This window comes from Spirosoma jeollabukense, from assembly GCF_054777855.1.
On sequence record NZ_BAAHAD010000004.1, the window covers coordinates 519,045 to 576,715 of the forward strand.

The 57,671-nt window shown below is 47.7% G+C and carries 55 protein-coding genes and 2 tRNA genes (2 of these 57 cut by a window edge); 30 read left to right on the forward strand and 27 right to left on the reverse strand.

Annotated elements, in window-relative coordinates; all coding sequences use genetic code 11:
- On the forward strand, positions 1–1,074 hold the 3' portion of the coding sequence (locus ACYVEA_RS18960) for a CHAT domain-containing protein (protein WP_461115098.1). 783 nt of this gene lie to the left of the window's left edge; 1,074 of the gene's 1,857 nt are visible here — the last part of the coding sequence; the start codon falls outside the window, past its left edge; it ends in the stop codon at positions 1,072–1,074.
- Here the strand turns inward: ACYVEA_RS18960 and ACYVEA_RS18965 are convergent.
- From ACYVEA_RS18965 to rpiB, 5 genes are all read right to left on the reverse strand, one after another.
- A complete protein-coding gene (locus ACYVEA_RS18965; RefSeq protein ID WP_461115002.1) occupies positions 1,040–1,657 on the reverse strand; it encodes a 3'-5' exonuclease in 618 nt (205 codons plus the stop codon). The two genes, ACYVEA_RS18960 and ACYVEA_RS18965, sit on opposite strands and share 35 nt — an antisense overlap.
- Positions 1,658–1,964: 307 nt before the next feature.
- Positions 1,965–3,938, reverse strand: coding sequence for a S9 family peptidase (locus ACYVEA_RS18970; RefSeq protein WP_461115003.1), 1,974 nt, complete (start codon positions 3,936–3,938; stop codon positions 1,965–1,967).
- Positions 3,939–4,095: 157 nt separating this feature from the next.
- A complete protein-coding gene (locus ACYVEA_RS18975) occupies positions 4,096–6,225 on the reverse strand; it encodes an FUSC family protein (protein ID WP_461115004.1) in 2,130 nt (709 codons plus the stop codon).
- A gap of 24 nt (positions 6,226–6,249) precedes the next feature.
- Entirely contained in the window at positions 6,250–8,016 is a 1,767-nt protein-coding gene (locus ACYVEA_RS18980; RefSeq protein ID WP_461115005.1) for an ABC transporter ATP-binding protein, read from the reverse strand.
- 81 nt (positions 8,017–8,097) lie between these two features.
- Positions 8,098–8,532, reverse strand: a complete 435-nt coding sequence (gene rpiB / locus ACYVEA_RS18985; protein WP_093831638.1) for a ribose 5-phosphate isomerase B — start codon at positions 8,530–8,532, stop codon at positions 8,098–8,100.
- Between the two features lie 131 nt (positions 8,533–8,663).
- Here rpiB and zwf point away from each other — a divergent pair, with 131 nt between their 5' ends.
- The 5 genes from zwf (at position 8,664) to ACYVEA_RS19010 (ending at position 13,903) form a co-directional block, all read left to right on the forward strand.
- Entirely contained in the window at positions 8,664–10,163 is a 1,500-nt protein-coding gene (gene zwf / locus ACYVEA_RS18990; RefSeq protein WP_461115006.1) for a glucose-6-phosphate dehydrogenase, read from the forward strand.
- Between the two features lie 100 nt (positions 10,164–10,263).
- Complete coding sequence (locus tag ACYVEA_RS18995) at positions 10,264–10,605, forward strand: cupin domain-containing protein (RefSeq protein WP_461115007.1); 342 nt, start codon at positions 10,264–10,266, stop codon at positions 10,603–10,605.
- Positions 10,606–10,640: 35 nt separating this feature from the next.
- Positions 10,641–11,366 carry a 6-phosphogluconolactonase gene (gene pgl, locus ACYVEA_RS19000; protein ID WP_461115008.1) on the forward strand — a complete coding sequence of 242 codons (726 nt, stop codon included), beginning with the start codon at positions 10,641–10,643 and terminating at the stop codon, positions 11,364–11,366.
- Between the two features lie 281 nt (positions 11,367–11,647).
- Entirely contained in the window at positions 11,648–12,532 is an 885-nt protein-coding gene (locus tag ACYVEA_RS19005) for a glycosyltransferase family 2 protein (protein ID WP_461115009.1), read from the forward strand.
- A gap of 75 nt (positions 12,533–12,607) precedes the next feature.
- Complete coding sequence (locus tag ACYVEA_RS19010; RefSeq protein WP_461115010.1) at positions 12,608–13,903, forward strand: hypothetical protein; 1,296 nt, start codon at positions 12,608–12,610, stop codon at positions 13,901–13,903.
- Between the two features lie 125 nt (positions 13,904–14,028).
- On the opposite strand, the gene ACYVEA_RS19015 is transcribed toward ACYVEA_RS19010, so the two are convergent.
- The gene (locus ACYVEA_RS19015) at positions 14,029–15,132 is read right to left on the reverse strand and encodes an acyltransferase family protein (protein WP_461115011.1); all 1,104 of its coding nucleotides are present in this window, start codon (positions 15,130–15,132) and stop codon (positions 14,029–14,031) included.
- 636 nt (positions 15,133–15,768) lie between these two features.
- On the opposite strand from ACYVEA_RS19015, the gene ACYVEA_RS19020 reads away from it, so the two are divergent.
- The 3 genes from ACYVEA_RS19020 to ACYVEA_RS19030 are packed head-to-tail and all read left to right on the forward strand — an operon-like array spanning position 15,769 to position 19,201.
- Positions 15,769–16,851 (forward strand): acyltransferase family protein, encoded by a 1,083-nt coding sequence (locus tag ACYVEA_RS19020; protein WP_461115012.1) that lies wholly within the window; start codon positions 15,769–15,771, stop codon positions 16,849–16,851.
- Between the two features lie 26 nt (positions 16,852–16,877).
- On the forward strand, positions 16,878–18,047 hold the full coding sequence (locus ACYVEA_RS19025) for a glycosyltransferase family 4 protein (protein ID WP_461115013.1): 1,170 nt from the start codon (positions 16,878–16,880) through the stop codon (positions 18,045–18,047).
- Complete coding sequence (locus ACYVEA_RS19030) at positions 18,044–19,201, forward strand: glycosyltransferase (protein WP_461115014.1); 1,158 nt, start codon at positions 18,044–18,046, stop codon at positions 19,199–19,201. Before ACYVEA_RS19025 ends, ACYVEA_RS19030 begins: the two co-directional genes overlap by 4 nt.
- A gap of 5 nt (positions 19,202–19,206) precedes the next feature.
- On the opposite strand, the gene ACYVEA_RS19035 is transcribed toward ACYVEA_RS19030, so the two are convergent.
- The 3 genes from ACYVEA_RS19035 to ACYVEA_RS19045 all read right to left on the reverse strand — a co-directional run bounded on the left by ACYVEA_RS19035 (position 19,207) and on the right by ACYVEA_RS19045 (position 22,098).
- A complete protein-coding gene (locus ACYVEA_RS19035; RefSeq protein ID WP_461115015.1) occupies positions 19,207–20,319 on the reverse strand; it encodes an acyltransferase family protein in 1,113 nt (370 codons plus the stop codon).
- A gap of 77 nt (positions 20,320–20,396) precedes the next feature.
- Positions 20,397–21,266, reverse strand: a complete 870-nt coding sequence (locus ACYVEA_RS19040) for a polysaccharide deacetylase family protein (RefSeq protein ID WP_461115016.1) — start codon at positions 21,264–21,266, stop codon at positions 20,397–20,399.
- 67 nt (positions 21,267–21,333) lie between these two features.
- Positions 21,334–22,098, reverse strand: coding sequence for a methionyl-tRNA formyltransferase (locus ACYVEA_RS19045; RefSeq protein WP_461115017.1), 765 nt, complete (start codon positions 22,096–22,098; stop codon positions 21,334–21,336).
- A 368-nt stretch (positions 22,099–22,466) separates the two neighbouring features.
- On the opposite strand from ACYVEA_RS19045, the gene ACYVEA_RS19050 reads away from it, so the two are divergent.
- From ACYVEA_RS19050 to ACYVEA_RS19070, 5 genes are all read left to right on the forward strand, one after another.
- Positions 22,467–23,399, forward strand: a complete 933-nt coding sequence (locus tag ACYVEA_RS19050; protein WP_461115018.1) for a glycosyltransferase family 2 protein — start codon at positions 22,467–22,469, stop codon at positions 23,397–23,399.
- A gap of 4 nt (positions 23,400–23,403) precedes the next feature.
- A complete protein-coding gene (locus tag ACYVEA_RS19055; protein ID WP_461115099.1) occupies positions 23,404–23,988 on the forward strand; it encodes a WcaF family extracellular polysaccharide biosynthesis acetyltransferase in 585 nt (194 codons plus the stop codon).
- Positions 23,985–24,755: a glycosyltransferase family 2 protein gene (locus ACYVEA_RS19060; RefSeq protein WP_461115019.1), complete on the forward strand. Its 771-nt coding sequence runs from the start codon at positions 23,985–23,987 to the stop codon at positions 24,753–24,755. Before ACYVEA_RS19055 ends, ACYVEA_RS19060 begins: the two co-directional genes overlap by 4 nt.
- Before the next feature lie 109 nt (positions 24,756–24,864).
- A complete protein-coding gene (locus ACYVEA_RS19065) occupies positions 24,865–26,076 on the forward strand; it encodes a glycosyltransferase family 4 protein (RefSeq protein ID WP_093831668.1) in 1,212 nt (403 codons plus the stop codon).
- A 237-nt stretch (positions 26,077–26,313) separates the two neighbouring features.
- Positions 26,314–26,598 carry an osmoprotectant transporter permease gene (locus ACYVEA_RS19070; RefSeq protein ID WP_461115020.1) on the forward strand — a complete coding sequence of 95 codons (285 nt, stop codon included), beginning with the start codon at positions 26,314–26,316 and terminating at the stop codon, positions 26,596–26,598.
- Between the two features lie 84 nt (positions 26,599–26,682).
- On the opposite strand, the gene ACYVEA_RS19075 is transcribed toward ACYVEA_RS19070, so the two are convergent.
- Positions 26,683–28,215 (reverse strand): malate:quinone oxidoreductase, encoded by a 1,533-nt coding sequence (locus tag ACYVEA_RS19075; RefSeq protein ID WP_461115021.1) that lies wholly within the window; start codon positions 28,213–28,215, stop codon positions 26,683–26,685.
- 258 nt (positions 28,216–28,473) lie between these two features.
- On the opposite strand from ACYVEA_RS19075, the gene ACYVEA_RS19080 reads away from it, so the two are divergent.
- The 3 genes from ACYVEA_RS19080 (at position 28,474) to ACYVEA_RS19090 (ending at position 30,708) form a co-directional block, all read left to right on the forward strand.
- Positions 28,474–29,418, forward strand: a complete 945-nt coding sequence (locus tag ACYVEA_RS19080; protein WP_461115022.1) for a DUF2279 domain-containing protein — start codon at positions 28,474–28,476, stop codon at positions 29,416–29,418.
- Between the two features lie 644 nt (positions 29,419–30,062).
- Positions 30,063–30,239 carry a hypothetical protein gene (locus tag ACYVEA_RS19085; protein ID WP_461115023.1) on the forward strand — a complete coding sequence of 59 codons (177 nt, stop codon included), beginning with the start codon at positions 30,063–30,065 and terminating at the stop codon, positions 30,237–30,239.
- Positions 30,240–30,300: 61 nt separating this feature from the next.
- Entirely contained in the window at positions 30,301–30,708 is a 408-nt protein-coding gene (locus ACYVEA_RS19090; protein ID WP_461115024.1) for a DUF4332 domain-containing protein, read from the forward strand.
- An 88-nt stretch (positions 30,709–30,796) separates the two neighbouring features.
- Here the strand turns inward: ACYVEA_RS19090 and cdaA are convergent, their stop codons facing one another.
- The 7 genes from cdaA to ACYVEA_RS19125 form a co-directional block, all read right to left on the reverse strand.
- A complete protein-coding gene (gene cdaA / locus ACYVEA_RS19095; RefSeq protein WP_461115025.1) occupies positions 30,797–31,600 on the reverse strand; it encodes a diadenylate cyclase CdaA in 804 nt (267 codons plus the stop codon).
- 113 nt (positions 31,601–31,713) lie between these two features.
- Positions 31,714–32,658 carry a ribonuclease Z gene (locus ACYVEA_RS19100; protein WP_461115100.1) on the reverse strand — a complete coding sequence of 315 codons (945 nt, stop codon included), beginning with the start codon at positions 32,656–32,658 and terminating at the stop codon, positions 31,714–31,716.
- A gap of 49 nt (positions 32,659–32,707) precedes the next feature.
- Positions 32,708–33,124, reverse strand: coding sequence for an STAS domain-containing protein (locus ACYVEA_RS19105; protein ID WP_461115026.1), 417 nt, complete (start codon positions 33,122–33,124; stop codon positions 32,708–32,710).
- A 71-nt stretch (positions 33,125–33,195) separates the two neighbouring features.
- On the reverse strand, positions 33,196–34,134 hold the full coding sequence (locus ACYVEA_RS19110) for a phosphoribosylaminoimidazolesuccinocarboxamide synthase (protein ID WP_461115027.1): 939 nt from the start codon (positions 34,132–34,134) through the stop codon (positions 33,196–33,198).
- Positions 34,135–34,260: 126 nt separating this feature from the next.
- Entirely contained in the window at positions 34,261–35,436 is a 1,176-nt protein-coding gene (locus tag ACYVEA_RS19115; protein WP_461115028.1) for an acetyl-CoA C-acyltransferase, read from the reverse strand.
- Positions 35,437–35,472: 36 nt separating this feature from the next.
- A complete protein-coding gene (locus ACYVEA_RS19120) occupies positions 35,473–36,168 on the reverse strand; it encodes a tetratricopeptide repeat protein (protein ID WP_461115029.1) in 696 nt (231 codons plus the stop codon).
- 51 nt (positions 36,169–36,219) lie between these two features.
- Complete coding sequence (locus ACYVEA_RS19125) at positions 36,220–37,182, reverse strand: vWA domain-containing protein (RefSeq protein ID WP_461115030.1); 963 nt, start codon at positions 37,180–37,182, stop codon at positions 36,220–36,222.
- 167 nt (positions 37,183–37,349) lie between these two features.
- Here ACYVEA_RS19125 and ACYVEA_RS19130 point away from each other — a divergent pair.
- The 5 genes from ACYVEA_RS19130 (at position 37,350) to ACYVEA_RS19150 (ending at position 40,011) form a co-directional block, all read left to right on the forward strand.
- Positions 37,350–37,436, forward strand: a tRNA-Ser gene (locus ACYVEA_RS19130).
- A gap of 19 nt (positions 37,437–37,455) precedes the next feature.
- Positions 37,456–37,529: transfer RNA gene (locus tag ACYVEA_RS19135), tRNA-Pro, on the forward strand.
- 355 nt (positions 37,530–37,884) lie between these two features.
- Positions 37,885–38,343, forward strand: a complete 459-nt coding sequence (locus ACYVEA_RS19140; protein ID WP_461115031.1) for a hypothetical protein — start codon at positions 37,885–37,887, stop codon at positions 38,341–38,343.
- Between the two features lie 60 nt (positions 38,344–38,403).
- Positions 38,404–39,267, forward strand: coding sequence for a DNA/RNA non-specific endonuclease (locus tag ACYVEA_RS19145; RefSeq protein ID WP_461115032.1), 864 nt, complete (start codon positions 38,404–38,406; stop codon positions 39,265–39,267).
- A gap of 132 nt (positions 39,268–39,399) precedes the next feature.
- Entirely contained in the window at positions 39,400–40,011 is a 612-nt protein-coding gene (locus tag ACYVEA_RS19150; protein ID WP_461115033.1) for a T9SS type A sorting domain-containing protein, read from the forward strand.
- A gap of 95 nt (positions 40,012–40,106) precedes the next feature.
- Here ACYVEA_RS19150 and ACYVEA_RS19155 read toward each other — a convergent pair whose 3' ends face one another.
- Both ACYVEA_RS19155 and ACYVEA_RS19160 read right to left on the reverse strand, forming a co-directional pair.
- Positions 40,107–40,268, reverse strand: a complete 162-nt coding sequence (locus ACYVEA_RS19155) for a DUF4113 domain-containing protein (RefSeq protein ID WP_461115034.1) — start codon at positions 40,266–40,268, stop codon at positions 40,107–40,109.
- 105 nt (positions 40,269–40,373) lie between these two features.
- Entirely contained in the window at positions 40,374–40,604 is a 231-nt protein-coding gene (locus ACYVEA_RS19160) for a hypothetical protein (RefSeq protein WP_461115035.1), read from the reverse strand.
- A 636-nt stretch (positions 40,605–41,240) separates the two neighbouring features.
- Here ACYVEA_RS19160 and ACYVEA_RS19165 point away from each other — a divergent pair.
- On the forward strand, positions 41,241–41,693 hold the full coding sequence (locus ACYVEA_RS19165; protein WP_461115036.1) for a response regulator: 453 nt from the start codon (positions 41,241–41,243) through the stop codon (positions 41,691–41,693).
- A 329-nt stretch (positions 41,694–42,022) separates the two neighbouring features.
- On the opposite strand, the gene ACYVEA_RS19170 is transcribed toward ACYVEA_RS19165, so the two are convergent.
- The gene (locus ACYVEA_RS19170) at positions 42,023–42,358 is read right to left on the reverse strand and encodes a winged helix-turn-helix transcriptional regulator (RefSeq protein ID WP_461115037.1); all 336 of its coding nucleotides are present in this window, start codon (positions 42,356–42,358) and stop codon (positions 42,023–42,025) included.
- Positions 42,359–42,652: 294 nt separating this feature from the next.
- On the opposite strand from ACYVEA_RS19170, the gene ACYVEA_RS19175 reads away from it, so the two are divergent.
- From ACYVEA_RS19175 to ACYVEA_RS19190, 4 genes are all read left to right on the forward strand, one after another.
- Positions 42,653–42,838: a hypothetical protein gene (locus tag ACYVEA_RS19175; protein WP_461115038.1), complete on the forward strand. Its 186-nt coding sequence runs from the start codon at positions 42,653–42,655 to the stop codon at positions 42,836–42,838.
- Between the two features lie 118 nt (positions 42,839–42,956).
- The gene (locus tag ACYVEA_RS19180; protein ID WP_461115039.1) at positions 42,957–43,310 is read left to right on the forward strand and encodes a hypothetical protein; all 354 of its coding nucleotides are present in this window, start codon (positions 42,957–42,959) and stop codon (positions 43,308–43,310) included.
- Positions 43,243–46,170, forward strand: a complete 2,928-nt coding sequence (locus ACYVEA_RS19185; protein WP_461115040.1) for a choice-of-anchor Q domain-containing protein — start codon at positions 43,243–43,245, stop codon at positions 46,168–46,170. The genes ACYVEA_RS19180 and ACYVEA_RS19185 overlap by 68 nt, the downstream gene beginning before the upstream one ends.
- A 356-nt stretch (positions 46,171–46,526) precedes the next feature.
- Complete coding sequence (locus tag ACYVEA_RS19190; RefSeq protein WP_461115041.1) at positions 46,527–46,736, forward strand: hypothetical protein; 210 nt, start codon at positions 46,527–46,529, stop codon at positions 46,734–46,736.
- Positions 46,737–46,946: 210 nt separating this feature from the next.
- Here the strand turns inward: ACYVEA_RS19190 and ACYVEA_RS19195 are convergent, their stop codons facing one another.
- Entirely contained in the window at positions 46,947–47,165 is a 219-nt protein-coding gene (locus ACYVEA_RS19195) for a hypothetical protein (protein WP_461115042.1), read from the reverse strand.
- 208 nt (positions 47,166–47,373) lie between these two features.
- Here ACYVEA_RS19195 and ACYVEA_RS19200 point away from each other — a divergent pair, with 208 nt between their 5' ends.
- Positions 47,374–47,772, forward strand: a complete 399-nt coding sequence (locus ACYVEA_RS19200; protein ID WP_461115043.1) for a hypothetical protein — start codon at positions 47,374–47,376, stop codon at positions 47,770–47,772.
- A gap of 521 nt (positions 47,773–48,293) precedes the next feature.
- Positions 48,294–48,431, forward strand: coding sequence for a hypothetical protein (locus ACYVEA_RS19205; protein ID WP_461115044.1), 138 nt, complete (start codon positions 48,294–48,296; stop codon positions 48,429–48,431).
- A gap of 281 nt (positions 48,432–48,712) precedes the next feature.
- Here ACYVEA_RS19205 and ACYVEA_RS19210 read toward each other — a convergent pair whose 3' ends face one another.
- Both ACYVEA_RS19210 and ACYVEA_RS19215 read right to left on the reverse strand, forming a co-directional pair.
- Entirely contained in the window at positions 48,713–50,017 is a 1,305-nt protein-coding gene (locus ACYVEA_RS19210) for a phage integrase SAM-like domain-containing protein (RefSeq protein ID WP_461115045.1), read from the reverse strand.
- A gap of 129 nt (positions 50,018–50,146) precedes the next feature.
- Positions 50,147–51,481, reverse strand: coding sequence for a hypothetical protein (locus ACYVEA_RS19215; RefSeq protein WP_461115046.1), 1,335 nt, complete (start codon positions 51,479–51,481; stop codon positions 50,147–50,149).
- Positions 51,482–51,766: 285 nt separating this feature from the next.
- Between ACYVEA_RS19215 and ACYVEA_RS19220 the strand changes: the two genes are divergently transcribed.
- Complete coding sequence (locus ACYVEA_RS19220; protein ID WP_461115047.1) at positions 51,767–52,087, forward strand: helix-turn-helix domain-containing protein; 321 nt, start codon at positions 51,767–51,769, stop codon at positions 52,085–52,087.
- 109 nt (positions 52,088–52,196) lie between these two features.
- Here the strand turns inward: ACYVEA_RS19220 and ACYVEA_RS19225 are convergent, their stop codons facing one another.
- From ACYVEA_RS19225 to ACYVEA_RS19240, 4 genes are all read right to left on the reverse strand, one after another.
- Complete coding sequence (locus ACYVEA_RS19225; protein ID WP_461115048.1) at positions 52,197–53,975, reverse strand: restriction endonuclease; 1,779 nt, start codon at positions 53,973–53,975, stop codon at positions 52,197–52,199.
- A gap of 171 nt (positions 53,976–54,146) precedes the next feature.
- The gene (locus tag ACYVEA_RS19230; protein WP_461115049.1) at positions 54,147–54,836 is read right to left on the reverse strand and encodes a hypothetical protein; all 690 of its coding nucleotides are present in this window, start codon (positions 54,834–54,836) and stop codon (positions 54,147–54,149) included.
- A 244-nt stretch (positions 54,837–55,080) separates the two neighbouring features.
- On the reverse strand, positions 55,081–57,123 hold the full coding sequence (locus ACYVEA_RS19235) for a hypothetical protein (protein ID WP_461115050.1): 2,043 nt from the start codon (positions 57,121–57,123) through the stop codon (positions 55,081–55,083).
- A gap of 40 nt (positions 57,124–57,163) precedes the next feature.
- A protein-coding gene (locus tag ACYVEA_RS19240) for a terminase large subunit (protein WP_461115051.1) crosses the window boundary here: on the reverse strand, positions 57,164–57,671 show its 3' portion. It continues 971 nt past the right edge of the window; only the last 508 of its 1,479 coding nucleotides appear in the window; its start codon lies beyond the right edge, outside the window; its stop codon occupies positions 57,164–57,166.

Genomic DNA, 57,671 nt, shown 5'->3' on the forward strand with positions numbered 1-57,671 from the left:
GCCACTGGTGTTAAAGTGCTACGTCGGCCGGTGAGTGGCTACCAACAAGCTACGAACGAGTTTATGTCGCTTCTTTGGAAGCCCGAAGCCATGAACCGCAAGGCGAATTTTGATAAATTCCTGAAATCGGGGCATGGGTTATACCAGCGACTGCTGGCTCCCCTAAACTTACCCGCCGGACGCGTCATTGTCTCGCCTGATGGGTCATTTGTACCGTTCGAGACGCTTAGTCGAAAGATAGATATGCCTGATTATCTGGTGAAAGACTTTGCATTCAGCTATATCTATTCGGCTCGTTTACTACTCAAAAAAAATGGCAACCTCGCAAAATACAGCTTCAATCAGCTCGATTTTTTAGGTATTGCCCCGGTAGATTTCGCCCCGTCGCTGAAACAGGTTATGCTACCTGGCTCCAGTACCGCACTGGATCCTATTGCCCGGCGATTTAATTCGTCAAAGCTGCTTACGCACGGGGCCGCTACGCGTCAGGCGTTTTTGATCCAGGCCGCAAATGCCCGCGTTATTCACTTATTCACCCACGCCACCGCGGATAGCAGCGATCAGGATGAGCCCAGACTCTATTTCGCGGACTCCACGCTTCAACTATCCGAACTCAGCGACCGTACGCTCCCTAATACGCAGTTAGTCGTACTGGCGGCCTGCAAAACGGGCATTGGCGCCAATCAGCGCGGGGAGGGCGTGTTTAGTCTGGCGCGCGGCTTTGCCGCTCTTGGCGTATCCAGCGTTCTGACTACTTTATGGAGTGTTCAGAACGATGCTACGTACCAACTGACGAACCTTTTTTACAAACATTTAGAGGAAGGTTTACCCAAAGACATTGCGCTACAACTTGCCAAAAAAGAATGGCTCGAAACGGCTGATGGTGCCAATCAGCTACCAAATTACTGGGCGGGTCTACTTATAGTCGGTGATACCGAACCACTCCCCAATCTGTACCTGGCTTTGTGGGGCAGTTTCCTGTTGGTATTGCTTTTAGCGGCTGCTGTAATTGGTTGGTATGAAATCAGAACGAACCGGATCACACCGGCAGTTTCATTGCCTCAGCCAGTTTAAAGACCTCTTTCATACACTTTGCCGTTAGGACGGAGTCTTCCAGTGCATTATGAAAACCGTCTTCGCGGGCAAATCCGAAATAGCTTGCAATGGCCGTCAGGCTAAGCCGATCAGGTGTTTTGCGTCCATTGGCTTTCAGGACCCGGAATGTAAAATAAGCCAGGGTATGCAGGTCGAGCAGCACACGGGAGTAGGGCCACTTCATTTTCTCATAGCGATACGCTTCCTTCAGAAAATTAATATCATTGATGACACTTTGTCCGCAAATAATCACGTCGCGCAGGAAGGGCGTACGATCCAGTTGTCCCTTTGGAATCCGCATGCCGAGCTGGTTGCAAATCCATTCTTCCAACTCAGGCAGTACGTCATATATCATCGGCGCATCTTCCAGATCAGCTAAGGAGAGGTTATGTATTTTCTCAGACGACGACGAAAACGCTTCTTTATTCTCTGGATAAACATTGGTAAGATACTGCCCTTTTTCGACCCAATGATCGTCGAAGAGAACGGCGCCAATCTGAATAATTTCATTGTAATCCGGTTCGGGGCCGGTCATTTCCAGGTCAAGTACTAAATAGGGCATTTGAGGTGAGTTGGTAAGAGTTTAATTTTGGTAACAATCGAGCTTTTAATTAATAAACTGGAAAACTATCGGCTAATTTTCTGGATGTATATTTAACGGTATTTCACCTAAATTAACGTAAACAGGACTTTCGCAGGCAGCCATGCTACAGTTTCTGATAGTGTAAAAATGAACCATAATACGGCTCCCTACGAAAGTTCTGATAAAGTATTTTTTCACTGAAACGCCCCGGCAAAAACTCTTTGCCGGGGCGTTTCAGTGGAATTGCAGAACAAAGGTCCTGAATCTGAGGGACAAAGAATAAGGGTCAGAGGTTTTCGCCCCAAATATATTTACTAAACCATCGATAGTTTTCTTCCATGACCTGCCGCATCGACTTGGGCTTGGTGATACCATGGCCAAAGCCTTTGTACACGACCATTTTCACCGGCACCCCTTTGTCTTCCAGTGCCAGCCGAAGCTCGTAGGCGTTGGCAATGGGTACGCGTTTGTCCAACTCACCGTGTTGAATAAGGGTAGGTGTTTTGGCGCGATTCACGTAGCTGATCGGTGATGTTTTCTGATAAATTTCGGCGTTATCCCAGGGGGTGCCCTGCAGGTACTGCCGGGTAAACGGGGTAATGTCGGTATTCTGGTAATACGTGGCCCAGTTTGAGATACCCGCCCCCACGGAGGTTGCTTTGAAGCGGGTGCTATACGTAGTGATGAACGCCGAAATATACCCGCCCTGGCTCCAGCCCATGGCGCCCACTTTGTCTTTGTCAACCAGCCCCCTGCCAATCAGATAGTCGACGCCGGAAATCACATCATCATAATCACCCAGGCCTAAATTCTTGACGTTCAATGCCCGAAACTTGCTGCCGTAGCCTGCTGAACCTCGATAATTGGGGCGAAGCACAAGGGCTCCTTTGCTCGTAAATTGTTCAACCGGGTAGTACCGGTCCGCAACAACCGACGGAAGATCGATACCCGTTGGGCCACCGTGAATAACGACCAGCAGCGGATACTTCCGGGTTGGATCGAAGTTGACCGGTTTGATCAAAATCCCTTCAATAACATTCCCATCACTCGATTTCCAACTGACAACCTCGCGGGTAGCCGTCTTGAATGGAGCGAGCTGCGTCCCCATATCTGTCAATGTTTTCGGGGCAAACGTTGGCACGGATGATGTCTGGATTTCGGCGTATTGATTGGGCATCGCGGCCACAAAGGCCATCTGTTGCCCATCTTTACTAAACGAAAACTGGTTGGCAATCAGGTTGTCGGGTTTGGTGAGCCGGTCGGTTTTTAATGATGTAGGATTCAGGCGAAATAAGTGTGCTGTGGTTTTCTGGTAGCCACTAAATAAAATCCCGTCGGTGGTCCATTCCAGTAGATTGGCGTTTTCGTCGAAGATCGTCGTTAACAATTTCGGCGTACCACCACTGGCTGGTACGCTGGCGATCTGTCGATTGGCGTAGAAATAATATTCGCTCTCATTCGTCGTCGTGAAGGCGATTTGCTGACCGTCGGGCGACCAGACCGGGTTTTGATCGGGGCCTTTGAGCGACACAATTTTTTTGGTTGTGGTATCCTTGAGGGTCAGTACGTATAAATCAGCCGTATTGCCATTCACCAAATCGGGGTTTTTCGCTGCGTCGAAGGCAATCCTCAACCCGTCTGGCGAAACGGCAAAACTACCTACCGAAAAATCGCTTCCTTTGGTTAAGGGCTTGGGTTTAGCGGGTTTTTCATTCGTCAGACTATCTAATAAATACAGGTGAACCATCTTGTAATCGTCGCGTACAACTTCATAATCGCTGTATTTCTCCTTACGGTCTTTGTCGGGTTTCCCATCGGGTACCGTCGCCGAAAAAATAAGCTGTTTGCCTGTTGGGGACCACTCGAAGGCCGTTACCCCTGTTTCAAACTTGGTTAATGCTCGGGCTTCACCGCCTGATGGACTAATCACATACAGTTGTGATTTGTCGTCGCGGGTCGACAAAAACGCCAGCCATTTGCCATCGGGTGACCAGGCCGGGCTGCTGTTTGATTTCTTGGAATTAGTGAGTTGAAACTTGTCGCCGGTGATGACATTGGCCAGCCAGATATCGGTATCGAAAGTATTCTCTTCCCAGTTCGTTTTCGTAACGGTGTACGCGACCCATTTGCCATTAGGCGAAAGCTGCGGGTTCGATACGCTTTTCATCGCGATGGACTGATCGATCGTAGGCGCCTGAGCCAGCGCGCCATCGACCTGCATCAAGCAGGCTAGCAGAAATAGGATGCAAATTGGCTTCATGAGGAAAGTGAATGAGTTGAACACGCCGTACTAAGCGAGTACGTAAACTATAAAACTTTCTGTGATATTGAAAGGGAATGGATTCAAATCCCTCATTATCAATTAAGATGAATCGAAAGAGGCCTAGAAAATCTTTGTATAACGCAACACTGGCTTTTTACTTACTTAACCGCTCCGCCAATTTCCCAATGTCGCTGCTGATCTGTTGAATGAAATTTAACTGCTCGCTTAATTGCGGATCGTCAGGTGTCGAACTCAATACGTTTGGCTCAGCCGAAGCGGTTTCCACGAACGTCTTATCGGGTGCTTTACCGAATCGGCGTAAACTTTCCGTCAGCGCAAACAGTGCGCGTTTAATGGGACGTAGCAAGGGTGCTGATAAAGCCTGATTCTCGCTGGTTAAACGGGCTGATATAATCGTAGCGATGTTGGCCGATAGAATGTGATTGAGTACCACAAATTCATAAATGAGCTTTTCGTTACGTTGTTTGTGTTTCGGTTCCGACACCATTCGCTCGAAGGCAGCCGACAGGTTGGCCGACGTAACATAGACGTCCTTCCGCGCCAGCTTGTAATCAACGGAGCCAATTCGCCGACCCGACAGGCTGTCGAGCAGCAACTGAACGTAGCGCAAATTCGCATTCAATACGTCCTGCATGGGCTTGGTCAATTGCTCGGATTCCCACTGTGGAAAGAGCAGATAACCAGCCACAAAGGCGATAATGCCTCCCAACAAGGTATCCAGGACGCGTTCCTCCGCTACACCAAGATAACTGACTCCCAAGAAATTAAATAGGATAAGAATGAAGGGCGTTACACAAATAACCATCGCAATGTAATAGGTTCGCTGGGTGCTGTAGGTACCGATCATAAACAGCACCATAAAACCAAACTGAGCCGTTTTATTGGGGACAAACGTTAGGATGAGCACGCCAATCAACCCGCCAACCAATGTGCCAATCATGCGCTCAATGTTTCGTTTCTTGGAGAGGCTGAAAGCTGGTTTCAGAATGACCGAAATCGTTAATAAAACCCAATAACTATGGTGGCCGTAATCGAGAAACTGGGTCAGGGTAAACCCCAGCATCATAGCCAGCGCTACGCGTATCGAGAATCGGAATGCAGATGAGTCGAGGGTTAAGTTTTCCTGAAAGGATTCAACGTCAATTTCCTGATGGGAGACAAACCGGCCATATTCCGGGTCTTCTTTTCGCACAAGGTCAGGATTTGGCAAGGCGAGATTATTCTGAATGGTGCGTAGTCGCTGGCTCACTGTCCGTAAATTAACGAGTACTTTTTTCAGTACCAGTGTGCTTCCTTCCTGATCGCCGAGTGCATCAATGCTACGTTTCAGTTCGTCCAGCAATGGTGGCATGGGAACTGGATCACTGGTATACAACGGTGACTGAACGGCCAATCCAACATGATCGAGTTCGGTAGACAGATCGCGAATCAGTCGCGAAATTATCGTAAGCACATCCGTTTTTCCGAAGCGTTCCCGTATATCGGAATAATCGTAGTACATAGCGATGATCTGCTCATAAAGATCTACCGTATCCATAAACGTAAGCAGCAATAAGCGACCCGTGCGGGTCGATTCGGCTACGATACGCCTACTTTTGAACAGCACTTCCCGAACAACGTCCTGCTTTTCGCTCACGGCTATCTGTTGGGCAATTAGCCGCCGATAGCTATCGTCCAGCGGAATCGACATCATGTAGAAATCGGCCTTGATCGCCATAAGTTTGGCCATTTCGTGAATACACTGACCCAGCGCCTGTTGCGCCAATCGGTATGGCTGAAGCTTCGATGATAGGAGGCTGATAATCATGTACCACAGGCTCCCCGTCAGGACCAGCAAACTCTCCCGAATAACACCAGCGGCATCCAGCGGACGGTCGAGAATCAGAATCATGACGAGCAAAGCCCCCGATCCAACCAGGCCGGCGCGGTGGCCATAGATGGAAAACATGGAGAAGAAAAAACTGAACAGCAGCACCTCCAGCCCTAGCGTATAGGGATTCATGCGGGCAAAACCCGTTATCAACGTAACCAGGAAACCGAGTCCGACGGCGACCAACATGCCATTCCGGCGGTGCATGACCGGTCCGGGCGCATCGCACACACTCACGTTGAGTGCACCAAGCGACATAGCCATGCCGGTTTGAAGTTGGCCAACCTGGGCCAGCACCAGGGAGGGTAGCAAAACAGAAAGCGTTATCCGAAGGCCGTCAGAAAAATACTGACTGAACAGAAAGTAACTGACTTGCCGGACACGTTTATTCATGGAAAGAGGATATGGAGCCTAATTTTAGGCTCCAACGGGTGATAAATCCGTTCGGCGCTCGCCGATTTGCTGACGCCACATAGCGTAATATAGCCCTTTCTGCGCGACTAAATCTTCATGGCTGCCGGTTTCGACAATTATACCTTTTTCGAGCACAAAAATCGTATTGGCGTGCAGAATGGTCGAAAGCCGGTGGGCGATCAGAATCGTAATCTGTTCATTCAGGGCCGAAACACTACGTACCGTGTCGGTAATTTCTTCTTCGGTGAGGGAGTCAAGCGCTGAGGTGGCTTCATCGAAAATCAATAATCTTGGATGGCGCACCAGCGCTCGGGCAATGGATAATCGTTGTTTTTCGCCCCCCGACATTTTGAGTCCTCCTTCGCCAATCTGCGTATCGAGACCTTTTTCGGAACGGGCCAGCAGATGATCGCAGGCGGCTTTGTCGAGCGCGTCGAGCATTTCCGCTTCGGTAGCGTCGGGCTTAACGAATAAGAGATTTTCGCGAATGGTACCGGCAAAAAGATGCGTATCCTGCGTAACAAAGCCGATTTGCCGACGCATCGGGTTAAAGCGAATGTCCTTCGTGGAGATGTCGTTGTAATAGATTTCGCCATCAACGGGTCGATAGAGGCCGACCAGCAATTTAACCATGGTTGATTTTCCTGAACCTGAGGGGCCGACAAACGCAATGGTATCGCCAAGTTTGGCTTCAAATGAAACGCCGTCAATCGCGTTTTGATTGGCCCCTTTGTGGCGAAATACTACGTCGGCGAAACGCAGATTTTCAATTGGTCCAACTTCTACCGGCGACTCCGGATTTCGTTCAATGGGTTTTTGCATCAACTGGTCGAAGCTGTTTAAACCGGCTTCGGCTTCGCGATAAGCCAGAATGATGTTGCCTAATTCCTGTAGCGGGTTGAAGATGGCGACCGAAATAAACTGCATCGAAATTAACTCGCCGGTGCTTAACACATGGCGGAAAATGAGCCATAGCAACGTAAATAAAACGGACTGTTTCAATACGTTGAGTGTGGTGCTTTGCCAAAACGACAGCAGGCGCACCCGCCGAACTTTTAACATTTCCAGCTCAAAAATTCGGCTGGTCTGCGTCTTCAGTCGGCGAATTTCCGGGAAGGTAAGCCCCAGACTTTTAATCAGTTCAATATTACGTAACGATTCAGTGATGACGCCCGACAACAACGCCGTTTCGCGGTTGATGGATCGCTGGGTCGTCTTGATCTGTTTGCTCAACAAGCCCGTCAGACTGCCTAGTACTAATACACCGATCAGAAATACCGGAACCAGCGCCCAGTGTTTCGTGACCGCGTAAAAGATCAGAAAACCCATGCCCACAATGGACGAAAACAGCACGTTGACAAACGAGTTGATAAACTTCTCGGTGTCGGTGCGGACTTTTTGCAGGATGGACAACGTAGCACCACTGCTCTGATCGCCAAATTCCTGATACGACAAGCGCAACGTCTGTTTAAGGCCATCGTTGAAAATATCCGTACCAAATTTCTGAACGACCAGGCGGGTAACGTACTCCTGAAACGCTTTCACTACGTTCGACAGCACGGCCACGCCAATCGCCAATCCCAGTAAGCGTAAGACGCCGTTGATCTTCTCCGAATCCGTTTTCTGACCGGGGTTCGTGGCGTATTCGTCGATGAGTTTCCCGAAAATAATGGGATCGACCAGGGCCAGAACCTGGGCAACACCCGCCAGGGCCAGCGCCAGCACAGCCAGCCAGCGATAAGGTTTCAGGTATTTCCAGAGGATTTGCATAAAAGCATGGGGGTTGGGGCGTGGGGCATGGGGTTTCGGATGTGCACTCGACCCATGCCCCGCGCCCTGTGCCCTACGCAATTAGTACGTATCCAACTCTTGAATCCGGGCCAGGTGGCGCCCCCCTTCAAAAGGCGTATCGAGCCAGATTTGAACCAGTTTAAGGGCGGTTTCTTCACTCATCATCCGTTCGCCCAGCGATATGACGTTGGCGTCGTTATGTTGCCGACACAAACGGGCCGACTCTTCATTCCAGCACAGGCCGCACCGAACACCGCGCACGCGGTTAGCCGCAATGGCTTCGCCGTTTCCTGATCCACCCAGCACAACGCCCCGCTCTACTTCGCCAGCGGCAACGGCTTCAGCAACAGGCCGGATAAAAAGCGGGTAATCTACCGATGGGGTTTCGGCATAGGTGCCTTTGTCAATGACCTCATGGCCGAGGTTGATAAGGAACTGTTTTATGGCTTCTTTATAGTGGAAACCAGCGTGGTCGGAGCCAATGGCGATTTTCATGGTATAACAAATAGGATATAAACAAGAGCCAAAAGTAGCAGAATAGCTGGCTAACATGAAACCTTAATCGTGTAAACTTGTTCGGAAAACAGACTAAGGGTAATTTGCAGCCCTGTCATGCTAAGAGACTTATGATTCCAGCAACTAATCAGCGACCACCCGCTACTATAGTATTTATATTTGGAGGCAGCGGAGATCTCAATCTTCGTAAACTTACACCCGCCCTCTATAACCTGTTCATTGACAAGTACCTACCCGAACGCTTCGCCGTCGTCGGGTTAGGTCGTAGCCCGTACACCGACGAATCATTTCGGGAGCGTCTGCTGGAAGGTGTTCAGTCGTTCTCCCGCCGTAAAAATGGACCGGAAGATGCCTGGAAATCGTTTTCGCCATCCGTTTCATATCTGCAAATGGATGCCGGTGATGCCGCAGCCTACACAACGTTGTCTGACTTCGTTGGCACTAAAAAAAGCGAATGGGGCGAGGAAATTAACGTAGTGTTTTACCTGGCTGTGGCCCCACAATTGGTACCCGGCATTGCGACTAACCTTGGCAAGCTAGAGCTTTGCGACGATACATCGCACGTCCGGATTGTGGTTGAAAAACCCTTTGGTCATGATCTGAAAACGGCGCGTGAGTTAAATGCGCTGCTGGGCGGACTTTTTGCCGAAGAACAGATTTACCGCATCGATCACTATTTGGGAAAAGAAACGGTACAGAATATTCTGGCGCTTCGGTTTGCCAACTCCCTGTTTGAGCCAATCTGGAATCGGCGATACGTTGAATATGTGCAGATTACAGCCTCTGAAACAGTAGGACTCGAAGGACGCGGAGGCTACTATGAAGGCTCCGGTGCACTGCGCGACATGATCCAGAACCACCTGCTTCAGGTGCTATGTATGGTGGCTACCGAAGCGCCTATCTCGTTCGATGCCAACGAGATACGTAACAAGAAAGTAGACGTACTGAATGCCATTCGTCGCATCAAACCCGAGCAGGTAAAGGACATCGCCGTTCGGGGACAGTATGGTCCGGGCGAAAAAGATGGCAAGACCATTCCGGGCTATCGGGAAGAAGAAGGGGTTAAACCCGACTCAAAAACCGAGACGTTTGCCGCTGTAAAACTATTCGTCGATAACTGGCGCTGGGAAGATGTCCCCTTCTACCTGCGGACGGGCAAGGGACTTCCCGAAAAGGCAACGATCATTACCATCCAGTTTAAACCCGCGCCCTTTTATGCGTTCCCTGAAGAAGCAACAAACGGCTGGGATGCCAACCGGCTCACCATTGGTATTCAGCCAGCGATGGATATCCGGTTGCGGTTCCAGGCCAAACGGCCTGGGCAAACCCTGGCTATCGATCCGGTGGATATGGTTTTCAGTTATAAAGATGCCTATGAAGGGCAGGAGCCAGAAGCCTACGAAACGTTGTTGCTAGACGTAATGACCGGCGATGCTACGCTGTTTATGCGGGCCGATCAGGTCGAAGCCGCCTGGAAAGTAGTAACACCGATCCTGGATGCCTGGGAAAGCGAAACGCCCGACTTTCCGAACTATGCGCTTGGTTCATGGGGGCCAAAAGCCGCCATGCAACTCGTTGAAAAAGACGGATTTCAGTGGATGACGAAATAAGGTATATGGTATTCGGTTTACGGCTTCTAGTGGGTTGATACGTCTAAACTAGTGTATCAGCCCACTAGAAGCCGTAAACCGAATACCAAAAATTAAAAACATGCCCAACCAACTTGCTGCTCTTTTCGTGGATGACCAGAACCTGCCGTGGGAGTCGGTGGGGGAGGGTGTGAAGCGTAAAATCATGTCTTACGACGCTAACCTGATGATGGTGAAAGTTGCTTTTGAGACAGGTGGAATTGGCACGCCCCACAGCCACATGCATACCCAGATGAGCTACGTTGCCCGTGGATCGTTCTCCATTATGATTGGCGACGAAACCCGAACGGTACAAACGGGCGATGCCTACTATATCCCCCCGAATGTATGGCACGGGGCGGTTTGCCTCGAAGCAGGTGAATTGGTGGATGTTTTCACGCCCATGCGCGAGGATTTTGTGTGATTTTTTTCGGGCTGGCGTTCCAGCACAACAAACATATGCAGCTCATCATTAAAAAGAACCCGGCTGAATTGGCTAAGGCTGCGGCTGATTTCATTGCCAAACGCATTAAGGACGTACTGAAAAAGCAGGATCGGTTCACGATTGCGCTGTCGGGTGGCAGTACGCCCAAAGCCCTGCACGAACTGTTGGCTAAGTCGCCCTATGTCGATCAGATTCCGTGGCTTCAACTGCACGTCTTCTGGGGCGATGAGCGCTACGTGCCTATTGATGATGAGCAGAGCAATGCGGGCATGGCTTACGATACGTTACTTGGCCATGTTTACACACCCGAAGACCAGATTCATGTCTGGCGTACCGATCTCGAACCCGAAGCCGCAGCTGCCGACTACGACCGGATTTTGCACGAGTATTTTGGTGAATCCGGCCCAACCTTCGATTTGGTTCTGCTTGGTATGGGTGATGATGGGCATACGCTCTCGCTTTTCCCGGGTACTGAAGTGGTTCATGAACAAACTGCCTGGACAAAGGCGTATTTTCTGACGCAGCAAAACATGTATCGCCTGACGCTGACGGCCCCGATGGCGAATCGGGCATCCTGCGTTTTGTTTTTGGTGGCTGGTCCTAAGAAAGCCCAACCGCTGAAAGAAGTACTGGAGGGCGACTACAATCCTGACAAATATCCTTCTCAGGAGATCAAACCGGTAAATGGCGAATTGGTGTGGCTCGTCGATGAAAAAGCGGCTGCTGACTTAAAAAAATAGCCTGAATCGGTTTTGTCAAACTATCAGTAGCTTGCTACCTATTGATGCCGTTAAGTAGCCTGTCCGAAAAATAAGTTCCCTCACGGTTTTATCCGTAAATAGCCCTATTTTTGTCGGCATGTCATATCAGAAAAATACAACCGCAAAGGTTGTATACCTTTCTGATATGACATGCTTGTCTATGATCTGTGCTAAAAGAGCCTGTTGCAACGTCATTGGGTTTGATGCAGGTAGACAAATACTGGACTGTTATTAATTGCTGGGTAATACAGCAAATTTTTATGCGTGAATCGCTTCACTCATTCGTATCGAAACACTACATGCCTAAGGTAGTCGATGGAACAAATGAGAAAATCTATCCAAAACTGACCATTGTAACGCCTTCTTATAATCAGGTTCAGTATTTAGAACGCACGATTTTAAGCGTACTAAACCAGAATTACCCAAACCTGGAATATTTCATCATGGATGGAGGATCTACGGATGGCAGCGTTGACCTGATAAAAAAATACGAACCGTATCTGGCTGGATGGGTGAGTGAGAAAGACCGTGGACAGACCGACGCGATCAACAAAGGGTTTCGGCGTGCAACGGGTGACTACGTAGCATTTCAGAATTCCGACGATGTATTTGCGCCTGACGCCTTTGCCAGGGTAGCCGACGCCTGGCGAAAGGCACCCAATACCGACGTTTTTTTCGGGGATATGTATATAACCGATGAGGCCGACGTTATTCTGGAAGAAATGCGGGCGCCAGATTTCTGTGTTGAGTGCCAGATTTATGAAGGAATGCAGGTTTTTAATCAGTCATTGTTTATCCGCCGTGAACGGCTGGAGCAGGTTGGCTTACTTGACGAAAGCTTACAGTTTGTTATTGACTACGAAATTGTCGCTCGTCTGGGCGTTCAACCCGGTATCAAATTTCAGCACGTCACAGGTTTCTGGGGCGGCTTTCGGGTACAGCCCAACGCAAAATCGTCTACCATAACGTCGGTAGGTCTGTCTGAACATCAATTAATTAAAGAAAAATACCGACCGATGCTGGTATCATCCTTTGGGCCATCCTTTTGGCAACGGTACTGTCGGGTACGTAAATTGATGGCGTTCGTGGTTAAAGGGGAGTTTGGGTACATCCTTCATCGGTTTCAACTGAATCGATCCAGGTAATGAACTGCAAACAGTAATTATTCATCGCTTATGGTTAAGTTCCTTCGTTTACTACAGACACTCGACTACGTGCGAATGGTAGTTGGTATCTGTATTCTTGTTGATGGGTATCCGCTTATCTTCTTTTTTAGAGATTCGTTGCAGTTAGCCCCAGGGAATACGACATTCACGGCGGTTGGATTTGCCGGCGGGTTACTATTAATGATTCCCTTTACCCTAATGCGTCGATTATACCGTCCGAATATCACGATGTTCTGGATGGCTATAGTCTTTCTGCTTTTTTGTATTTTATACATGTATATGTATCCTGTTGCGGGCTTTGCTGATTACCAGCGGGATATGACCTATTATGCATTTATTTTTATATTTCTGTTCCTGCTTATCAATATACCCAATGATATTATACGGGTTGTTATTCCGGTCATTGTGATTTTTACGCTGATTTCCAATCTGGGGCTTATCTATTCTTTAATTAAAGATCCGACCTGGGTTATTGGTCAGCGAGCAACAATCGTATTGAATAATAGTGAGGATGGCTCAGGCAATCCGCACGTATTTGCCCGCAACGCCTATATGGGTGTTATTGCCTGCGCGATCTGGCTAATGCGGCCACAAACCAACTTTTTATTTAGACTGCTGTCGTTATTTGCGGGTATTTTAAACATAGTTATTTTAGTTCTGACTCAGACACGTTCCTCCATCGTTGCGCTGGTTATTGCAATTGTATTATTTATGTACTTCAATGTACGGCCAGCTCAGATACGTATGGCTGTTCGTAGTATTTTTAAGCCCATTCCCATTTTGATTATGGCATCTGGGGTAGTGGGTATAATCATTTTCTTCAACCGATATACGGATGTTTACTCTGTGCTATACGGGTATGTAATGAGCTTTGCCGAACGAAATCTGGAAAATTTGTACGCCTTAGTGGGCCTTAAAGCAGAAGGAACCAATTTCAAAGCTACCCTGGATGATTCGGCTGCCAACCGAACTGGAAGCATAAATTTTTTGGCTAATATTTTGGTCGCCCAGATGCACAGTCTTATTCTCGGTTACGGCTATAAATTTCAATTTTTGGACGTTCCAATTATTGAAGCGCTTACTAATCAGGGAATACTCGGGTTCGCTTTATTCGGTGGTGTTAATGCAATGATAATTTATTATAGCATTAAAATTATGCGTGATAATCCAAACCAGTTGAGCGTGTTTTTAGCCTATTTCTATGCGCTTATCTTTGTTCAGATACTCACCGGCGGCCGCCCTTACGATATTGGATTTTGGTTCCCTTTATCACTAATGATTCGTTTTATGGGAATCGAACATTTATTTCCTGCTTATTTGATGGATAACCCCGTAAAAGCGAAGTATTAACCGTTGAATTTTTTGCTGTTTAACCAAAATTTTGGTAACAGAAATTTGTGATGAGCTAGCTTGAAGGCCAGCGTTTAATCCAGCTACCTGAGAAGCTGACCTGATCGTCAAGTGGAAGACATTACCTAATTGGAACGAATAAATTTGGGGATCCAATGGGTACGTATAAAGGTTTGAGCAGGCCGTTCGATCAGGTGATGACAGAGGATCGTGACCAGAAACAATGAGCCAAACGTGAACAGGTCGCGCTGAAGATTATCGCCTAGTGATAAAGGATCGATCTGTTTAAATAAGCCAATTAAGGGCATCTGCAAGATGTACAGCCCGTAGCTAATCTCTCCCAGATAAACCAGCGGTTTCCACGAAAAAAAAGTAGTCAGCATACTATTGCTTTGCAGCCCCAGTCCCACTATAAATAAAATAAAAACAGGCGCTAATAGACCTCCCTGCGCGTATACCATGAATCGGCTACCTGAAACGACTGCCAGAACCAGACCGATTGTCCCCAGCGAGAGCATAATCCAGGAGAGCTGGTTACTGACAGTTAAATTGGAACGTTGGCGAACGTAGCGCCAGAAAAGTAGCCCGCTAATGCAGCCGTTTATGAAGCTGGACAGATGAATCCAGGGTGAATAGTTAATTAAGCTATGATATTCTTCTGGTGATAAATTGGCAGGAGTTGGCTGGTTTGCAAGCAGATAAAATAGCCCGAGGCCTGCCATCCAGACAATACCTAGCATACATACTAATGTACGATTGGAAAGTGTTGTCAGCGGTGGAAAAAGAATAGGGAAAAGAGCATAAAAAAAGGCTTCGACTGCCAAAGACCAACCAGGCCCGTTGATCGTGTTGGCTAATGACGGAAACCAGGCCTGAACAAGCGTCAGGCTCGCGATCAGTTGCACAGGTGTTACGTTGACGTAGTAGAAGGTGGTTTGAACAAGTATAGTTAGTATAAGTGCGAATAGATAGAGAGGATAAATTCGTGAAAAACGGGCCAGCCAGAACTGACTTCGACTAAGCGTACCTGTCCGCTCGAATGTTGACTGATAAGTGATTGTTAAGATAAAACCGGATAAAACAAAAAAGTAAATTACAGCTACACTGCCATATTCGATAAGATACCGGCCTGGATACACTGTAAATGGATAAGACCCTCTGGCACCGTGAAAAATTAAAACAATAAATGCTGCAATAAAGCGCGTGAAGGTAAGTTGAGGTAATTGCATGATAGCTGTAAGCCTATTCAGAGGATAATCTAAGAGCCCATGATATTCGCGACAGCATTAGATTAGATATGGGTTTTTAGACGGATTATTAGACCTGGTTGACTACTTAATGGCTGGACAAATTTGCAATTTTATTGACCTACTACGGATATTGATAAAAATTTCTTCACAAATTTGCCCTTAAATATAGGAACTATGAACTGACTTTTTCGTCCAAACTCACTCTTATCTGACAACTCAGGATAAACTCATCTATTGAATTAGGCTACTGTAGGCGACTACAGATAGCCCTGAACTGACTGTTGGTTAGTTCATTACATGAGAAAAGAGTCATGACTTATCAATTTATAATCGCTGAATCCTGTTGTAGAGCCATATAAAATGCTGAGGACATCTGACCAACTTAAGTTGGCCTGACTGCCTGAGTGAGCTAGTATGGTCGAAGCCATAAAAACAAATCGCCCATCTGTTAGTCATTTGCAGACGCAATGGATAAGTAAAGAAAACGAAAGATTCTCATGTATTTTACTGCATTTACGTAAGGACCTGATTATTAAAATATAGAAGCTACAGAATTGTCTGGTTCTGCTTGATTAGTTAAGTGCCTAATTAAATTGTATTTTATTCTATTGCCTAATGTTAACTTCGACACTTCCCCAAAGAAAAGTATTTAATACCATTCAAATTCTTCGAGGGATAGCCGCCTTAATTGTTGTCCTTTTTCATCTGACTATTGGCTATGAAAAGCGTGGACAAGAAATGATTTTTGCCGGATTTTTTCGGAATGGATTTTCAGGCGTTGATTTGTTTTTTGTTATCAGTGGATTTGTAATTATGCATACATCTCATTGGTATTTTAGTACACCTGACTATTTGGGGACATACATCCGAAAGAGATTAATTCGAATATACCCAGTCTATTGGACTACGCTTTTGTTTATTGTAGGGGGCTTATTGATTGTTGAATTCATTACAAAAAAACCAACTGATTACTTGCCAGCCACCTGGTCATTGATGGTAAGTTCTTTGTTATTGTTACCTAATCATCCAAATATTAATGGAGTTACATGGAGCTTAACTTTTGAGTTGTATTACTATTTGCTATTTGGTTTGTTAATTATTTCCCGACAGTTTTGGCCAGTGATAGCTGTTGTATTGGCTATATCACTAGGAGGGATTTTCAAGCCGACTTTATTCACCGATAGAAGCTCTCCATTTTTTTATTTTTTCAGCCCTTATAACCTTGAGTTTGCTTCGGGTGTTGCTGCCTGGTGGATTATCAATAGGTTCAAAATTAGCTCACTTGTGTGCTTTTTATTGCTGGGACTAGCTAGTATCTGGCTGTTAATTCAGAACAATCCTTCCTCTGAAGAACCGGCTAAACGAGTAATTTATTATGGATTCAGCTCTTTTCTTTTAGTCTTGTCATTTACTGGCTTAGAAAATAATCACTGGTTCAAGCCTTCATTTATAAATCGTTTATTGATGAATATAGGCAATGCTTCCTATTTGATTTATATAATTCACTTTCCCCTTCTCCCTTTTTATAACAAATTGCTGGTTCCGGTAATGGGAAATATAATAGGGCAAGATATAGGGGCTCTGTTGTTCACTGTTATATTAACTTTTGCATGCATTGATTTGCATAACCGCTTTGAATCCCCTTTGGTGAAAAAATTAAACTTGTTTTTTAAGTCACTTACCCCTAACAACGGGTGATTATTGTTTTCTTTCTTACTGTATAGATGCGCATTCTGATTGTTCATAATATTCTCTGGGCGCATTACAAATCCAGTGTTTTTCAGGCCCTTCAGCAGTTGGCCGATCAGCAGAAGAACGTAACGGTGAATGTCCTGCAAATTGCCCGGAATGAACGGTCGAGGGCTTCGCTGGAGACGATTAAGAATACCTCAGCTCCGACTTATTCGTACAATTACGAATTACTTTTCGACCGTTTTCTGGACGATGTCAGCTTGCGTGAACGTACCAGGGCATTGCTTCAGCGGGCCAGTGCATTCAAGCCAGACGTGATTACACTGACCGGTTATTACGACCTTGCTCAGATTTTTTTGTTAGTCTGGGCAAAAACGAAGGGTATCCGGGTAATTCTTCAAAACGAAAGTACAGCCACCGATCACCAGCGTGGCGGCTGGAAAGAACGTATCAAACGATGGGTTTTCAGCCAATGCGATGGATTTTTCTGTTTTGGTAGTCAATCTGCTGATTATCTGATCCAATTAGGGGTTCAACCCGACAAGATTTTGCTTCGCAAAAGTGCGGTAGACAACAACGCGCTCCGGCAAGCTTATGAACGGGCGTTGCCGAACCGGACAAGGGAGCAACGGGCGCTGGCGCTACGTCCCAATAATTTTGTTTTCGTTGGCCGATTAATTGGCTATAAAAATCTGCCTCTTCTGCTAGCCGCTTTTGCTGAGGCTCTAAAGCAATCGCCCCAGGCAAGCAAATGGGGCATCATTCTGTTAGGCGATGGAGTTGAAAAGAACTCACTCATCGAACAGATTAATACGATGACGCTAACCGACTCTGTGCATATCTTGCCGGGAAGACCGTGGTTTGAGGTGCCTGACGTGCTGGCCATGAGCAACGTACTGGTTTTGCCAAGTAGCTCGGAGCCCTGGGGATTAGTGGTCAATGAAGCTATGGCCTGCGGGTTACCCGTTATCGTATCCGACCGGTGTGGATGCGCGCCCGACCTGGTACACGAGGGTAAAAATGGATTTGTCTTTCCTTACGATCAGCCAGACCAGCTTACTCAACTGATGCTACGATTTATCAATGGCGACGTCGATGTAGCCGGAATGAGCTTGTGGGCGCAAAAACTTATTGCTCCTTATGCGCCTGAAGTCGTTGCGCAGGAAATGCTGAACGGCTATAAATACATTCTCACGAAATGAAGATTTTACATATTTGCGCGTACACCTGGGCCATTGGTGGACCCGCCAAAATGATCTTTGATCATACACGCGTTCATGCCGCCGAAGGTCACCAGGTTACAATTCTTACACCCGTTTCGGCAGACGATGTGATTTACGAGACAGCCCCTGGGGTGGTTGTGGTACCTGTACCCCGCCATTGGTTTAGTCGATTTTTCCCCGAATTCTCTATTGGTTTGTGGGATTACCTGCGTGACCATGGTAACGATTTCGACCTGATTCACGTCCACGGATTATGGCATTTTGGCAGTGTAGCGCCTTACTTACTAAAATTGAAGCCGTCCAAATTGCTGACGACCCACGGGTTGCTGGACCGCTGGACAATCCGGCACAGTTACTGGAAAAAACAACTTATATCCTGGGCCGGCCAACGAAAATGGACCGCTAATACGCCGGTTATTCACGTGAATAATCAGTCGGAAGTTGATGACGTTCGGCGTTATTTAGGCCATCCACATCCGCACGTAGCGATTATTCCGAATGGCCTTCGTCCATCTGAATTTAGCCAACTGCCCCCGCGCGGACAGTTCCGACAGGAGTTTGGCATCCGGCCAGATCAAAAAATTATCCTCTTCCTGAGCCGGTTAAATCTGAAAAAAGGACTGGACGTATTGCTTCCTGCTTTCCGGCGGATCAGCGCCGAGCGCCCCGACGTTCAACTTGTATTAGCGGGTCCAGATGGCGGTTATTTATCGACCATTCAGCAGTTTATCCAGCAACATCATCTGGAAGATCGGGTACTATTACCGGGCATGTTGATTAAGGAACAAAAACTGGCCGTTTTTGCTGATGCCGATATTTTTACCCTACCGACCTATTCGGAGAGCTTTGCCATTGCGGCTTTAGAAGCTCTGGCGACAGGAACCCCCTCCTTGCTAACGGAGCACGTTGGTTTTGGGGATTATCTTCGTTCCTATCAGGCCGCTCATCTGTGTGAACCTACTGAGCAGTCGGTCTATGATGGCCTGAATTACTTACTCGATAATCCAGCTAAAGCCGCCCAGTTGGCTCGTAATGCGCAGCGAATGATTGCAAATGAATGCGATATTGATGTGTTGGCCAGACGACTTTTAAAAGAATACGAACGGGCGATTGGCCTAAAACGCGTTGCGTAAGAAAATTAATTAGTAAGCTGCTTCGAGGACGATTCTGGCTGAACTGTCGCGACAGGAGCAGGACTTAACCACTTACGCAGTAAACGTCTGCCAGGTATTTCTATTTTCTCAAAGCATATAGCGGCAACCAGGAACAGCAAACCAACATAGACGATTCCATACAAGCTTGGACTAAGATGAACGTAGCGTTGGTTAAGATAAAATGCCGCCATACCAACCGGCACTTGCAACAGATAGATTCCATAGCTGATTTCCCCCAGATAAATCAGTTTGGGACGGCTCAGCCATCGGGCCAGTGCTCCTTGCTGAACGGTTAAAAACAAAATAAATACGACGAACAAAGGGGCAAAAAGACCATTGTGGTAATAGTACATTGTGGACGAATCAGTACCAATTAAATAGGCAAAGAGTAGTATAATGCCAACCAGCAAAGCTGTAACAGTTAGTTGGTTACGTAGCAGAATGTGCCAATGTCGCAATGTTAAAATCCCGGTAGCGACCCCGACAACAAATGTACCCAGATGCAAGACTGGAAAGTATAGCCTGAAGATTTCGAGTGACGTGTTGTCTACTAAGAATTTGTAAATGAGTTGATCCGCCAGCCAGATTGAAACGCCAACTATAACGATCTGCCGGGATCTACAGGTCACTAGCCACTGATACAGGAACGGAAAAATCAGATAAAAAAAAGCTTCTACGGATAAGGACCAGCCTGGATAATTTAAAGTTGGTACCCAGGATTGCACCCAGGCCTGTAAAAGCGTCATTTCAGTCGCTACCATCCCTAAATAGGATGCATCACTGTAGCTACCTTTTTGCGTCAGTAGCATGAGTAGCCAGGTTGCCAGCAGGGCAACCACATACAATGGATAAATACGGGCAAATCGATTAATCCAAAACTGTCTTTTGGATATACTCTTTGGAAGAATCGTTCCGGAGGCATTGGCCATAACCAGAATAAAGCCTGACAGGAGGAAAAAGTAACTTACAGCTACCTGAGCTTTGTCTAGTAGCGGACCCAGCAGTGGCAGGCTACGTAGTGTTCGCGAGGGGATGTGGAACAGAACAATAAGTAGCGCGGCCAGAAACCGGGTAAATGTAAGTTGCGGTAGTTTCATAGACGGCTAGCTATATAGTACAGCTAAAATCCAGATAGAAATAATTAGGTAAAGTATTAACGATACATGTCTATAAATCAGCTATTTGTAGCGATCGTTTTTGTAGTACGATGGCTCACTTTTGTCCAGTCGACCTGTTGTTCAGCTTCTGCCAGATCGACAAATGGAAAGTCAGTTAGCAATCGTTTCAATTTAGGCCAGCAGTTCCGGAGACCGTAGTAGGATTTGAATTGCCTCGTTCGACTCAGACCTGGGATCATAGGCTGGTCGGCATCGAAATCGCGCGGATGAAAATACGTCATCACGTAGTTGGACCGGCGCATCAAAACGCGAATGGCGCCATAGGGCAACAGTCGGAAATAGCCGCCACCCGAGAAAATCAAGTCCTGGCCCAGCACTGGAGCCGTGTTGATGGGAAATTCTTTCAGTAACGTACCGTTAACGTTCAGGTAGCCCGGCTCGAACATACCCAACGATGTGTCGCCCCCGTGCGCCCGTCTGGCCGAAAATACGGAACAGTCGATTTCAATGCCTTGCTCAACCAGAATGGGAAATACCCAATGGTTGAACTCCTTGATCGAAAAACCGGGTGCCCGGTAGGACCGAACTTTTTTGCCCGTCAGATCCTGCAAATGTTTGATAGATCGCTCCAGATCATCCTGAAATTGGGCGGGCGTTTGCTCATAAGCGAGTTGGTGCGCATAAGAGTGAGTACCGATTTCATACCCGGCGGCATCAATTCGCCGGATAATATCCGGGTGCTTATCGGCTACCCAGCCGAGACAAAAAAAAGTAGCCCGCGTATTGGTTTCGTCTAAAATCTGGAAAATACGGTCCATATTTCTGTGAATGCGGGTTTCGTAGCGACTCCAATCGGATTCGGTACGGGTCGATGCATTATCCAGAATGTGAAACCATTCCTCAATATCAAATGTCAGGATGTTCATAAAGAGTCGATAGAAGAAAGCCAGCAGTCATTAGCGTACGGAATTGACGGTTGGCTTTCGACTAAAATTAATAAAACCGCTTACCAGCCGCTAGAAATTCTTTCACGTCGGTGCGGGTAGGAAACGTGAAATAAGTCATTTGGCTTGCGTCGTTCTCAATGAGTTTATAGTTGCCCGTGTGGATTTTGTCAATTGATTCCAGAATGGCATCCATGCCCATTTTCTTCGTCACGTCAATCAACTCGGCCTGGCTCATATTTCCAATAGCCAGTTTATTCTGTACCAGAATTGGACCACTATCGATGCCTTCGTCTACGAAAAACACGGATACGCCGGTATGCGTCTCGCCATTTTTTAACACCCAGAAGGAAGGCATAAGGCCCCGGTATTTGGGTAGCAGTGCCGTGTGGAGGTTAATGCAGCCATACGTAGCAGCGTCCAGAAGTTTCTGTTTGAAAATCTGATTACCAGCAATGGAGACGAATAAATCGGGTTTATAAGCCCGGAGCTTTTCCAGATTTTCTTCCTTATTAATCCCTCCTTCAATATGAATCAGAGGAATGTTGCGGTCGGCCAGTACTTTCCTGACATTGTTTCGGCTGTCTAATTTCGAGGCTACGAATTTAAACCCGTAGCGTACAAAAAAAGGAAGGCCAAAGATGTCGTATGTTTTCTTCATCTTTTCTCCGAAACTCTCCCGTTTGCCGAAAGGTGATACGTCGAATACCACGGTGGCAACAACTTCGGCGTAAGATGGTAGCTTTTTCAGAAGATAATCAATATTACGGGCGAGATAAAACGGGTCATCCTGCGTAAGAATCACAAGGCGCATAGAAAATGGATAGTGTTATGATCACAAAATTACTTATTCTGATGTAAAGCAGGCGACTATATTATCAACCGACGACTTTTCACACATAGGCCATCAAATGATAGTTGCCCGCGTAGCCGTATTTACATCAGGTGGATAAAATTGCAGATGCTGGCCCAATTAATCAAGCCTTACCTAATTAAGGGACCTAAAATAGTACAAAAACAATACGCATACTGCACGAACTCTTGTCTAGGACTTTGTCCCGTATAAAAAAAGTTATAATATTGTGTGATTTATCGAACGGCTGATCTCATGCGAAAGGAGTCTTTTTCGCTTGGAAAAGGAATAAAATAAGCTGTTTAGTATGAAAATAGTTAGATAGAAGTATGACCGACGTATCAGTCATTATTCTGACATACAACGAGGAAAAACACATTACTCGATGTTTACAGAGTTTACTGCCATTTACGGACAAAATATTTATTGTCGATTCCTTCTCTACAGATCGAACGGTTGAGATTGCCCGCTCGATGGGAGCCGTGGTTGTTCAAAACGCTTGGGTCAACTACGCTACGCAATTTAATTTTGGCATTGAGCACATTCCTTTTGACACAGGCTGGCTGATGCGCATGGATGCCGATGAGTACGTAATGCCTGAGTTGGCCAATGAAATAAATCAGCGGCTGACGGGCTTACCTGCCGACATAGGTGGCGTATACGTAAAGCGTCGGGTATTTTTCCTGAATCGGTGGATGAAGCATGGCGGCTTTTATCCGATCTGGCTGCTTCGTTTATGGCGCCGGGGGGATGGCTTTTGCGAGCAGGTGTGGCACGACGAACACATTAAACTGACAAAGGGGCAACCAATTCAATTCGATCACGATATTGTCGATCATAACCTGAATAACCTGACCTGGTGGACGCAGAAACACAATCATTATACGATTCTGGAAATGATCAATCTGCTCAATTACCGTTATAAGTTTGATGAGGCTGAGAAAGTACAACCCCGCCTTTTCGGGACGCAGGATCAGCGGATGCGTTATCTGAAGGAAAAATACGCATCACTACCCTTGTTCACGCGACCGATTATCTATTTTGTGTACCGGTATTTTATCCGGATGGGTTTTCTCGATGGGCGTGCCGGGTTTGTGTGGTGTTTTTTGCAGGCCCTTTGGTATCGCTTCCTGGTCGATGCCAAGCTCATGGAAGTCGACCTTCGCGTTGGTCAGGACAAAGAAGCAATCATGGACTATTTCCAAACCGAATATGGCAAAGACCTTAGAGCAATCCGACCCCAGCAGGTTAGTCAGGCCTGAAGCGATGGCATCTCCGCAGACGTCCGGTAATCAGCCTAATGGTCGAACTGACCTGGCACGTTTTAATAATAGTTGGTACAATCCCGGACCGCGCTGGAAGATCCTGCTGTGGTTCCTGACTAATTCGGTTATTTTAAATAATTACTTTCCCATTCCAATGACCATCAAAAGAGCTGTCTTAACGCTCTTTGGGGCTAAACTAGGGAAAGGTGTAATCATAAAACCAGCCGTAAATATCAAATACCCCTGGTTACTTCAACTAGGCGATCACGTCTGGATTGGTGAAAAAGTCTGGATTGATAATCTCAGCCAGGTAGTCATCGGTAGCCATGTCTGTTTATCACAGGGTGCCATGCTACTGACAGGTAACCATGATTATCGCCTGTCAACATTTGACTTGACAACTCAGCCAATTGCGTTGGCCGATGGTGTCTGGATCGGTGCCAGGGCGGTGGTCTGCGCGGGCGTTCGTTGCGAATCGCATGCTGTTCTGGCAGTCAATTCGGTGGCGACGCGTTCGTTGGACGCCTATGGTATCTATCAGGGTAATCCGGCCGTTTGGGTCCGAAAAAGAGAAATTAAGGCGTGAAAGTATCTATCATAACGGTTGTCTATAACGGGGCCGAATTTGTTCGTAACTGCATCGAGTCGATTATTAATCAGACCTATCCCGATATTGAATACATTATCGTGGATGGAAAATCGACCGATGGCACCGTAGACATTGTACAATCGTATGGCCGTAAAGTTTCCAGGTTTATATCAGAACCCGACAAAGGCTTATACGATGCCATGAACAAAGGCATTCGATTGGCAACTGGCGACGTAATTGGGTTGCTTAACGCGGATGATTTTTATCGACATAATCGCGTCATTGAAAACATGGTCGCTACGTTCGAGCGAACGGGTGCCGACGCGGTTTACGGGGATATGCTGTACGTTGACCGGGACGACACAAAAAAACTAAAACGCTACTGGCGTTCAGGTTGGTACAGCGAAAATGCGTTTCTTTGGGGCTGGATGCCGGGACACCTGTCATTCTTTGCAAAGCGGTCGCTTTATGAGCAGTACGGCTTGTTTCGCCTTGACATGAAAAGCGCAGCCGATTATGAACTGATGCTACGTTTCATCCACAAAAACAAGGTTAAACTGGCCTATATGGACGAAGTAACCATTGTGATGCGGGCGGGCGGAATTAGCAACAGTAGTGTTGCTAATCGCCTGCGAGCCAATCGGGAGGATCGATTGGCCTGGCAACTAAACGGCCTGAAACCTTATTTTTTCACGTTTTGGCTGAAACCCTTGCGTAAACTCAAGCAATATGTTAGCAAGCCACCCGCAAGGCCAGATGTATAATTAGCAAGCCGTTAAATCAAATTAAGTTTGCCGAGTTAAATAAACAATTGATTTTTACATATCCACACAGATATTTGGTGCCCGATATTCGTATCTAAAAGCCCTTCTCATGAACATTGACTTATTTATAGCTTATATACAACATAAATGGAATGACGACTTGTTTACGCTCGGGCTCTATCAATGTATTCTTTCCTTGTTAGTTGCCTGTTTCGTTTCTGTCGTAGCGATTCCTGTAGTTATTAAGATTTCCGAATTAAAATCGCTGATGGAAAAACCTGGCGAACGTAGGTCACACTCTACGCCAACGCCAACGTTCGGGGGTATTGCCATCTTCGCAGCAATTCTGATTGCTTATTTTTTATGGCCAAGCATTGATCAGACGGACATCTACCGGACTAACCTGTCGGTTGCGGGTATGACCATCCTGTTCTTCATCGGGATCAAAGATGATCTGGTTGGTATTGACCCTACCAAAAAGATTCTGTTTCAGGTACTTGCGGCCATGATCCTGATTTTCTTCGGCGATTTACGCGTCGATTACCTGTATGGTATTATGGGGTTTCACCACATTGAAACGGCTGTCAGTATTTTATTGACCTGTTTTATTTTCATTGCCCTGACGAACGCTATTAATTTAATTGACGGTATTGATGGACTGGCGGGGGGCATTGCTACGATTGCCAGTGGTACGTTCGGGGGATGGTTTCTGCTGACCAACCACTTTACCATGGCCTGTCTGGCGTTCACCTTAACCGGGGCGCTCATCGGTTTTCTTCGGTTCAATTTTTCCAAAACCAGCAAAATTTTCATGGGCAACACGGGTTCCCTGATTATTGGCTTTATGCTGGCTTTTTTCGCCATACGGTTCGTTAGCCTCAATGCTTCCTATCGGTATGAACCAACGGCTTTTTTCAACGCCCCCATCATTGCCATTGTCATTCTGATCGTTCCTATTTTTGATACGTTGCGGGTATTTCTGGTCCGGATTCTGGCTGGAAGGTCGCCTTTCTCGGCTGATCGAAACCACATGCACCATATCTTGCTCGATAATGGCTTATCGCACGCAAGGGCAACCGCTGTGCTGTGTGGCGCTTCGCTGCTGAATACGATCATGTTCTTTTTATTACATCGAAACATATCCAATACGTTATCCCTGGTGATTCTGGGCTGTTTGTTTGGTTTGTATATGTTCCTGAGTTTTGCACTTAAAATGCGAATCATCTATGTTTCGACCCACCCACGTCTCCGAAAAGCCGTGATGCGTCGGGAATTCCAGCAAAACATTGCCAGACGCCGACGAATCGTTGACTATTTATAAGCGACTGTTTCATCAGCAAAAAAGCCCGTTAGCGAATCTAACGGGCTTTTTTGCATGTATAGAATCTCCAGGTATTTCTTTAAAGCTACTCCTGGTTAACTCAGCACTACCCAGTGTTAATCAGGAGTAGGTCAGCTTTTACAGCCTATCTACATTTGCATCAGGGTACATCGTCAAGAACGAAAGTTGTACGCTTTATACACAGCCGTTCAAGTCAGTTTAAACTAAACCCTACTTATGTATTTCTTTTGGATCTTGTGGGGTATTGATGCCATTATTGGCCTTGTTGTTCTTTATTTCTTTTTCGAAGGATTGTCTGACGGCACCGTTTCTTCGTTCAACGGTGGATTATGGTTTATGATGCTGGCGGGCTTATCAGCTGTGCTGCTGGGAAGTATTTATTTACAATCACATCAGAATTTTATGTGGGCGAAAATTTTGGCGGGCTTAGTAGCCATACCAGGTTTGTTATTTGGACTGTTCTTTCTGATCCTAATTCTGTCTGGCGCACGGTGGAATTGATGATTTAGGGTATGGAACCAACTACGCTAAAATGCAAAAAGCGGAAGACAGCCCTCCGCTTTTTGCATTTTATGATCAGGGAAATTACCGTGTTACTTCGGGTATAGAATCAACCGTAGTTAATCCCAGCACTTCGCTTGTATGTTTCCGAAGCTCCTGGCCAAGCGCAGGATTGTTCGCTAAAATCTGTCCGAAAGAAGGAATCATTTCTTTTAATTTCTGCTGCCAGGCGTCGGTGGCAAGTTGCTTAGGGAAGCATCGTTTGAGAAGATCGAGCATAATCGAAACTGCTGTCGATGCGCCCGGTGAAGCCCCCAGCAGAGCCGCGATACTCCCGTCGGCCGCACTGACTACTTCAGTGCCAAATTCGAGTACCCCCCCTTCGTGTTCGTCCTTCTTAATGACCTGCACCCGCTGGCCAGCAATCTCGAGTTCCCAGTCGTCCATTTGGGCGTTGGGATAATACTCCCGCAACGCGTTCAGCCGATCTTCCGGCGATTGCATGACCTGCTGAATGAGGTATTTCGTCAGGCCAACATTATGCAGACCCGCCATTAGCATGGGAGCCATATTGCTCAATTGAATCGACTTGGGGAGATCCATGTAGGAGCCGCTCTTCAGGAATTTAGTCGAAAAGCCGGCGTATGGCCCGAATAGAAGTTCCCGCTTTCCATCAATCATACGCGTATCCAAATGCGGTACCGACATTGGTGGAGCACCAACTGAGGCTTTGCCATACACCTTTGCCTGATGCCGCTCTACTACGTCGCGGTTAACGCACTTGAGCCATTGGCCACTTACGGGGAAGCCCCCAAATCCTCTACTTTCCGGAATGTCTGATTTTTCGAGCAACCGTAACGAACCACCTCCCGCTCCAATGAACAGAAACTGAGTCTGTACGTCACGAACCTGATTCGTTGTTACGTTCTCGACCCGTATTTTCCAGCCACCCAACGATTTGGAACGCCATAAATCACGTACATCGTGCGCAAAATATAAGTGTACCCCTGGCATATCGTACAAACGGCGGAACATAGCGCGCGTCAGTGCACCAAAGTTCACGTCTGTTCCAATGTCCATGCGGGTAGCCGCTACGGCCTGGGCAGGGTCCCGATCGTCCATAACCAACGGCATCCAGTCTGCCAGTTGCGATGGGTCTTCGGAATACTGCATACCATGGAAAAGGTAATTTCGCTGAAGAGCATCGTAGCGTCTACGGAGATAGGATACGTTCTCGTCGCCCCACACAAAACTCATGTGTGGAATGGAGCGAATAAAGTTAGGTGCGTCGCTGAGGAAGCCCTGTTGAACAAGGTAGGCCCAGAACTGCTTCGACTGCTCAAAGGATTCGGCAATCTTGATGGCTTTCGATGGATCAATTGTACCGTCGGCCTGTTCGGGGGTATAGTTTAGTTCACAGAAGGCCGAATGGCCTGTACCTGCGTTGTTCCAGGCGTCAGAACTCTCAGCGGCTGCACTGTCGAGTCGCTCATAGATATCAATCGTTATGTCGGGTTGCAACTCTTTTAGCAACACGCCAAGAGTCGCACTCATGATCCCCGCCCCGATCAATACTACGTCGGGACCTTTTTGGGTAGATTTCTTGCTTTTCGCCATGATGTAAGTAGGCCGTGTGTATCCGTATGTATGTACAAAGTTGGGGCCAAGGATGTTCTGAAACCAAGCTTTTTCCTAAGTTTTGTTAGCCAACGTATTGGCTGGATTACCGATAAACCAATGCGGCTGAATTACTTACTAGATATTCATGAATGATTGCAAAAACCCTAGACCGTAACCTCGATAGCCAGAGAGCACCTGCGTAGACAGATGTATCGTGAACGCGATCGAACCACCGAATTTTGATAATTTTAGCGCATGATAGACCGCATTCGGACGGTAGGCTTACTTGTTTTATGCATTCTCCTGCTTAGCCAGTCCATTCAGGCGCAAACTACGCCGATACTACCCGTTGCGCCCGATCCGTCGGGCATTAATCAGGGACGATTTATTGGCGTAGTGCTGGGTACGGCAGCTTTTTATACCATTACGTTGCTCATGCTACGTAAGCAATGGTATAAGAAAAAGGTCCCCTTTCACTCGTTTAACGACAATGCTGAGTGGCTTCAGATGGATAAAGTCGGTCATGCCGCCACGGCCTATTGTATGAGTCGTGGCGGCTACGAACTAATGCGATGGAGTGGGGTTGATGAACGAGCCAGTATACTAACGGGTGGCCTGCTAGCCTTGCTGTTCCAGACGACGCTGGAAGTGTATGACGGACATTCCGAAGGATGGGGTTTTTCTAAAGGCGATATGTTCGCTAACGTTGCTGGAACGGCCCTGTTTGTAGGACAGCAATTCGGCCCTGGCCAGCAGGTTGTGAGCTTAAAATACGGTTTCCGGAAAACGATTTTTCCGCCCTATCGCCCCAATGTACTGGGAAAAACGACCAGCGTGCAGATGCTTAAAGATTATAATGCACAGCAGTACTGGCTGTCGGTTAATCTAGCGTCGGTGCTGCCGGTGGGGCCGTCATTTCCGCGCTGGCTCAATCTGGATTTGGGGTATAGCGGCAGTGGTATGATTGGTGGACATGAAAATCCACCTGTGTTCGATCAAGATGGCAAAGAGGTGAACTTTGATCGGTATCGTCAATTCTTTATTTCGCCCGACGCTGATTTATCACGTATCAATACGTTTTCGCCTTCACTTCAACGCTTTATTGGTACGGCCCAATTTTTCAAGATCCCTGCTCCGTCGCTGGAGTTTAATCGGGTAAAGGGACTGCGGGTTCACCCACTTATTTTACCAAAAGAATAGATAAATTGATCACATCTCCCCTGAACCAGGTAAATAGTTTGCTGTCAATAACCCCGATGGGAAGTCTCTCTGCCTTTTTGTGTTTAATAGGGACTGTTTCTGCTTCCTGTAATTGTAACGACCCGGGCGATAACGGCGGTTTTATAAACATAGGCGAAGATCTAAATTGTCACTTAGGCCGTGTCTAAGTTCAGCAGTAATCAAGGTGCCCTAAAAAGAATCACTTAACGCTTTCGTAAAACCAGGTGATACGTTAACGTCAACGGGTTTCTGTTATTAATAAGCACCAACTGAGAAACTTGCTAGTACGGGGAGAGAAAAGGCGTTTCATGGTAAATGGTGAAATCTGACTTTCTTCCTAAATTATCTAACCAGGTAGTTAATATACTAGTTTATATGAAAATGGATCAAAAGTTGTGTTTGGTAAATTATAGATGATTATTAATGCGAAAAGAGTTTGAATAAATGGATTCACTATAAGTACCTATATAGATTAACTTTTCATTACATTTACAAGGAGCTTTGGATTAATAGAGAACTGCTCAGCGCGTTAATTACGTACACTTACTAAGTTTCTTGACTGGCGTTGTAGCCAGGCTATTTACATTTGTCGGACATCAGTCTAATAAGGTAGCAATGCACGTATGACATTTGAAGAGTATTTAACTCAGAAGAAAATTAACGTCGACCAGTTTCAGCAAGCTCAACCTGATCAATATGCTGAATGGCAGCGCGAATTCATGCAGATGCATCCAGAGAGTTTTACCGCTCAGAAGAAATTTCTTCTAAACGACACCCGAAGAAAGTACCTTGTTCGTTAAATGTGTATCAAATGGCCTGAAAATCAGGCGACTTTCCACCTATTAACCTCTATTTTTCTATATGAGCCTTACATTAGGAGAATTACGCGGTATTACAAATAGCGTTCTGAATGCCTTGAAAGCACAGGGTATCAGTGACAGTGATTCGCTACTTGACGCTACCAAAACCCCATCGGACCGCAAAAGCCTGGCTTCGGCAACCAGCGTTGATGGGGCTATTATTCTAGAGTTGGCAAATCGTGCCGACCTGGCCCGTATAAAAGGCATTGGTCGGGTTTATAGCGATCTTATGGAAGAAGCTGGCGTGGATACGGTGAAAGAACTGGCTACGCGTGTACCCGCCAATTTTCACGCTAAATTGATTGAAATAAATAAAGTTCGGCAATTTACCCAACGTCCGCCGTCGGTTGAACAAGTCGCTGATTTTGTCGAGCAGGCAAAGGCGCTTCCCCGAATGCTGGAGTATTAGAAAAAGTGAGGAAATAATTACAATGAGAAAGCCAGTGCGAAACACACTGGCTTTCTCATTGTAAGAAACTTAGTAAGCACGTAAAAAGTTACCGAACTGGCTCGTGTAAGTAACGCTCTAATCGACTTTCCAGCTCAGGTTGGCTTAGGCTGGTAAATAGCTCGCCGTTTATCGCCAGCGCCAATCGCCCGCTTTCTTCCGAAACGGCAATCACCGCTGCGTCCGTAGCTTCACTCATGCCCAAGGCAGCCCGGTGACGGAAACCCAGCGAAGGCGGCAATTCATCATCCTCCGATACGGGTAGAATGCAGCGGGCCGCCCGAATGCGCCCCTCACTAATGATAACCGCCCCATCGTGAAGTGGGCTATACTGGCTGAAAATAGCCAGCAATAAAGGTTTCGATACGTCGGCGTCAATTACTTCACCCGACTGGGCAAATTTTTCCAGATCGTCATTCCGCTGAAGTACCAACAGGCCTCCTGAGAACTCAGCCCCCAGGGTTTTACACGTGTCCAGAATTGGTTTGAGCGGTGTTTGTGTCTCCAGCATACCAGAATCACGTAGTAGCCAGCGTCTGATACGTCTACTATTGGTGAGGGTGGTCGATTTGCCGATAAGCAGCAAAAAACGCCGGATTTCGTGCTGGAAGATGATAATTAAAGCCAGGGCCCCAACGCTGATGAAGTATTCCAGAATGGTAGTCATCAGGTTCAGGCCAAGTGCCTTCACCAGCAGGTAGGCTAGATACACCAGTAAATACCCAACAAATACGCGGCTGGCGACGCTTCCCCGAACGAGGTTGTAAATCTGATAAATCAGTAGCGCTACTAACCCAATGTCGAGCAGGTCAAGCCAACCAATGTCTAAAAATCCCAGGCGATAAGCCAGCATGAATAAAAGGATAAAGTTTCGGGGCTAAAGATAAACAGAATCCTGCCGACGCGCTTATTATTGTGAGTTAATGCAATCTTGATGCCTGGGCCATTCTTTAGTCTAACGATACGTTACACATTGGTAGTCTCACCCTCAATGGCCAGATACGTTTCCGGAAAAACTGCCCGGGCTTCGTCTAAAAACAAATCAAATTGCTTATACCGGGAGGAGAAATGCCCGATTAGAAGCCGGCCAACTTCGGCTCTGGCGGCAATCGTAGCGGCTTGTCTGGCCGTTGAATGATATACTTCGGCGGCCCGTTGCGCATTGTCTTCCATAAACGTTGCTTCGTGATAGAGTAAATCGACACCATGCAGTTGCGGAATCAATTCTTCAACGTAGCGCGTGTCTGAACAAAACGCGTAGGAGCGGGGCGGTGGTCCTGGTTCCGTGTATTCGCTGGCTGCATAAAGTAATTTGCCATCCGCGTCCAGAATGTCCTCTCCATTTTTGAGCTGTTTCAAATAAGCTACCGGTATGTCGTCGGGCAACTTATCCCGTAACAGATGAGGCTTGTGGGGCTTCTCACGAAACAGGTAGCCAGTACAGTCGATGCGGTGCTGAAGCGGGATCGACTGCACGGTCATCTGTGGATGATTGAGCAGAAGCGCAGCCTTATCTGGATCAACAATTTGAAAATGAAGCTTGTAGCCCAGCCGGGAGTCCGATACCCGAAAGATAGTTGTCAGCACTTCATCCAGCCCACGCGGGCCAAATAAAAACAAGTCTTCGGTACGCCCGGCCAGATTCAGCGATGATAGGAGCGGGGCCAGCCCAAAATAATGATCGCCATGAAGATGGCTAATGAAAATATACCGTAGTCGCCCCGGTCTGATACGTTGCTCAATAAGCCTGAGTTGCGTGCCTTCACCACAATCAATCAGCACATAGTCATTACCAATGCTCAATAACTGCGCTGTTTGGTGGAGTCGCAACGAAGGCGTAGCGGAGCCTGCCCCCAGAATTGTGAGCGCAAAAGGAAAAGGAACGGGTCGGAGCGTTTGTGTTTCAGTCATTTCGTCAGAAAAGTGGTCAGAATCATCCACCACCGGTGTTACGGCCGGTTCAGGCTTCGTCACGACCAACACTGCCTCCGACGTCGTACTCGTCATCTTCTTCGCTGCGAAAATCGTTCTCTAATTCGTTCATGAACACAGCGTCGATTGCTTCTTCTACCGTTGGCAGGATCGTAAGGTCGCTGAGGTTTGCTTTATCTAACGACTCAATCAGGTCGTCGTCTTTAGTAACGACTATTAACAGGCCAACTTCATTGGTACATTGCCGGTTCACTTTACGGAGCGTAGTCACTCCAGCCGAATCGACCGACAGTACCGGGGCCATATCGACAATAATGTTACTATATCCTTCCCGGAATAAACCACGGCTTAATGTCTCAAAATCAGTAGCTACCTCGCCCCCAAACTCTTTTTCCGCTAAGCGGACCAGGGAGTATTGTTCGTTTTTCTCGATTGTATAATTCATAGCATTAGGCAATGGGTGACAAATAAGGCAAAATAAACCAGGGTTTTTGATAAATCAGGTATCAATACCGTTTATTCACTAATGGCGCGTAAGATATTGGTTTCTATACGCGAAAGAGGGTCGGCAGCGTCATTAGCCTGAAAACGTTGACCCGTAACGGTCTCGAATAGTTCGATATAACGGGTTGTAATCTGCCTTACCCATTCATCAGACATCACGGGTATAGTCTGTCCAGTCTTACCCTGAAACCCGTTTTCGATAAGCCATTCTCTAACAAATTCTTTTGACAATTGTTTTTGTGCCAGCCCAGCTTGTTGGTTTTCGGCATACGTATCGGCATAAAAATAGCGAGACGAGTCAGGCGTATGCACTTCGTCGATCAAATAAACCTTGCCGTTCAGGTTGCCAAACTCATATTTAGTATCGACAAGGATAAGTCCCTGTTCGGCGGCCATAGCCGTACCCCGTTCAAATAAGGCCAGCGCATAGCGTTCTAACTGCACGTAATCGCTTTCCTGAACAATGCCTCGCTCAAGTATTTCAGCGCGGCTGATATCTTCATCGTGTCCTTCATGGGCTTTGGTCGAAGGGGTAATAATGGGCGTCGGTAGTCGGTCGTTTTCACGCAAGCCATCGGGTAGGTCAACCCCGCAAAGGGTTCGATGTCCATCACGGTATTGCCGCCAGGCGTGTCCTGCCAGATAACCCCGTACGACCATCTCAACAGCGTAGGGTTCGCACTTCAGGCCAATGCTCACATTTGGGTCGGGTACTTCGAGAAGCCAGTTTGGTACAATGTCGACGGTAGCTTCCAGAAAGTAAGCTGCCGTTTGGTTCAATACCTGGCCTTTGAACGGAATAGGGCGGGGTAACACGACATCGAAAGCCGAAATCCGATCGGAGGCAATCATGACAAGTTTCTCCGGGAATGCATATACATCCCGTACTTTACCCCGGTAAAATCCCGTTTGTCCGGGAAATTGAAAATTGGTTTCCTGAATGGCGTTCATTTAGTTAAATTTTCGGTTCAAGGTTTAGGGTTTTCAGTTTACGGTTTTCGGCGGTTCATATCGAACGTAACGAAGGCGTCAGTCCACCGTCAACTATACACTGAAAACCGAATACCAAAACCCAACTTACAGTTTTTCAATAACAAGAGCAGAGGCACCACCGCCCCCATTGCAAATGCCGACGGCTCCGTACCGACCTCCGTTTTGGGTCAATACGTTGGTGAGCGTCGTGACAATACGGGCACCTGATGCGCCCAATGGGTGGCCAATAGAAACCGCTCCCCCAAATACGTTCAGTTTTTCCTGTGGTACATCCAGCATTTTGCTAAAGACCAGCGGCACAACAGAAAAGGCCTCGTTCACTTCAAAAAAATCAATATCGCTGGCTTTTAACCCCGCGCGTTCGAGCGCTAGCGGTACCGCTTTGGTCGGAGACGTAGTAAACCACTGAGGCTCCTGCTCAGCGTCGGCATAAGCTAAGATTCGGGCCAGCGGTTTCAATCCCAACTCATCCGCTTTCCGACGACTCATGACAATTAATGCCGAAGCGCCATCACTGATGGGCGACGAACTGGCAGGCGTAACGGTGCCATCGGGCGTAAACGCGGCTTTAAGCGTCGGGATTTTGTCGTAAATAACGTTTTTATATTCTTCATCTTCGCTCACCGTCACGCTTCCTTTGCGACCGGGCACTTCAACGGGCACGATTTCAGCACCAAACCGGCCACTTTGCGTACTGGCTTCGGCGCGTCGGTAGGATTGTACGGTGTACGCATCCTGCGCTTCGCGGCTAATGTCATAGGTCTGAGCCGTTTGATCGGCAAAAACGCCCATCGCACACTGGTCGTAGGCATCTACCAGACCATCGCGGGCCAGGCCATCGACTAATTCTGCATTCCCATATTTGTAGCCAAAACGGGCTTTAGGGACGTAGTAAGGCGTATTCGACATACTTTCCATGCCTCCCGCTACTATCACGTCGGCCAGCCCCAACTGAATCGACTGAGCGGCTAACATAATGGCTTTGGTGCCTGAAGCGCACACTTTATTGATGGTCGTACAAGGAATGTTGGCAGGCAGACCCGCTTTCAGCGCTGCCTGTTTAGCTGGTGCTTGCCCAACATTTGCCGACACTACGTTACCCATATATACTTCCTGCACCTGATCGGGCTGGACATTGGCGCGACTCAGCGCCCCCCGAATAGCCGCAGCGCCTAAGTCCGTTGCGGATAGCGTGGATAGAACGCCACCAAAACCACCAATGGGTGTTCGGACAGCAGAAATAATTACGACTTCATTCATGTGATTTTGTTGTTTATAACTCTTTAGCTGGCCGTATTACCAGCGTTTTGCATCGGCGGTCGGCTTCGTAGCTGACCGTCGGGCTGAGCGCGTTAAAGCATACGGCAGATCGTCGCCCTGCATGGCATCCAGTAGTTGCAGCGCCTGCTCTTCACTCAGATTCAGGCGTTGAAACCGACGTAGCAACTCATCCTGCCGGGCCGATCGCTCAACTTGTTGCCCACCCGACGGACGGGGTCTGTTAACCAATTGTGGTTTACGGCTAGCTGGATTTTGTGGCGATTGGCTGGCTGGCTTTTTGCCTGAATAGTACGTTTTGACTAACTCAAAATTATACCGGGCTGGTTCATTATCGGCATTTTCGAGCAGGGCCTGCTGAAATAATGTCAGCGCCGTAGCACTATCGCCTTCGAGACAGGTAATAACACCCAACTGCGTAGCAGCTGCTGTCCGTAGATCGGGTCGATCAGATCGGAGCAGTGTCTCATATTGCGGTCTCGCTTTACGGTATTGCTTCAGTTGGAAATACGTATGCCCCAAATTTAATCGTACGGCTGGATCAATGGTTGTTGTCGTACGACTTAGATAGATGTACAACTGTAACGCACGGCTATACTGGCCTGCTTCATAAGCTGCCTGGGCTTCCTGACGCGCCTGATTATTGCGCGAAATCTGGTTCATCGAAAACAGGTTGTTCCACCAGAGCCAGGCAGTAATGATGAGGTAAATCATGGTGACAAAACGAACGGCGAGCCAAAAATAAGACGAAACCTTGAGATGCACTCACAGTCGAAACGTTCGGATGGTTATAATCAGATCAAGAGCCAGCAATCCGAGGGCAGCCAGCAGAAAATAATAGTATTTATTGGTCGAAACTGCCACGCGATGCTGGTCAATTACCCGACCCTTTAAAGACCGCAAAATGCCCGCTAATTCATTTACATAACGACCATTTGCATCGGCTTCTACGTATTGACCGCGTCCGTCGCGGGCCAGTTCCTGCAAAAAAGTCCGGTTCAGGCTGCTACGAACAATTTGCCGATCGGTGTCACGTACAAAATCACGCCCTTCCCGAATGGATGCCCCAGCCTCCGTGCCAACCCCAACCGTAATGAGTGGCAAACCCGCCAGGCGCAACCGAGCCAGTTCACTACGTTCGCAGGGACCGAAATTTTCGCCGTCGCTGAATAAGACAATGGCTTTAACGCTCTGATAGGTCGATGAGTCGGTTATGAATTTCTGTCTGGCCAGCTCAATCGCCCGGCATAAGTCGGTTCCGCCCGTTGGCGAAACGCTCGTATGTACCTCGCGTATAAATTGTTTTAGGGCATTCTGATCATTGGTGAGTGGAGACAGGACGAACGACTCAGAAGCTGTCAGAATAAGTCCGAATCGCTCGGCGGGCAACGTATCACACAGTTGCTGAACGTCATATTTTACCCGTTCCAAGCGGGTGGGTACTATATCGCCCGCGTCCATTGAGCGCGATATATCGACAATCAGGAACGTATCGTGGCCCGTGGTGATCAAATCGCCCTCCGCTTCGCCGAAAGATGGTCCAAGCAGCGCAATGATCAGTAGCGTAAGGTAGCTGCCCCGCAAAAAAAACTTGGGTACTACGCCCCAGGCCGACGTATTCAACTGGCGGGCCAGCCGAAACGTGCGCCAGATATAGAGCGTGTAAAGGATAATAAACAGCCCTATGAAAATAATTTCGGTTCTGGAAAAAGAATATAACCAGTTCATTAAAGACGATTATCCATCTGATGCTGACCCGGTTCAGCCAGCGAATGGATTATAGTAAGAGGCCGAAATTAGTGATTGTGAAAAGATTTTTTGGTGTGCGATTTGTGAAAACACGGTTTTTCCCTACCTTTGTATCCCAATCGTTCAGGAAGGGAATGGTTGGCTTCGGAGAGATGCCTGAGTGGCCGAAAGGAACAGTTTGCTAAACTGTCGTACTGGTAACGGTACCGAGGGTTCGAATCCCTCTCTCTCCGCTGAGTAAGAGTAAACCTTCGGGGTGTAGCGTAGCCCGGTATCGCGCCTGCTTTGGGAGCAGGAGGTCGTAGGTTCGAATCCTGCCACCCCGACATTTAAAGTCCCAGATAATCAGCCAGTTAGTCGAAAGATTGACTGGCTTTTTTATGTTTATGCCGGTTCGGTTTGCACGGCGGTTTGCATTTTATCATAGTGGCTTAGCTCATCCCGTATTCATTAAAGTGATTGAGCAAAAAAAATTATTTGTTTTTGCCTTCACATTCTTCACTTCCTACACGATTTAGTTTTTCATCGAAGAATGCCTACAGTATGAAGTATTCTTTCCGGCTCTCCATACTCGGCCACTAACCCTTTCGCTTTAATGGTGTTTAATACCTGACTTACAAAATTGGCCAGGGAACGAAGGCCTTGTTAATTCCCTTTCATAAACACTTCCAACTGCTATCCATGATTAATTACCTACACTGCCCAAAGTGTGATTCCAAAGAAGTGTCTACACAAAAGCCTAGCCCCACCTATGACGACACGGGGGAAAGCAGTCAGATAGAGAACGGGGGACTAATTAAACTGGATGGTGATGTATACTGCTTGAATTGCGGATACAGCTGGAATCCCAAAGAGCAGATCCTTCAGTCGCTGGATGCGCAGGAGCAGGCCGATGCGCTCAACTTTGGCCAACGCAAGGAAAGGTTTTACACTAACTTTGAGGCTGGTAATTTTCGGCTGGCCGGACGGCTTCTTCCCAAGGAAGCCAGGCTCATTCTAAAACAGAAGGGGTTAAGAGCCGCCTATGTCTATCTCAAATCCTTGGATACCGTCATTGATGATTTTAAGCGTACCTTCTGGGTGGCAGGTATTGCCATGGTCTTGTTAATCGTGGGCATACTTATATATGTGTATTATTAGATTAGCCTTATCGCACTATTGATGGTTCATTTTTGCGGGTGATTAGATTGAGTAGTAAGCATGTTAGATGGTAAAAGGCATTTATTTAGGCTTCTGGCGAGTCTGCTGCTCATTTTCTCGCTCGATCAGTGTAAGCAACCGAGCGTTCCTGTTCCGGCCAATACAACGCCCACTCGCGACGATAACATGGCGCTGGGCAATCCAGATGGAGCCAGGGCGTCAGAGTCCAGTCCCAACGCTTATCTAATCACCCGCGCTACGTATTCACTTTCTTACAACCAGTCTACGGGTATCGCTAACTGGTGTAGCTGGCATTTAAGCTCAGCCTGGAAAGGATCAGCAACGCGCTACGCGGGTAACTTCATTCCCGAGACGCTCTTACCGGCTGGCTGGTGTGTTGCCAGGCATGCGGATTACACCAATACAGGCTTCGACAGGGGCCACCTCTGCCCATCGGATGATCGGGATAGCACAGCCGAGGAAAACAGGACAACGTTTATCCTATCCAACATTGTGCCCCAGGCACCACAGCTTAACAGACAATCCTGGCTACGGCTGGAGGACTATGCCCGAACGCTGGTGGCTCAGGGAAACGAGCTATACATTATTGCGGGTACGTCGGGCAAAGGTGGCGAAGGTGATAACGGTAAGGCTAGTAGTATTGCTAGTGGCAAACTAAGCGTTCCGGCGTACCTATGGAAGGTGATCGTAGTCCTACCGGTAGGGTCTGACGATGTGAATAGAATAAACGCACTGACACGGGTTATTGCCGTTTGGATGCCGAACACTAATACGACCGGTGAGGGGGCGTGGGGAAGTTATCGGGTGAGTGTGGATGAGGTAGAGCGGCAGACAGGGTATGACCTACTATCTAATGTGCCGGAAAGGGTGCAAAGGGTGATTGAAGCGAAGGTGGATTCATAAAGGCATAATGTTCTCATTATATTACCCCTTGAATACTCAATTTGGAGTTGGTTATTGGCAATGATATACCCCTTGATTTATCGGTTGACGACAAACCAAGTAAAAATGACGGTTAATCCCATTTGATATAAAATGAAAGTATCCTGCCTTCTTTTCTTATTTCTGCTGCTCACTTGGGTTTCCACACAGGCTCAAAGCGCATCTCTCATCTCCTTTAATGCTCGCTGGGACTCCCTCCGAGGTAATGTAATAACCTGGGCAACATCGCAGGAGACAAATAATGCTTATTTTGAAGTTCAACGAAGCGTCTATGACCTGACTACATTCACCACTATTGGTCAGGTTAACAGCAAAGGTAACAGTACCGTTCGACAAGATTATGAGTACATTGACAAGGAAGGTACCCTGACCGATTTGGTCTATTTTCGCCTGAAGCAAACAGATTTAGTTGGCAATATTCGGTTTTATGCGGCAATCGTTGTCAGGCAAGGTCCTTTTGGTAGCCCCTCATTGAACATAATGAATGTCTACCCGGGTCCTGGAACCGATTATTTACAAGTAAGACTAACGAATCGACACATTCCATCCAGCGCGCGTATATTTGACATTAGGGGTACCCAATTGGGAAGTCCGGCAATTGTAAGAAACGATTTAATTGATGTGCGTTTTTTGCCAGGTGGTTTTTACGTGCTGGAGGTTACAAGCACTACGGGCCAGCCTGCGAGAAAGCGGTTTTTCAAATAAGTGTATATAAAGGCGGGTTAACCACAAAAGTGCTCCTTATTTTACCTTCAAAATATCCTCCCAGCGTGTTGTATACCTAGCGTCTGCTTCATTGGCTACTCGGGGTTGTATTGCTGAGAAGTCAGCCGCAGCTTGTCATGCCCATAGCGCTTATTGACTTTGTCCATAACGGCCAATAATCGAATAAGTCGTTCGTCTGGTCCTTCTGAAAACGAGCCTACCTGTAGGTCGTTAGCGGGTGCCAAAGAAAACAGCAAAATAGCTAGCTTTTAGTGGGCTTATCTGGTTTGTAAAAATGCCCAGTAGTTAGTGAGCTTAGGCCCATATAGTAACGGGTAGAAGAACCCGAATGAAGGCCAACTTTAATTGCCTTCCCAATCCTGTAAATGAAGGCGAGTTCCATAAAATGTCATATCGCCATCAAAGAGATGCTCCCGCTCGACAACAAACAAGATTTCTGTGCAACCCGGCCAGTACTTGTTCCGAATATCAACAGGGATTTCCAACCAGTCATTGAGCAGGGGCAGAAAAGGCATGGTGATTTGAGGCTCCTGGTCGAGATAGGCGATATGGTGTAGAAATATAGTGTACATAGATGGGAGTAGTAAAAGAGTGAAGGGTTAGCGTTCGATATAGGTACTTTTTTTCCAAGGTAACTCGTGACTTATAATGTATACCTATTTTATGAGTGTAACCCGATTTACGTCCATTGTCTACAAGTTGACTTAATGAAGATGAAATGTTTAGTATAAAGCGTGTTGTTGACTACCCTATAAAACGGACAAAAGGGTATGATTAGCAAGTTACGGAACGTACCAAACATACCCAAAACATTACTATAAAAGGACGTATAGCGGGAATTAAGGCGTCTATTACTTTCATTATTTTCTCCTAAATCCGGCCAAAAAGGTGCTTTATTGCCGTTACTGGACATGGACAAACGGGAAGAGAATAAAATCATGTTTTGAAGCCTACATTTCCTACACAGCCTACATAGAGTAGCCAAGGATCTAATAGCTAGCAATCATTAAGCTTTATCCTTGGCCGACAGGATGCACAAGGTAAGCAAGAATGACACTTCCCTAGCCGAGCCATTGAATAGCGCACCGCTCGGAGCTGTGAGTTTCAGCTAAATACTACTAAATCTATGTAGTTACATTGAATTAATTGTATGCCGCCCTTGTTGGACAGACAATACAAGCCTCTTCAACAAACAAGTCGTTTTTTCTATGATTGTCGACTACGCCCGTAGCCGTCCAAACAAATCGCTGCCTCTTTTAGTGGTAGAAGATAACAAGGATCACCAACTCCTGATTGCCTACTCCTTACAAGCGGGAATACCTCGTGTCCGCCCCGTTTTTGCTAAAAGCCCTGAGGAGGCACTCACTCATTTGAATTGCACCCAAAGTGACTCTAATGACTTTCCGCGCTTGATTTTGCTGGATTTGTTTTTGCCTGATCCAACTCAAGGCTGGCAGTTATTAACCCAACTGCGAGGTCGATATCCTCGGTTGCCGGTCATTATTTTAAGTAGTCATCAAGATCAAGCTATCGTGAACAAAGCGTATGAGCTAGGTGCACACTCCTTTTTGAGCAAGCCCATAGGCCTTGACAACTGGGAGCACTGCTTCCGAATCTTGAATGAGTATTGGTTAAATGTTGTCACCTTGCCTTCCAGGTAGTCGTTTTAGGCATTGTATCTTGATGGATGCAAGATTTTCCACTGCCTGTGGACGGTCTATGTCAGCCACTAGCTTTAGCCAGCCATAGGCAACCAGGTCTAACAAATGCGCTGTCGTATCGGTACGGAGTAGCAGTCGAGCCTTAATTAGTCTTTTGGCCTGTGTAACTACATAGTACGAAGGCATACCAACTTTTGCAACCGCCACGGGTGTTATGATAGGCCAGGTGAAAGGGAAACAAAATTCCGATTTTGTAGCCCAATGTTGGTTAGCCACCTGATGGATACAGGGCGCTTGCAGGGCTGCCATAAGGGGCATAGTCAGCCCCTTTAAATCAAAAAAGCCTCAACCGCCAGGACGAGCCGATCAAGAATTGGCATTATTTGCTGAGCTTTCTGCGTCAGCCTGTATTCAACCCGGGGAGGCCTTTCGGGGAAGGCCTCTTTTTGTACGAAGCCTAGGGCGACTAATTCGTTCAGTTCAGTCATGAGTACTTTCTCACTGGTTTGGGGCATCGCACGGCGTAAGTCCCCATACCGACGTGTTCTCTCGGCCAGGAGGTAGATGATTTGGAGTCGCCATTTGCCGGTAACAATAGTCAGCGTTTTCTTAAAAACTAGCCGGGCCCACTCATCCGGCTGTTGACTACTAACTACTTTGTGCATAATCAAATGTAGTGTTTTTCCCGTCGGCAAGGGTCACGGTTGAAACCTGACGCATTGAAATTTTAAAACGAGGTTTAGGCTGACCTCGATCAAATCTAAGCAAGATACTTACCATCAAAATAGTACGGTATCTCCGTACCGTTCAAAAGTTACTTACCTGCAAAGGGGTACGGAGATTCCATACCCCTTGCAGATGCGTTGTAGCTACCATGTAGGTCCACCAATTCCGTATAACTATGACTAAATAATAAGGGGCTAATTAAGAATTAAAGGGCGTAGACAACATTCGTACGAATGTGGGTAACCCCCTGCTATCCCGATTTAACCAAAGCCGAACTCCGTCTGCTGGCCCTCTTGAAAATCCAGATTGACAGCTCGCAGAGGAGCCGGGTGCTGAGCATCTCACCCGAATCATTCCCTAAAACCCGGTATCGTCTCCGCAAAAAAAACGGGGCATTTAAGCGTATGCTCCGCGGCTAACCCTACTGAGTGAGCCGTAAGACGCTTCATAGTCCACTGACTAACAATGGCTTATATCGTTGTCCACGCGTTTGTCCACGCTCGATAATAGGACCTGGGCTATAACACCCCTACTTTCATGAATCCCAACAAACGGGGGGAGCCAGGAGACGTTCATTTGTTAGGTTTATCAACCGCTTATTTTCTCAAAGTCATTGATGAAATCCATTCCCGACCAACCAAAAGTGCGCTGGCGACCTATCCCCCCAACGGTAAGCTACGGGTAGGTCACCGGTTCAACCCAAGTTTGATATCGGGGTCTTTACGCAACGATCCGGACGGTGATCCGTGGCTAATCTACCGGTGTCTTTATCCAAAAAACGCCACCAACAGGTTTCGGTGGCTTACTCAATCAACCAACTCCTATGTATTCTCCTCTACGTTTGGTTCGTATTTCCTTACCCCTGTCGCTTGTCCCGCGATGGCCCCGTAGGCGCCTGATGGGGCTAGTAGTGTTGCTCTTTATCGGGAGCGCTCCACTCAGCCAGGCCCAGACCATCCGCTACGTGACCCAGAGTGGCAATGGTTCACAAACCGGTGAATCCTGGGCCAATGCCTTTTCGGGAAGCCAGCTGCAGGCGGTCATCAATGGGGCCCCGGCGGGCGGTCAGGTCTGGGTGGCCAGGGGCACCTATAAGCCGACTACGGGACTAGACCGATCGGTCAATTTCTCCATGAAAGAAGGCGTCGCCATCTACGGTGGGTTTCGAGGCACAGAAACCAGCCTGAGCCAGCGACCAGATGTTAACCCCATCACGGGCCAGCCCTCCAGTACGACCCTCAGTGGAGACCTGGGCACGCCAGGCGATAAGGCCGATAATAGCTATCATATCATTATTAGTGACAATGTATCGGCGTCTTCGATACTCGATGGCTTTGTTTTAGCCGGTGGTAACGCCCCTACGCGAGCATCTGACCGGGCCTATCTGGGTGGAGGGGGGGGCGGGATGCTCATTACCGGAGGAGTTCCTCAGATAACCAACTGTGCGTTTGTCAACAACGCCTGTCAAGACGATGCTATTGGGGGAGCCCTTTTAATCCGGGGCGACGAGATTGAGTTTGGGGCAGTCGCGCAACCCCGGCTAACCAATTGCCTGTTTGAAAATAATGTAGCCCTCAGAGGAGGGGCGGTGGCCAATGCGAATCAAACTACGGGTAGCAGTAAGGCTTTTTTCATTAACTGCATTTTCGATGGCAACGTGGCCAATCGGGGGGGAGCCATGTACAATGATGGCGCGGGGGGGGTGGCCGATCCTCAATTGATCAATTGCTCGTTGCTCAACAACTCGGCGATCGAATTTGCCGGATATGAATTTGCCGTTGTCGGGCCATCTGGCGGAGCCATGTATAATTCGGGTGGATTTAGTCCGAGTCGGCCTGTGTTAACCAACTGCTCGTTACTAAATAATTCAGCAGCCAATCGTGGTGGAGCTATCTTTACGGCCGAGTACACAATGACCTTAATCAACTGTGTACTCTGGGGCAACGGTGGATCAAATACCATTGGCTATTTTTTTACGGCCTCTAACGTAGTAGCGACAAACTGTTTGTTTGAAAGTTCAGAAACCGACTACGTTGGCACGAACTGCCTGACCACCGATACGTCCCCCTTTGCGGGTACCACGACAACCATGCTGGCGGCCACCTCGCCAGCGATCAATACGGGTTTAAACTCAGCGTCTGCGCTGGTAGGTATCACAACCGATCTGGTAGGCAATCCCCGCGTCAATAATTGTATAGTCGACATGGGCGCCTACGAGTTTCAGAGCACCGCGAGCATTACCCGGCAACCCGTCAGCAGTTCCACCGTGTGTACGGGCACATCCGTCGTGGTTTCGGTGGCCACGACCGGACAGGTGAGTGCTTATCAGTGGTACAGGGATGGAACAGTGATCACTAATCAGACCTCGGCCACACTCACGCTGCCCAGTACGACTACGGCGAACATGGGTCGTTACAACGTAGTGGTCACGGCTGGCTGTAGCAGTCTTACCTCCACCGCCTTTAGCCTGACGGTGACGCCATCAAGCCCTGACTACCAGCCCTTAGTCGATCTCTATAACAGCACCAACGGGGCGAACTGGGTCAATAAAACTAACTGGCTGACGGGCTGTACGCCCTGCGGCTGGTATGGCGTCACCTGCACCAACGGCCGGGTGACGGGGCTTAATCTGATCAATAATAACCTCGTCGGTACCCTGCCCGCCAGCCTCTCAGTCCTGACCACCCTGCAAAGCCTCGAACTGGGGGCTAATGCCCTCACCGGCGGTATTCCCACCGGCATAAGCAACCTGACGGCTCTGCAAACCCTCAACCTCAGCCGCACCCAGCTCGGTGGTACGATCCCGGCCAGTCTGGGCCAGCTCACCCAATTACAGAACCTGCTGCTCAATGAGAGTGCGCTTACCGGTACCCTGCCTGCCAGCTTGGGCAGTCTCAGCCAACTCCAGAACCTGCAACTCTATACCAACCAGCTGAGCGGCTGCTTTCCGGGTAGCTATACGGCTCTGTGCGGACGGGCCCAGATTAGCTTTACGGGCAACCCTAACCTGCCCGGTGGGGGCGACTTCGGGGCTTTCTGTAGCAATGGCACCGGCAGTGAGCTGGTCATCAGCCAGGCTCCCAGCTCGGCGACGGCCTGCGTGGGCAGCCCCTTCAGCTTCTCGTTCGTGGCTCAGGGGGCCGCCAGCTACCAGTGGTACAAAGACGGTCAGCGACTGGCCGAGTCGGGCCCAGTGCTGAGCTTTTCGTCGGTGAGTGGGGCCGATGCCGGTACGTATCAGGTCTACATCAACTACGCCTGCCGACCTGGTGCGGTTCAGTCGGATTACTTTACGCTGACGGTCCGCTCGGATGGCGCCTGTCCGGTCTCCGACCTGGTGCCGTTGCTGTATGTAAGCCCTGGCCTGGTGTATGGACCCAGCTCGGTGAGCGTGATCGTGTCGGTAGTCAATGTGGGCGCCCTGGCCACCAATGGCCCTATCAACCTACGAATCAGCCGGGACCCGATGCTACAATTAAGTTTACCGGCCAGTGCCACGACGGTGGGATCTCGGACGGTTCAGAACGCGCAATGGTCACTCGACAGCAGCGATCCTGATGTCTACGTGCTGCGCACGAGTCAGGTGATTGGATCGGGTAGTCAGCTTTCGGTGGGGCTGGTGGGCAGCCTGGTGGTGGGCAATACGCGGGGTCAGTTGAGTGTGAGTGCCGTAGTGGAGGGTGGCAGTGGGGGGGAGGTGCGCATCACCAATAACGTGGACGCCGAGAAGATGGACTATTTTAACAAGTAAGGGGCCTCAGCGCCAGCCGGTCAAGCTGCTTAACCCCTCAGGTATAATACATTTAGTTTCCTTTCTTTTTTAAGCCCGGACCGCGTTGGTCCGGGCATTTTTTGTTTTAGGCAAGGGGTTCGCATTAGCGCTTACTGATGGGGCATTCTATCACCTGATGACCCTACACAACGGGTGCTTACACCATCTGTGTATTCATCCTAAATACCGTTTTCGGCGGTATTTTATAGGTTTTGAAAGTCTTTTGTAAAATCTAGGCAAGTTTGGTGTGGGTCGGTTGTAGCTACACTGTAGGCTATGCCTTTAGCATTACATGAAAGACATCTATCTTTAGACCTAAATAAAGACATGGTAGTATGAGCCGAGATGACATTGAACTAGCCATTTTTGATGCCGTTGACCCAGCTACGCCAAACGGATCATGGCGGCGACAGACGGTTGATTTGGCCTGGCAGCTTGACCAGATGGGTGCCCTAACACAACATGATATCGAGCAAATGCGACAGTCAAGGGATCGGATGCCGCATGAGATTGATCGTTTTGTCGGCCAACAGGGTCACGGTTGATTCGCGGTTCTTTTGGTTTTTACCGTTGCGGGTTCAACCCTGTTACACCCTGTTTTGTATCCCTGGCGTAGCACTGTTTGGGTACAGCTTGCCCCTTGGGAACCCCTTGTAAAGTGGCTTAAATACTAGTGCCTAACCTCCCTGGACAACAATCCCGTCCCGAAGGTAACCTACCAGGCTGGATGATGAATGGATAATTTCCGCTCGCGTTTAAAGTAGGCCGTATTCGTGTTTGAAGCGGTCAACCTCAAATTGCAGTGTTAGTAGTCGCTGATCAATCACCTGCATCCTATGCAGCAAGACGATACCCCTACCCATCTGTTCTTCTCGTTTCGCTATAGCGGTGTGTCGTTGTTCAGTGATTAGCTGGTTGGTAAGTTCCATTCTGATAAGAGCCTCCGATACGTGCTCTTTTTTTTGCTTTTCCATAAAGGTTGAATCTACTGTCAAGTAAGGTACAACCTAGTAATCAGCAAACAAGGATGACCAAATAAGTTAACTCAAGACTCCCATTTAATAAATAGGCACGCTAAGACCAATAGTGTGTTTATTTACATTTTATCTATTTATCTAACTATTTATATATTTATATTGTGGTTAGGCAATATAGCTTTGTCGCGTAAATAACTTTTAATCAATGGAGCCAAGCCGGGTTCAAGCCGTTCTCAAGCGTTTTACAGGCGCTGTACGTAGTGTGTGGCGCATTTCGGCCTGGGTCATTGTCTACGCCCTCAAAGCCAGAAAAAAACCGGCCCTTTTTTTGTACAGCAGTGATACATTCTCCTACTGGATATGGCGATGGCGGTGGCGGTGGAACCTAAGTGAGCACCAGTGGGAGGTTGTCAAGCTAAAAGCCTACTGCCCAGTTTGCCAGACTCCCTTGACGGAGTTTTCCACTGCCTATGGCACTGTGCTTATCTGCCCCCTGAAAGGCCGGGAGCATGGCGGCTTTAGTAGTGATTTGAACCAATCGGCAAACGTACGACAGTTGATTCGACAAAAGGCCAGCAAGTTATATGACTTAACTAAGCTATGAGGTGGGTGTCAACCAAGTCAGTAGGCACTCTGAAACGGTCAGGTGAATTGGCAGCTGACAAATTAGCTCAATTCTTCGGTTCTTAACCGCCCTTTGTGGTAAATCCATACAGGCAAGAGATGGACATTACCAATTACCTTACCTACACCAGGCTTACCAACAAAGGCCAGACATGGCCGGACTTCCTTTTGTCTCACGGATCGTGTAGCCTTTTAGGGGGCCAACTAAGCTACTTACGGATGGCTTTCGTTTTGTTTCCAATAGATAGTTTAAACTATAATTTGTTTACAATGTGACCTGATAGGTAATAACTAGTCTAGTGTAGTATGGAAATAAAAACTTTTTCACTCCTTGACAAACCCTGGGTATGGGTAGTCTTCGCTATAACGGTCTTTGTGACTCTCGCTCTTAGCTGGATATGGGCGCTGGTGCGTTAGCTAAAGCTGTCTTTATCTTTTGCTGATGTTGATAACATGTTTTCGACTGGCTAGTTGTCAGTAGTAACCTTAAACAAAAGCAACATGCCAGATTCAGAAGAAACCAAGACAACGACCACCAAAACCACGACCGTCAAGACTGATTCCGAGGAGAACGGGAAGGAACAACCGGGTGGCCCAGTAACGACCACCAAGACGGAGAAAAGTGAGGATGATCAGTAAAAAGCAGTAACACATCAAAAAGGCCCGGTTTACCTTCTTGGCAAACCGGGCCTTATCCCCATTCTTAACCAGAGTTTACTCTTGATTCAACCGCCGAGCATAATAGCCTAAGAGTGTTACTTTTAAAGGATATCTTATTGTTTAAGCAGCGTGGCTAACTGAGAAAAAGCCCCGCGCTAGGAATAGGCGGGGCAACAGCCCTTAGGCTGGTTTTGTGGCGCTAGGAGGCTTTGTTGTTTTTGTGGACACGAATGAAGGGTTGCTCTTGAGTGGTAGGCAGTTCAGGATTCCCCCCTTTTAGGAATGTTATTTACAAACCCGGCTACAATCGCAACCGGGTTATTTACGTAGCGCCGGGCATAACTCGCATTGGACCAGCCTCCCATTTCTGATAATTGGAGGCTATTGGCTCCATCAATCACACGTTGCGTTAAACCCGAATCCCGACCATGCCCGAACTGCAAGCCAATCAAATTGCCTTCTTCGTCCCGTAAATCGGCTTCTTCTGCAATCTCCTTAAGTGCCTTACTAAATACCGAACTATGTCGATAGTACAATCCCTTGACACCGCCCCATTTCTCAATCAAGCGCTTGGCCCGCTCGGTCACATTTACCGTTTGTTTCAGGTTAGTGCCTTGCTGCTTGCTTCGGGGATGCTGAATAAACTCGATTCCTTTCCGGGTAATAAACTTGATGGTGGGTAGCTTCATATAATCGGCGTAGTGCAGGCATAGCTCCCCGGCCACTAACCAGCTATCACAAACGTGGCGCAAGTGATGCGGCAAAGGACAGGTCTCTAAGTCATCAAGCTGCTCTTTGGTTAATGGTTTCGGATTCGCCACGGAGCCACCCCGACACGCAAAATCCCGAACAGGGTTAAAACCAACGTACCCTTTACTCAAGCTATAGCCCATCAGCATTTTAAGTAGCGAAATAACCTTATTGATGGTCGCTGGATTGTAGCGCTCTCCACTGGGCTTACGCTGCTTATTGAGCCACTCTTTTAGGTCGGTAGCGAAGCTATACATGATAGCTCGCACTGGCATTTGACTGCGCTTGATATACACCAGATAGCCCTGTATGAGCGACCAGCGCTTGGGATAAGTCTCGTAAGTAGCCAGTGATATTTGATCAATGGTGCGCTTCTTCTGATCACGCTCAACCATATCCCGCCGGGCAGTCATAAACTCGTCATAGACCCTGGCCAAAGTAATGAGTTTACCGCTGGGGTCATCACTTCGCACTACGTTCATGACCGCCTGCCCGTCAATAGGTTGATCCATCCGCAATAGTGTCTCGTGAGCCGATTCAATTCGACCCTGGTAATTGCCCAACGCTTTGATTAATTCCCGACTGTCGAAGGGGATGGGGTCAGACTGGCGACCTTTCCACGTTTCATAAAACGTCTTTATACCTGTCGCATAAGGGCCGTACTTATTGTCTCCAATAGTAAGGCGCGCATCAATAACACTATCGTGATCTACTTTGGCGTCAGGCGTTCCTAATGGGGCTTTTTTTCTAGCTCTCGCCTTTCGGCATTCAAATTGCACATCAATTGTGCTGTCGGGTCGGTGATACTTGTACATATTGAAAAAGGAATTATGCCCAATCTGCGTTGAGCGTTAGACAAAAGAGAATACACTAGTTTTATATGGACTGGAGTAATCAACGTCACTAACTACTCCAGTCCATTTGGTGTATGAAAAAAAAATTGGTTACGCTTCGGGTGTTGGCTCACTTGGGGCTGTATTAGATTCTGGCTCTTCTGTTTCGGGGCACGTAAAGACGGAGTACTCCTCAATAAAAGCCGCCTTGCGGGTCAATAGCCGTTTAAGGGAGGACTCAACACTGCTTACGTATGCAGCGGGACGATCCTGATAAGTAGACCTGAGGAAGCTATCGTTAGCAACCTCCGTTATTGCCTGGGTCAGCCGGGCCAGTATGTCCTGTAGCTTACTGTATTCCTCATGGGCAAAGAAGGCCTCTTCCGTTTCGTCAAGTGTGATTTTTCGGTAGACCTCCTTTAGCTTATCCCGCGCAGCTTCATCCAGAATAGAGCGAACCAGTTCAACATCTGATTCGCCTGCATCCCCCAAATAAAGCGTCAGGTCAATATAGGGAAGTGCCTGGGGTAGTTTCTGTTCGTGCTCGTACCGGATGGCCTTGCTTTGGTGGGAATCCAGAAGTCCTTGATAAACCGTTGCCTGATGCTCCAGGGCCACAATCCGTTTGCCCTGCGTCTCTAGCATCGTTGTGTTGTTGGCGTCTATCTTTTCATAATTAGCCAAAATTTTGGCCTGCAACCGACCCATGTTTTGCAGAATGCTTACCCACTCCTGTAGGTGATCGATGTCGGTACAGGCGCGGGGGTCATTGGCCAGTACCGGGTCGGTATCAGCCTGGGGATCGCTCAGCGCCAGGCGCGGGGTATCAAACAAATAATCCGATATTCTCGGTTTTTCGTAGGTGCCTACTTGCCGGGCGGCCGTTTCGATTACCTTCATCAGGTCCATCCGCAGGGCCGTATAAGCCACCATTTGATTGATATCCTCTTCGATCTTTTTGCCGTCCTCGCTTCGGGAAAAGGCATAGAATATCTTCTCAATGGCAGAAAGCAGGCTTTTGGTGCGCTGAGTATCCCGGATTTGCCACACCAGAAAGGCCGGTAGCTCTAGGGTAATGGGGTCAACAGCTTGTCCCCGCGCTCCCTCAATACTAAAGGGTATTGGTTGATCTGGTTCCACCAGGATCGCTTGCAGCGATTCATCCTGAAGGCTTTCGATTTGGGGGTGTTGGGCCAGGTAAGCAAGCGCCCGGCTTAACTGGTCGGGCTGGTAGCTCCCGGAATTGACTAACGTCGCAATAAGCGTCTTTCCGCTATCGGGCAGCCCGTTGAACAGTACCAGTTCATCGAAGGTGAAGGCATTGGCCGAAAGCGTTGGCTTTGCCGCTGGCATGTCTTTTTCGACACCTGACCCTGTGTTTTGAGCCGTTGGCTCAGGATTGTTTGCAAGGGAATCCCCTTCCCCGTACTTTTGTCCGGTCATCATTTGATTGTAGAGATTAAATGGTTGATACTTGACCCCTCCGCTGATGTTTTCCAAGGACGCAAGCGAAGGGGTTTACTGTTTTTTGATCAATCAGACTCAATGTACTGTCCAGCGGGCAACCTTACCGGTACTATATCGCTTTTTCCATTACTGATTGTGTTAACAAATGTATAATACTGTGGACTACAATGCAACAGTTTAGAGAAGAAAATTTCCACAGTTTAATACTAATCTTGCATAATAGGTCCAAAGTATTAACTTTGACTAATCTAAAGACCCATACTTATGTTACCCTTTGCTGAGCGCATCCGTACAGCCTTTAGCGAGCTTCAGACCTCTCCCCATCGCTTTGCTAATCAGCATGGATTAAACCGGTCTTCAGTATTTAACATCCTAAATGGTGAACGACGACCTAGTTTTGATCTAGTCGAACGTATATGCGCCGTAGAGCCCCGTATATCGGCCGAATACCTGCTCAGGGGTGAAGGTGACCCCTTACGTAATTTAAGCGCTCCTGCGGCCTTAAACACGGTCCAGCAGCTACGGCAGTTTCAGGTGCAGATGAATGAGTTTGTCGAAAGCAAAATAAAAGAACTGGAGGGCTAAGCCGCCTTTCTCATAGAGTGGGTTAGTAAAAACCCGGTACTGCTAGTGCCGGGTCTTTTTGTAAAGTATATCACGCAAGAGACTTGATAGTTAATTTTGTAATAGGCATTTATGCCACCCTGTTTTGCTTAGCTTCTTTAATGTTGATCCGTGCTGCATGACCATGTTTTTCTAATAAATACAGAAGGTTGGCTCCGTTTAATAGTGTAATCGGCTTGCCTTTGGCAAAGTCATAAGAATCTGAGCCATAATCAGTAGTTGTTACGAGAATACCCTTTGTCGCACCTTCATTCATAATAGTTCCATATAGATCACGAACGGCAGACACGCCTACTGTGTTAGTGTACCTTTTAGCCTGAATGACGATTTTTCCACCACGAATAGGGTCAGGGTCAAAGGCAATAGCATCAACACCACCATCACGGCTAGCTTGGGTGATTTTTACCTCTCCTCCACCCGAATTAAATTCTTTGGCGAATACTTCACGAATTAAGTGTTCAAAGTCTTGCCAATCCATTGTTGCCAAGTTAACTGAGCTATCTAATGTGTGCGCTACATCATAGTGTTCAACAAAGCGCCGATCGCCCCGTTCGATTTTTATGATAGGCTGAACAGCCGTGATACCGCTCAACTTGCTGCTGCCAACCCCTTTTAAGTTTTTGAAGCAGGCTTTAGGATCGACGTGTTGAAGCTCTATGCCTAAAAATTCTTCTTTTCGTACTTGGATAGAGACAATACAGGTATTGACCCTTTTGCCAACAGCTTTGTCTAGCGTGTTGACCCAACCATTGAAGTTTACCGCTGTCAAGGCCTCGGCTTTGTCTGCTTCGAATAACTCATGTATGCTTCGCAGCACGATCTGATAGATTACATTATCGTATTTTTTTGTGACCTGTGTTTCAGACAAATGGTATTCCTTAAACTCCTGCTTAGTTGCGTTGTATTTGACCTCCTGTAGCGTAGGCAAATCATCAATAGCTGGCAGGGTAAATTCAACAACTAGAATTCCATTATCGGGATTATAATCTAGCTCATAGTTCTTTGGAAAGGATTCTGGATATAATGAGTTATTAAGGACAATCTCGCAGTACTCCATAACCGCGGCAGGCGCTTTATTATAATAATCAGCCTGTAGTTGATCTACACTGGCATTGTCCAATTCCTGCTGAGCCTCAAATTCTTTTCGCAGTTGCTCCCACTCACTAGTTTCTTTCACTATTTGAGCATCAATCTGGTCCCGTTGATGCTTAAAAACAACCATGGCTGCTTCATAACTCTCAGCGAGCTCTTTGTTCTTTTGTTCAATCGCTTCCTTTTTTGACTGCCATAGAGAGTAGGCCATTTCATACTCTTGCTGAGCAATGGCCCGCTTTTTATTGCCGAATGGCTTAATAACTTTATCCAGAAAAAGAAGGTCAGGCTCTATATAGAATGGCTCTTTAGGTATTGCCTGATATGTTGGTTGCATTGGCACTTTTAGCCTGGCAACCCGTAATGCTAATGAATTTTGCGGATGTGGAGTAGAAAACGTAGCATGGCTCTTGAGTGAGTTCCAGTTAACCGTATCATCAATACCTAACGTAAAAAGTAATATCTCATCAACATCTTGCAGAGCCTGTTTGGCATGCTTGGTTTGCATTTCAGCTTGCTTTAACCCTGCTTCTTTGGTGTAGATAATATTATTCTTAGCTTGAAGCTTATCCCATTTATCTCTCAGCTTCTCGACATAAGCATCAACTTTATTTTTAAGAACATAACCATTTGAGCCAAAGATTAATCGAAACTCATTCAATTCAGGGTGGCGAACCTCTGCATACGGTCTTGTTGATCGAACTCCATAATCTTCAAAATATTGGACGTTCAAGGCATCACTAAAATTAGCTTTCATTGATTTTACAGCGCTACGTGGAAGGTTGGAAAACAACTGTTGGGATAAAGTAACTTATAGCGCTAAGCTAACGGTTTAACTTTTAGCGTTTCATAAATGCGAGACACTAGCCTCTGCAAACCCCTACCGTCATGGGTATATTTCGTTTGACGAAATTGTCTGTGATTGAGCTTACTTATTCAATAACTGCTTGCAGAAGTCAGGAGCCAAACTGAACAAAGTCATTTCTAAGTGGTAGATTTCCGTGTCAGTAAAATGGCTCTTTAACTTGTGAAGCAGTTCCAGGTAGGTAGTGTAAGTGGCATCACGCGCTACTTTATCCCACTTGCGGTTACCAACCAATTCCTGAATGGGGTAGGCTTTGGCAAAAGCTTGTATGGTTTTATTTTGGCTAGGAACGTATTGAAAAAAGACGGGCTTAGTCGACCCTATCGTCATTTGAACCGCATTCAAACTGACGGCTACCCGTGCATCATAGATGGCGTATTGAGTGCAATTTACTACGGAGAGAATTTTGGAATAGCTCGCCACGCCTTTTAATGGCCTTGCATCGTTCTCAATCTGATTTAAATGAGCCTGTAAAGTTACAGAGTGGTTTCCTCGAACCCCGCCCCAGTCAGCCACGATCCATTTGGCTAGTTTCGCTTTTTCTTCAGCATCAGCCTTCGACCAAGACTCCGTTAGATAATGCTTCAACGCAATACACTCCTCAAGATTACCTGACTTTGGGTGCCACTTAAAGGTAGAAAGCCCCTCTCTCGCTTTAGCACCAACTGGCCAGTTGTAGGTGCTATCTAGCTGAGGAAGGTGTTGAGCGAAGAATTGAATAAATGACTCGGATAGGAGTTGCAAGTCAGCCATGTGGATTGTCGCTTCTCAGGTTAGGCAACAAAGAATACAAATACCTTTCATTCCTACTTTCAGATTTACTAAACGGTCATAAAAAAGCCCCGAATCGACAAGAATTCAGGGCGAATAAAAAAAAGGCATACATACAAAAGCGGCTCCCCACCGTTGAAGAGCCGCCTGCTATTTTAACAACGTTACTTTAATTCCGCCGAACCTGTGGCCCTATTGAGTTAGTGGCTAGCGGCAACGCATCTCGTTAAAAGTAGGGCACGACGTTCAATCGGCAGGGCTGTCCGGGTGAATAATTCTCAATCTGGTTGAGGTAGAAATAGCAATCGGATATATCCAGCGACCCGGCCCGAACCTGCGTCAATCGAATAGGTACAGTAAGATCCAGCGTCGATATGTCTTCGGGACGCAAATACACCGGTACCGAGAGCGAGCGGGGCCGACGAAGAACCCGTTTCAAACCTGAGAAATAGCGCTGAATCAGGGTTTGTTCCCGTTGGAAGGTGGCCACCCGGTCAAAGGCCAGCGTGAAGCGATTCTCCAGCGTTTCCAGGCCCACCGGCCGTTCGCCCCACCAGGCCCCGGTTAGGATCACATTCTCGTTTCTAACCGTGTTTTCTTCCGTGAGCCGGTTGGCCTGTACTTCCAGAGTTTTGCCCGCTTCAATTAGAATCAGTCTGGGGGTAGTGGCCGTGCGGGTCAGGGTTTTTTCGGTGCCCGTGCCCGAGAGAATGCGGGTGATGATCTGAACGGGATTGCCATAATCGGCAATACTCTTGCCCGATGGCAGACAGGCCGCAAAGGGCAGGGTGAACAGCTCCGCCGTAGCGGGCAAATTGGCCGCCCCACTGCGGACCAATCCGTCCCCAAAGGGAGACACCTTATCCAGCTCTTTCCACTTCAGGCTGTTGGCCTGGCCATAAGGTTCGAGGGTGGCACTTAGCTCGGGTTCTTCGGACTCTTCTACCCTTGTTGACCAGTCTACCGCTTCCGCCGTTTTGGCAATCACCGAGTCCAGGGTAATCAGTCGAACGGTCTTTTTGACCTCATCTACCTGAAGCGTAGCCGAGCTTATCAGGGCAATGGTTTTGAGCAGGTCACTACAACTCAGATCGGGCAGATTTCTGGCTACTGGCCAGTAGTCGCTATTGCGAACAGACGCATCAGGGGAAAACTCGGCCCACATCGTTTGGGGATTGATGGGAAAAAACTGGTGCGACTGCGCAAACGTTGTCCGTTTGTTGTAGGTAAAGCGAATGGTGACCTGGTCCCCTTTTTTGACGTTGACGAACTCGTCCAGTTTGATATAGTCTATTTTAGTGCCGGAAGGGTTGTAAGGCCCCGACACCGACCAGTATTCCTGGGCCATATTCTGACCGTTGACCAGAACCTGAAGCGTGGCCTCCACCGCGCCAAACTGCACATCGACTGAGAATTCCTGGTAGGCCTGCACATGCAGCCGCATGGCCGTATCGGGAATGTAGGCATTCAGGAGGGTGTTGAAATTATTCTGCTTGCCATCCGTCCAGCCGTGCTCAATTTCATTATCCACCGTATACGAGACAGGATTAAAATCAATTTCCTTGTTGGTATAGTAAGGCGGATTTTCCGGAGTAGTGCGCGGGCCGACGGTAACCCTGGCTGACCGATCCTCCACCCACTGCCCATCTCGGCTCTTAGGTTCATCATCCACGAAGGGCAGGGCCAGGCGCTTAATTAAATCCTCATCTAGCCAGCCCCCTGAAGCGTGGTAGCCGGTTTCTAAAAGCATTTGGCGAATAAGGGTATGAACATACACCGCGGGGAAAATGCTATCCGCGGCAAAGGCTTTGCCGTCAAAGCTGCCGTAATCGATAACCGGGTACACCGCGCCCACGGTGGCACCTGCCAGGGATGAAATAGTAGAGAGATTCCACGGATGATCAAAGCGGGAAAGGTCCAGATCCCGCAGCGATTTATTCCCCAGTGCTTCAAACAGGTCTTTGGTGGCTTGTATCAGGTCGACCTTCCAGCCTGCCGAAAAGCTTTTGAGCTTGGCAAATCCCGAAAAGATCAACTCCCCCTCTTCGTAGAGTTGAGCAGACGGGTTCTCATAAGGGTAGCGGCCGCCCGCGTCGACCTGTTCGGCGTTTTCGAGTAGATCCCGAAGGAGCAGGGTATCAGGTAGTTGAAAGGTCAGGGCGTAGTTCGCCGAAAGTTTATCGGGTTTGGTCAGATCATTGACCTGAAAGTTGAGGACGGGGGCTACCTCGGCGACCCACGTATCATTTAAATAAAGTCCATCGTTCATCTGAGCTGTCTGTTTAGAAATTAATGATTGGTGTATTGCCTTAGCGCCAGGTGAGCCGGGGCGTTTTAGCGGGAATCTTGGTGGTTCTGTAGCCCCGACTGACGGGTTGATCGTACTTGGTATAGACTGCGCTTCGAACGGCGTCCAGGGCGTGATTGTAGGCGTCAATAGGCGTATTCGTTGCTATGCCGTTCGCCATGAGCCACTGGTAGTTTCTCACTTCCCGTTTGATGTTCAGACTCCGTTTGGTGTAGTGGACGGTGTACTCGCTGAGCTTCTGAATCCCGGCAATCACCGAGCCCGGCCCTTTGGTGCACCCCTTGATGTTAAGCCCGTGCAGCCAGTCGCCAGACGACGCCGTTACCCCGCGACTTAACTCTTCAATGCTCTTTGGTTCGGCCGAATCGGCAATGACTTCCTCGTACTGCGTTACACCGGCTAAATGCGCCCGCTGCAAAATATCGGGATTGGTCAGGCCCGTGGCATAAACCAGCTCGTCGAGGTACATATCGGGCCCACTAATGCCAATCCTGATCAGCGTGGTGGGG

Coding starts and splice junctions, on each gene's coding strand:
- ACYVEA_RS18965 (WP_461115002.1), bottom strand. CDS start 1,657: ATGCCCTATTTAGTACTTGACCTGGAAATGACCGGCCCCGAACCGGAT.
- ACYVEA_RS18970 (WP_461115003.1), bottom strand. CDS start 3,938: ATGAAGCCAATTTGCATCCTATTTCTGCTAGCCTGCTTGATGCAGGTC.
- ACYVEA_RS18975 (WP_461115004.1), bottom strand. CDS start 6,225: ATGAATAAACGTGTCCGGCAAGTCAGTTACTTTCTGTTCAGTCAGTAT.
- ACYVEA_RS18980 (WP_461115005.1), bottom strand. CDS start 8,016: ATGCAAATCCTCTGGAAATACCTGAAACCTTATCGCTGGCTGGCTGTG.
- rpiB (WP_093831638.1), bottom strand. CDS start 8,532: ATGAAAATCGCCATTGGCTCCGACCACGCTGGTTTCCACTATAAAGAA.
- zwf (WP_461115006.1), top strand. CDS start 8,664: ATGATTCCAGCAACTAATCAGCGACCACCCGCTACTATAGTATTTATA.
- ACYVEA_RS18995 (WP_461115007.1), top strand. CDS start 10,264: ATGCCCAACCAACTTGCTGCTCTTTTCGTGGATGACCAGAACCTGCCG.
- pgl (WP_461115008.1), top strand. CDS start 10,641: ATGCAGCTCATCATTAAAAAGAACCCGGCTGAATTGGCTAAGGCTGCG.
- ACYVEA_RS19005 (WP_461115009.1), top strand. CDS start 11,648: ATGCGTGAATCGCTTCACTCATTCGTATCGAAACACTACATGCCTAAG.
- ACYVEA_RS19010 (WP_461115010.1), top strand. CDS start 12,608: ATGGTAGTTGGTATCTGTATTCTTGTTGATGGGTATCCGCTTATCTTC.
- ACYVEA_RS19015 (WP_461115011.1), bottom strand. CDS start 15,132: ATGCAATTACCTCAACTTACCTTCACGCGCTTTATTGCAGCATTTATT.
- ACYVEA_RS19020 (WP_461115012.1), top strand. CDS start 15,769: ATGTTAACTTCGACACTTCCCCAAAGAAAAGTATTTAATACCATTCAA.
- ACYVEA_RS19025 (WP_461115013.1), top strand. CDS start 16,878: ATGCGCATTCTGATTGTTCATAATATTCTCTGGGCGCATTACAAATCC.
- ACYVEA_RS19030 (WP_461115014.1), top strand. CDS start 18,044: ATGAAGATTTTACATATTTGCGCGTACACCTGGGCCATTGGTGGACCC.
- ACYVEA_RS19035 (WP_461115015.1), bottom strand. CDS start 20,319: ATGAAACTACCGCAACTTACATTTACCCGGTTTCTGGCCGCGCTACTT.
- ACYVEA_RS19040 (WP_461115016.1), bottom strand. CDS start 21,266: ATGAACATCCTGACATTTGATATTGAGGAATGGTTTCACATTCTGGAT.
- ACYVEA_RS19045 (WP_461115017.1), bottom strand. CDS start 22,098: ATGCGCCTTGTGATTCTTACGCAGGATGACCCGTTTTATCTCGCCCGT.
- ACYVEA_RS19050 (WP_461115018.1), top strand. CDS start 22,467: ATGACCGACGTATCAGTCATTATTCTGACATACAACGAGGAAAAACAC.
- ACYVEA_RS19055 (WP_461115099.1), top strand. CDS start 23,404: ATGGCATCTCCGCAGACGTCCGGTAATCAGCCTAATGGTCGAACTGAC.
- ACYVEA_RS19065 (WP_093831668.1), top strand. CDS start 24,865: ATGAACATTGACTTATTTATAGCTTATATACAACATAAATGGAATGAC.
- ACYVEA_RS19070 (WP_461115020.1), top strand. CDS start 26,314: ATGTATTTCTTTTGGATCTTGTGGGGTATTGATGCCATTATTGGCCTT.
- ACYVEA_RS19075 (WP_461115021.1), bottom strand. CDS start 28,215: ATGGCGAAAAGCAAGAAATCTACCCAAAAAGGTCCCGACGTAGTATTG.
- ACYVEA_RS19080 (WP_461115022.1), top strand. CDS start 28,474: ATGATAGACCGCATTCGGACGGTAGGCTTACTTGTTTTATGCATTCTC.
- ACYVEA_RS19085 (WP_461115023.1), top strand. CDS start 30,063: ATGACATTTGAAGAGTATTTAACTCAGAAGAAAATTAACGTCGACCAG.
- ACYVEA_RS19090 (WP_461115024.1), top strand. CDS start 30,301: ATGAGCCTTACATTAGGAGAATTACGCGGTATTACAAATAGCGTTCTG.
- cdaA (WP_461115025.1), bottom strand. CDS start 31,600: ATGCTGGCTTATCGCCTGGGATTTTTAGACATTGGTTGGCTTGACCTG.
- ACYVEA_RS19100 (WP_461115100.1), bottom strand. CDS start 32,658: ATGACTGAAACACAAACGCTCCGACCCGTTCCTTTTCCTTTTGCGCTC.
- ACYVEA_RS19105 (WP_461115026.1), bottom strand. CDS start 33,124: ATGAATTATACAATCGAGAAAAACGAACAATACTCCCTGGTCCGCTTA.
- ACYVEA_RS19110 (WP_461115027.1), bottom strand. CDS start 34,134: ATGAACGCCATTCAGGAAACCAATTTTCAATTTCCCGGACAAACGGGA.
- ACYVEA_RS19115 (WP_461115028.1), bottom strand. CDS start 35,436: ATGAATGAAGTCGTAATTATTTCTGCTGTCCGAACACCCATTGGTGGT.
- ACYVEA_RS19120 (WP_461115029.1), bottom strand. CDS start 36,168: ATGATTTACCTCATCATTACTGCCTGGCTCTGGTGGAACAACCTGTTT.
- ACYVEA_RS19125 (WP_461115030.1), bottom strand. CDS start 37,182: ATGAACTGGTTATATTCTTTTTCCAGAACCGAAATTATTTTCATAGGG.
- ACYVEA_RS19140 (WP_461115031.1), top strand. CDS start 37,885: ATGATTAATTACCTACACTGCCCAAAGTGTGATTCCAAAGAAGTGTCT.
- ACYVEA_RS19145 (WP_461115032.1), top strand. CDS start 38,404: ATGTTAGATGGTAAAAGGCATTTATTTAGGCTTCTGGCGAGTCTGCTG.
- ACYVEA_RS19150 (WP_461115033.1), top strand. CDS start 39,400: ATGAAAGTATCCTGCCTTCTTTTCTTATTTCTGCTGCTCACTTGGGTT.
- ACYVEA_RS19160 (WP_461115035.1), bottom strand. CDS start 40,604: ATGTACACTATATTTCTACACCATATCGCCTATCTCGACCAGGAGCCT.
- ACYVEA_RS19165 (WP_461115036.1), top strand. CDS start 41,241: ATGATTGTCGACTACGCCCGTAGCCGTCCAAACAAATCGCTGCCTCTT.
- ACYVEA_RS19170 (WP_461115037.1), bottom strand. CDS start 42,358: ATGCACAAAGTAGTTAGTAGTCAACAGCCGGATGAGTGGGCCCGGCTA.
- ACYVEA_RS19175 (WP_461115038.1), top strand. CDS start 42,653: ATGTGGGTAACCCCCTGCTATCCCGATTTAACCAAAGCCGAACTCCGT.
- ACYVEA_RS19180 (WP_461115039.1), top strand. CDS start 42,957: ATGAATCCCAACAAACGGGGGGAGCCAGGAGACGTTCATTTGTTAGGT.
- ACYVEA_RS19185 (WP_461115040.1), top strand. CDS start 43,243: ATGTATTCTCCTCTACGTTTGGTTCGTATTTCCTTACCCCTGTCGCTT.
- ACYVEA_RS19190 (WP_461115041.1), top strand. CDS start 46,527: ATGAGCCGAGATGACATTGAACTAGCCATTTTTGATGCCGTTGACCCA.
- ACYVEA_RS19195 (WP_461115042.1), bottom strand. CDS start 47,165: ATGGAAAAGCAAAAAAAAGAGCACGTATCGGAGGCTCTTATCAGAATG.
- ACYVEA_RS19200 (WP_461115043.1), top strand. CDS start 47,374: ATGGAGCCAAGCCGGGTTCAAGCCGTTCTCAAGCGTTTTACAGGCGCT.
- ACYVEA_RS19205 (WP_461115044.1), top strand. CDS start 48,294: ATGCCAGATTCAGAAGAAACCAAGACAACGACCACCAAAACCACGACC.
- ACYVEA_RS19210 (WP_461115045.1), bottom strand. CDS start 50,017: ATGTACAAGTATCACCGACCCGACAGCACAATTGATGTGCAATTTGAA.
- ACYVEA_RS19215 (WP_461115046.1), bottom strand. CDS start 51,481: ATGATGACCGGACAAAAGTACGGGGAAGGGGATTCCCTTGCAAACAAT.
- ACYVEA_RS19220 (WP_461115047.1), top strand. CDS start 51,767: ATGTTACCCTTTGCTGAGCGCATCCGTACAGCCTTTAGCGAGCTTCAG.
- ACYVEA_RS19225 (WP_461115048.1), bottom strand. CDS start 53,975: ATGAAAGCTAATTTTAGTGATGCCTTGAACGTCCAATATTTTGAAGAT.
- ACYVEA_RS19230 (WP_461115049.1), bottom strand. CDS start 54,836: ATGGCTGACTTGCAACTCCTATCCGAGTCATTTATTCAATTCTTCGCT.
- ACYVEA_RS19235 (WP_461115050.1), bottom strand. CDS start 57,123: ATGAACGATGGACTTTATTTAAATGATACGTGGGTCGCCGAGGTAGCC.